General features: G+C 41.5%; 51 protein-coding genes and 2 pseudogenes (1 of these 53 running past the window's edge). 29 read left to right on the plus strand and 24 right to left on the minus strand.

Annotated elements, in window-relative coordinates; translation table 11 throughout:
* Window positions 1-142: 142 nt before the first annotated feature.
* The gene (purH, locus tag Q0541_RS06115; RefSeq protein WP_298907033.1) at window positions 143-1,663 is read right to left on the minus strand and encodes a bifunctional phosphoribosylaminoimidazolecarboxamide formyltransferase/IMP cyclohydrolase; all 1,521 of its coding nucleotides are present in this window, start codon (window positions 1,661-1,663) and stop codon (window positions 143-145) included.
* A 490-nt stretch (window positions 1,664-2,153) separates the two neighbouring features.
* On the opposite strand from purH, the gene Q0541_RS06120 reads away from it, so the two are divergent.
* From Q0541_RS06120 to Q0541_RS06175, 12 genes are all read left to right on the plus strand, one after another.
* Window positions 2,154-2,240, plus strand: a complete 87-nt coding sequence (locus Q0541_RS06120) for a hypothetical protein (RefSeq protein ID WP_298907149.1) — start codon at window positions 2,154-2,156, stop codon at window positions 2,238-2,240.
* Between the two features lie 34 nt (window positions 2,241-2,274).
* Window positions 2,275-2,655, plus strand: a complete 381-nt coding sequence (locus tag Q0541_RS06125; RefSeq protein ID WP_298907156.1) for a hypothetical protein — start codon at window positions 2,275-2,277, stop codon at window positions 2,653-2,655.
* A gap of 341 nt (window positions 2,656-2,996) precedes the next feature.
* On the plus strand, window positions 2,997-3,410 hold the full coding sequence (locus Q0541_RS06130) for an SDR family NAD(P)-dependent oxidoreductase (protein WP_298907036.1): 414 nt from the start codon (window positions 2,997-2,999) through the stop codon (window positions 3,408-3,410).
* Window positions 3,403-3,609, plus strand: a complete 207-nt coding sequence (locus Q0541_RS06135; RefSeq protein WP_298907039.1) for an SDR family NAD(P)-dependent oxidoreductase — start codon at window positions 3,403-3,405, stop codon at window positions 3,607-3,609. The genes Q0541_RS06130 and Q0541_RS06135 overlap by 8 nt, the downstream gene beginning before the upstream one ends.
* A gap of 232 nt (window positions 3,610-3,841) precedes the next feature.
* A complete protein-coding gene (locus tag Q0541_RS06140; protein WP_298907159.1) occupies window positions 3,842-4,447 on the plus strand; it encodes an alpha/beta hydrolase in 606 nt (201 codons plus the stop codon).
* 155 nt (window positions 4,448-4,602) lie between these two features.
* Complete coding sequence (locus Q0541_RS06145) at window positions 4,603-4,815, plus strand: DUF2555 domain-containing protein (RefSeq protein ID WP_190877921.1); 213 nt, start codon at window positions 4,603-4,605, stop codon at window positions 4,813-4,815.
* A gap of 122 nt (window positions 4,816-4,937) precedes the next feature.
* Window positions 4,938-6,143: a bifunctional phosphopantothenoylcysteine decarboxylase/phosphopantothenate--cysteine ligase CoaBC gene (gene coaBC / locus Q0541_RS06150; protein WP_298907044.1), complete on the plus strand. Its 1,206-nt coding sequence runs from the start codon at window positions 4,938-4,940 to the stop codon at window positions 6,141-6,143.
* Between the two features lie 132 nt (window positions 6,144-6,275).
* Window positions 6,276-7,793: a hypothetical protein gene (locus Q0541_RS06155; protein ID WP_298907046.1), complete on the plus strand. Its 1,518-nt coding sequence runs from the start codon at window positions 6,276-6,278 to the stop codon at window positions 7,791-7,793.
* On the plus strand, window positions 7,777-11,190 hold the full coding sequence (locus tag Q0541_RS06160; protein WP_298907049.1) for a hypothetical protein: 3,414 nt from the start codon (window positions 7,777-7,779) through the stop codon (window positions 11,188-11,190). Before Q0541_RS06155 ends, Q0541_RS06160 begins: the two co-directional genes overlap by 17 nt.
* Before the next feature lie 2 nt (window positions 11,191-11,192).
* Complete coding sequence (locus tag Q0541_RS06165) at window positions 11,193-14,333, plus strand: RNaseH domain-containing protein (RefSeq protein ID WP_298907051.1); 3,141 nt, start codon at window positions 11,193-11,195, stop codon at window positions 14,331-14,333.
* 722 nt (window positions 14,334-15,055) lie between these two features.
* Window positions 15,056-15,412: a hypothetical protein gene (locus Q0541_RS06170; protein ID WP_298907054.1), complete on the plus strand. Its 357-nt coding sequence runs from the start codon at window positions 15,056-15,058 to the stop codon at window positions 15,410-15,412.
* Window positions 15,413-15,515: 103 nt separating this feature from the next.
* On the plus strand, window positions 15,516-16,538 hold the full coding sequence (locus tag Q0541_RS06175) for a spore photoproduct lyase family protein (RefSeq protein WP_298907161.1): 1,023 nt from the start codon (window positions 15,516-15,518) through the stop codon (window positions 16,536-16,538).
* A gap of 414 nt (window positions 16,539-16,952) precedes the next feature.
* Here Q0541_RS06175 and Q0541_RS06180 read toward each other — a convergent pair whose 3' ends face one another.
* Complete coding sequence (locus Q0541_RS06180; RefSeq protein WP_298907057.1) at window positions 16,953-17,186, minus strand: hypothetical protein; 234 nt, start codon at window positions 17,184-17,186, stop codon at window positions 16,953-16,955.
* Between the two features lie 143 nt (window positions 17,187-17,329).
* On the opposite strand from Q0541_RS06180, the gene Q0541_RS06185 reads away from it, so the two are divergent.
* The gene (locus Q0541_RS06185) at window positions 17,330-17,602 is read left to right on the plus strand and encodes a hypothetical protein (protein ID WP_298907060.1); all 273 of its coding nucleotides are present in this window, start codon (window positions 17,330-17,332) and stop codon (window positions 17,600-17,602) included.
* Window positions 17,603-17,999: 397 nt separating this feature from the next.
* On the opposite strand, the gene Q0541_RS06190 is transcribed toward Q0541_RS06185, so the two are convergent.
* The 6 genes from Q0541_RS06190 to Q0541_RS06215 form a co-directional block, all read right to left on the minus strand.
* Window positions 18,000-18,359, minus strand: a complete 360-nt coding sequence (locus tag Q0541_RS06190) for a nuclear transport factor 2 family protein (RefSeq protein WP_298907063.1) — start codon at window positions 18,357-18,359, stop codon at window positions 18,000-18,002.
* A gap of 88 nt (window positions 18,360-18,447) precedes the next feature.
* Window positions 18,448-19,137 (minus strand): condensation domain-containing protein, encoded by a 690-nt coding sequence (locus Q0541_RS06195; protein ID WP_298907066.1) that lies wholly within the window; start codon window positions 19,135-19,137, stop codon window positions 18,448-18,450.
* A 19-nt stretch (window positions 19,138-19,156) separates the two neighbouring features.
* A complete protein-coding gene (locus Q0541_RS06200; RefSeq protein ID WP_298907068.1) occupies window positions 19,157-19,270 on the minus strand; it encodes a hypothetical protein in 114 nt (37 codons plus the stop codon).
* A 129-nt stretch (window positions 19,271-19,399) separates the two neighbouring features.
* Window positions 19,400-19,774, minus strand: coding sequence for a salicylate esterase (locus tag Q0541_RS06205; protein ID WP_298907070.1), 375 nt, complete (start codon window positions 19,772-19,774; stop codon window positions 19,400-19,402).
* Between the two features lie 359 nt (window positions 19,775-20,133).
* Window positions 20,134-20,565 carry an AraC family transcriptional regulator gene (locus Q0541_RS06210; protein WP_298907073.1) on the minus strand — a complete coding sequence of 144 codons (432 nt, stop codon included), beginning with the start codon at window positions 20,563-20,565 and terminating at the stop codon, window positions 20,134-20,136.
* Window positions 20,566-20,747: 182 nt separating this feature from the next.
* Window positions 20,748-21,230 (minus strand): transposase, encoded by a 483-nt coding sequence (locus Q0541_RS06215; RefSeq protein WP_298907164.1) that lies wholly within the window; start codon window positions 21,228-21,230, stop codon window positions 20,748-20,750.
* Between Q0541_RS06215 and Q0541_RS06220 the strand changes: the two are divergent.
* Window positions 21,203-21,478: pseudogene (locus Q0541_RS06220) on the plus strand (disulfide bond formation protein DsbA); the annotation flags it as partial. The gene Q0541_RS06215 and the pseudogene Q0541_RS06220 sit on opposite strands and share 28 nt — an antisense overlap.
* A 115-nt stretch (window positions 21,479-21,593) precedes the next feature.
* On the plus strand, window positions 21,594-21,998 hold the full coding sequence (locus Q0541_RS06225; protein ID WP_298907076.1) for an AraC family transcriptional regulator: 405 nt from the start codon (window positions 21,594-21,596) through the stop codon (window positions 21,996-21,998).
* Window positions 21,999-22,192: 194 nt separating this feature from the next.
* On the opposite strand, the pseudogene Q0541_RS06230 reads toward Q0541_RS06225, so the two are convergent.
* A pseudogene (locus tag Q0541_RS06230) lies at window positions 22,193-22,387 on the minus strand (IS1 family transposase); the annotation flags it as partial.
* Between the two features lie 601 nt (window positions 22,388-22,988).
* On the opposite strand from Q0541_RS06230, the gene Q0541_RS06235 reads away from it, so the two are divergent.
* From Q0541_RS06235 to Q0541_RS06245, 4 genes are all read left to right on the plus strand, one after another.
* Window positions 22,989-24,470, plus strand: coding sequence for a site-2 protease family protein (locus tag Q0541_RS06235; protein ID WP_298907079.1), 1,482 nt, complete (start codon window positions 22,989-22,991; stop codon window positions 24,468-24,470).
* Between the two features lie 98 nt (window positions 24,471-24,568).
* Window positions 24,569-25,333 carry an AraC family transcriptional regulator gene (locus Q0541_RS06240; RefSeq protein WP_366941817.1) on the plus strand — a complete coding sequence of 255 codons (765 nt, stop codon included), beginning with the start codon at window positions 24,569-24,571 and terminating at the stop codon, window positions 25,331-25,333.
* The gene (locus tag Q0541_RS34335) at window positions 25,315-25,674 is read left to right on the plus strand and encodes a helix-turn-helix transcriptional regulator (protein ID WP_366941822.1); all 360 of its coding nucleotides are present in this window, start codon (window positions 25,315-25,317) and stop codon (window positions 25,672-25,674) included. Before Q0541_RS06240 ends, Q0541_RS34335 begins: the two co-directional genes overlap by 19 nt.
* A complete protein-coding gene (locus Q0541_RS06245; protein WP_366941818.1) occupies window positions 25,674-26,147 on the plus strand; it encodes a TonB-dependent receptor in 474 nt (157 codons plus the stop codon). The genes Q0541_RS34335 and Q0541_RS06245 overlap by 1 nt, the downstream gene beginning before the upstream one ends.
* A gap of 420 nt (window positions 26,148-26,567) precedes the next feature.
* On the opposite strand, the gene Q0541_RS06250 is transcribed toward Q0541_RS06245, so the two are convergent.
* The 5 genes from Q0541_RS06250 to Q0541_RS06270 form a co-directional block, all read right to left on the minus strand.
* Window positions 26,568-27,827: a glycoside hydrolase family 10 protein gene (locus tag Q0541_RS06250; RefSeq protein ID WP_298907167.1), complete on the minus strand. Its 1,260-nt coding sequence runs from the start codon at window positions 27,825-27,827 to the stop codon at window positions 26,568-26,570.
* 106 nt (window positions 27,828-27,933) lie between these two features.
* Window positions 27,934-29,064, minus strand: a complete 1,131-nt coding sequence (locus Q0541_RS06255; RefSeq protein WP_298907082.1) for a hypothetical protein — start codon at window positions 29,062-29,064, stop codon at window positions 27,934-27,936.
* Window positions 29,065-29,528: 464 nt separating this feature from the next.
* On the minus strand, window positions 29,529-30,032 hold the full coding sequence (locus tag Q0541_RS06260; RefSeq protein WP_298907085.1) for a hypothetical protein: 504 nt from the start codon (window positions 30,030-30,032) through the stop codon (window positions 29,529-29,531).
* A gap of 747 nt (window positions 30,033-30,779) precedes the next feature.
* The gene (locus Q0541_RS06265; protein ID WP_298907088.1) at window positions 30,780-31,730 is read right to left on the minus strand and encodes a MoxR family ATPase; all 951 of its coding nucleotides are present in this window, start codon (window positions 31,728-31,730) and stop codon (window positions 30,780-30,782) included.
* 111 nt (window positions 31,731-31,841) lie between these two features.
* Window positions 31,842-32,936 (minus strand): DUF4350 domain-containing protein, encoded by a 1,095-nt coding sequence (locus tag Q0541_RS06270; protein ID WP_298907090.1) that lies wholly within the window; start codon window positions 32,934-32,936, stop codon window positions 31,842-31,844.
* Window positions 32,937-33,669: 733 nt separating this feature from the next.
* On the opposite strand from Q0541_RS06270, the gene Q0541_RS06275 reads away from it, so the two are divergent.
* Window positions 33,670-33,882: a hypothetical protein gene (locus Q0541_RS06275; RefSeq protein ID WP_298907092.1), complete on the plus strand. Its 213-nt coding sequence runs from the start codon at window positions 33,670-33,672 to the stop codon at window positions 33,880-33,882.
* Between the two features lie 215 nt (window positions 33,883-34,097).
* On the opposite strand, the gene dpdE is transcribed toward Q0541_RS06275, so the two are convergent.
* Window positions 34,098-37,406 (minus strand): protein DpdE, encoded by a 3,309-nt coding sequence (gene dpdE / locus Q0541_RS06280; protein ID WP_298907094.1) that lies wholly within the window; start codon window positions 37,404-37,406, stop codon window positions 34,098-34,100.
* A gap of 631 nt (window positions 37,407-38,037) precedes the next feature.
* Between dpdE and Q0541_RS06285 the strand changes: the two genes are divergently transcribed.
* The 4 genes from Q0541_RS06285 (at window position 38,038) to Q0541_RS06300 (ending at window position 39,511) form a co-directional block, all read left to right on the plus strand.
* Complete coding sequence (locus Q0541_RS06285; protein WP_298907096.1) at window positions 38,038-38,247, plus strand: hypothetical protein; 210 nt, start codon at window positions 38,038-38,040, stop codon at window positions 38,245-38,247.
* 229 nt (window positions 38,248-38,476) lie between these two features.
* Window positions 38,477-38,731, plus strand: coding sequence for an RNA-binding S4 domain-containing protein (locus Q0541_RS06290; RefSeq protein ID WP_273767590.1), 255 nt, complete (start codon window positions 38,477-38,479; stop codon window positions 38,729-38,731).
* A 47-nt stretch (window positions 38,732-38,778) separates the two neighbouring features.
* Window positions 38,779-39,195: an alternative ribosome rescue aminoacyl-tRNA hydrolase ArfB gene (gene arfB / locus Q0541_RS06295; RefSeq protein ID WP_298907103.1), complete on the plus strand. Its 417-nt coding sequence runs from the start codon at window positions 38,779-38,781 to the stop codon at window positions 39,193-39,195.
* 139 nt (window positions 39,196-39,334) lie between these two features.
* Window positions 39,335-39,511 (plus strand): hypothetical protein, encoded by a 177-nt coding sequence (locus Q0541_RS06300; protein WP_298907106.1) that lies wholly within the window; start codon window positions 39,335-39,337, stop codon window positions 39,509-39,511.
* 264 nt (window positions 39,512-39,775) lie between these two features.
* Here Q0541_RS06300 and Q0541_RS06305 read toward each other — a convergent pair whose 3' ends face one another.
* Together Q0541_RS06305 and Q0541_RS06310 are read right to left on the minus strand one after the other, a co-directional pair.
* Window positions 39,776-40,360 (minus strand): pyridoxamine 5'-phosphate oxidase family protein, encoded by a 585-nt coding sequence (locus tag Q0541_RS06305; RefSeq protein WP_298907109.1) that lies wholly within the window; start codon window positions 40,358-40,360, stop codon window positions 39,776-39,778.
* A 111-nt stretch (window positions 40,361-40,471) separates the two neighbouring features.
* Window positions 40,472-40,996, minus strand: coding sequence for a DUF937 domain-containing protein (locus tag Q0541_RS06310; protein WP_298907110.1), 525 nt, complete (start codon window positions 40,994-40,996; stop codon window positions 40,472-40,474).
* 666 nt (window positions 40,997-41,662) lie between these two features.
* On the opposite strand from Q0541_RS06310, the gene Q0541_RS06315 reads away from it, so the two are divergent.
* Window positions 41,663-43,216: a YcjF family protein gene (locus Q0541_RS06315; RefSeq protein ID WP_298907113.1), complete on the plus strand. Its 1,554-nt coding sequence runs from the start codon at window positions 41,663-41,665 to the stop codon at window positions 43,214-43,216.
* Between the two features lie 225 nt (window positions 43,217-43,441).
* Here the strand turns inward: Q0541_RS06315 and Q0541_RS06320 are convergent, their stop codons facing one another.
* Both Q0541_RS06320 and Q0541_RS06325 read right to left on the minus strand, forming a co-directional pair.
* Window positions 43,442-43,930: a DUF2806 domain-containing protein gene (locus Q0541_RS06320; protein WP_366941823.1), complete on the minus strand. Its 489-nt coding sequence runs from the start codon at window positions 43,928-43,930 to the stop codon at window positions 43,442-43,444.
* A complete protein-coding gene (locus Q0541_RS06325; RefSeq protein ID WP_298907117.1) occupies window positions 43,885-44,436 on the minus strand; it encodes a DUF2806 domain-containing protein in 552 nt (183 codons plus the stop codon). Before Q0541_RS06325 ends, Q0541_RS06320 begins: the two co-directional genes overlap by 46 nt.
* 138 nt (window positions 44,437-44,574) lie before the next feature.
* On the opposite strand from Q0541_RS06325, the gene Q0541_RS06330 reads away from it, so the two are divergent.
* The gene (locus Q0541_RS06330; RefSeq protein ID WP_298907120.1) at window positions 44,575-44,775 is read left to right on the plus strand and encodes a hypothetical protein; all 201 of its coding nucleotides are present in this window, start codon (window positions 44,575-44,577) and stop codon (window positions 44,773-44,775) included.
* A 327-nt stretch (window positions 44,776-45,102) separates the two neighbouring features.
* Complete coding sequence (locus tag Q0541_RS06335) at window positions 45,103-45,486, plus strand: hypothetical protein (RefSeq protein ID WP_298907123.1); 384 nt, start codon at window positions 45,103-45,105, stop codon at window positions 45,484-45,486.
* 97 nt (window positions 45,487-45,583) lie between these two features.
* Here the strand turns inward: Q0541_RS06335 and Q0541_RS06340 are convergent, their stop codons facing one another.
* Entirely contained in the window at window positions 45,584-46,624 is a 1,041-nt protein-coding gene (locus Q0541_RS06340; RefSeq protein WP_298907124.1) for a class I fructose-bisphosphate aldolase, read from the minus strand.
* Window positions 46,625-46,887: 263 nt separating this feature from the next.
* Between Q0541_RS06340 and Q0541_RS06345 the strand changes: the two genes are divergently transcribed.
* Complete coding sequence (locus tag Q0541_RS06345; RefSeq protein WP_298907125.1) at window positions 46,888-47,310, plus strand: hypothetical protein; 423 nt, start codon at window positions 46,888-46,890, stop codon at window positions 47,308-47,310.
* Window positions 47,311-47,870: 560 nt separating this feature from the next.
* On the opposite strand, the gene Q0541_RS06350 is transcribed toward Q0541_RS06345, so the two are convergent.
* Window positions 47,871-48,587, minus strand: a complete 717-nt coding sequence (locus tag Q0541_RS06350; RefSeq protein WP_298907127.1) for a PEP-CTERM sorting domain-containing protein — start codon at window positions 48,585-48,587, stop codon at window positions 47,871-47,873.
* Window positions 48,588-49,139: 552 nt separating this feature from the next.
* On the opposite strand from Q0541_RS06350, the gene Q0541_RS06355 reads away from it, so the two are divergent.
* The gene (locus Q0541_RS06355) at window positions 49,140-50,906 is read left to right on the plus strand and encodes a serine/threonine-protein kinase (RefSeq protein WP_298907129.1); all 1,767 of its coding nucleotides are present in this window, start codon (window positions 49,140-49,142) and stop codon (window positions 50,904-50,906) included.
* Window positions 50,907-51,212: 306 nt separating this feature from the next.
* Here the strand turns inward: Q0541_RS06355 and Q0541_RS06360 are convergent, their stop codons facing one another.
* The 3 genes from Q0541_RS06360 to Q0541_RS06370 all read right to left on the minus strand — a co-directional run.
* Window positions 51,213-52,508 carry a response regulator gene (locus Q0541_RS06360; protein WP_298907131.1) on the minus strand — a complete coding sequence of 432 codons (1,296 nt, stop codon included), beginning with the start codon at window positions 52,506-52,508 and terminating at the stop codon, window positions 51,213-51,215.
* Window positions 52,505-54,940: a hybrid sensor histidine kinase/response regulator gene (locus Q0541_RS06365; protein WP_298907133.1), complete on the minus strand. Its 2,436-nt coding sequence runs from the start codon at window positions 54,938-54,940 to the stop codon at window positions 52,505-52,507. The genes Q0541_RS06360 and Q0541_RS06365 overlap by 4 nt, the downstream gene beginning before the upstream one ends.
* Window positions 54,941-55,569: 629 nt before the next feature.
* A protein-coding gene (locus Q0541_RS06370) for a serine/threonine-protein kinase (RefSeq protein ID WP_298907135.1) crosses the window boundary here: on the minus strand, window positions 55,570-57,671 show its 3' portion. It continues 28 nt past the right edge of the window; only the last 2,102 of its 2,130 coding nucleotides appear in the window; its start codon lies off the right edge, out of view — the gene reads right to left on this strand; its stop codon occupies window positions 55,570-55,572.

Genomic DNA, 57,671 nt, shown 5'->3' on the forward strand with positions numbered 1-57,671 from the left:
TGGGAGTGTTGCCGTGTTTCCACCCCAGGCGCTCTTTATTTATAACTTACTCCTCACACACGATTAGACAATATCATTAACTCAATCAGAAAGCAAGGATATTGTGTGACACTTTATAAACTGCACACCTGATGGGCAAGAATTAGTGTAAAAAGTGACGTACACCCGTGAATACCATCACCAAACCCAGTTCGTTAGCAGCTTTGATTGAATCTTGATCGCGCAAACTTCCCCCTGGTTGGACAAGGGCTGTAATTCCTGCTGCTGCGGCTGTTCTGACTGAATCATCAAAGGGGAAGAATCCATCGCTGGCCAGAATTGCACCTTTGGCTTTTTCTCCAGCTTGTTCTAGGGCAATTTTAACTGAGCCGACGCGGTTCATTTGACCAGCACCTACTCCTAGTGTAGTCCGATCGCTCGTGACAACAATGGCATTAGATTTAACGTGTTTGCAAACTTTCCAAGCAAAGAGCAATTCGGCTAATTCGCTAGCGGTGGGTTGACGTTCGGTGACTACTTGCCATTGATTGGTATCAGCAATCACATCATCGCTAGATTGGACAAGGAAACCACCTGCGATCGCTTTCACTGTATCCTTAGGGCCACTGCTCAAATCAGGTAGAGTTAAAACCCGCACGTTAGATTTTTTGCTAAGGATTTCTTGAGCTTTTGGATCACAACTTGGTGCTACTACACATTCTAAAAATGTTTTAGTTAACTCGCTGGCCGTAGCCGCATCAATCGGACGGTTGAGTGCGACAATCCCACCAAAGGCAGAAGTAGAATCAGCATTGAAAGCTTTTTGGTAAGCTTCAGAAATACTGCTTCCCAGCGCTGTACCACAGGGATTTGTATGTTTAATAATCGTTGCTGCTGGAGTATCAGTGAATTCAGCAATAATTCGGCGTGCAGCTTCTAAATCAACTAAGTTATTGTAACTAAGTTCTTTGCCTTGCAGTTTTGTAGCGGCTGTCCATCCCGTTGGGGTAGTACCAGTTTGATACCACGCGGCGGGTTGATGGGGGTTCTCGCCGTAACGCAGAGATTGCAATTGTGTACCGCTAAGGGTATGCTGCTGTGTTCCTGCGAGATAAGATGCGATCGCTTGATCGTAACTAGCAGTGTGCGAAAACCCTTTTAATGCCGCCTTTTGCCGAAACTCTAAAGATGCTTCGCCGTTATTTTGCCGCAATTCCTGCAAATACTCGTCATACTGCGCTGGATCGGATAATACTGTCAGATGGGCGAAGTTTTTCGATGATGCCCGTAGCATAGCAGGGCCACCGATATCAATTTGCTCAACAGCTTGGGATAATGTCACCCCTGGTTTAGCAATAGTTTCCTCAAAAGGATATAGATTTACTACCACTAAATCAATCGGGCGAATTTGGTTATTTTCTAAATCTGTAATATCTTGGGGAACATCTCGCCGGGCCAAAATCCCGCCATGAATCCGGGGATGCAGCGTTTTGACTCGGCCACCTAAAATTTCTGGAGAACTTGTGTAATCTGCAACTTTGGTAACTGGGAGTCCTGCATCTTTGAGGGCTTGGGCTGTTCCTCCACTGCTGATTAAATCAAAGTCAAATTCTTCAACCAAGCTACGGGCTAGGTCAATTAAACCAGTTTTGTTAGATACACTCAGCAGGGCTAGACGCGCCATTGATCAATTCCTTAAAAGTGGGCTAGGAGCGAAGGATCTCAAGTTTTGCATAAGCTTTGGTTCACTTCAAGACCATTAGGAATCATTATGATATCCGGTAGTGGCGTGACAACAAAAGGAGTAGGACAGGTTCTCCGTACCTCTGTTGACATTGAACAGTCTGGGCTAGCAAGGAGAAAAAGTTAGATAATATCATGTCCGGGTGATTACTTATAATAAAATCTATCAATGTAGATTGGGTTGTAGCTTGCTTCCCGCAGGGTACGCCAGTCAAACCTAACATTACAGCAGATTTTCTTGAAATATAGACATCTAAGTAAATATTCAGTTCAAAGGGGAAATCTTTGAAGAAAAATTCCTAACCCTCAAGGGTCATATGAAAGAATGTCGAAACGTCAACATTTGGCGAATTTTTGTGTGCTCAAACAGCACTAACTGCAACTTGAGAACTTAATTTACTCAAAACAATCGATTTAGGTAGGAAAAAGTTATGGCAAATATCATTGGAACCAACGGGAATGATACCCTACTGGGCACTAACGGCGCCGATACAATTAATAGTAATAGTAGGCAATGATATCCTCATAGGCGGCAAGGGTAATGATATCCTCATAGGCGGCAAGGGTAATGATAGCCTAATTGGAGGATCTGGTACTGATACCTTTGCTTTCAATAGTTTCAATGAAGGCATTGATAGACTTGATGACTTCAAAGCGACTAATGAACTCATTCAAGTAACGGCTGATGGTTTTGGTGGCGGGTTATCAATCGGTTCACTTAAGACAAGTCAGTTTACCCTCGGAGCATCTGCAACCACTAGCACTCAGCGATTTATTTACAACAATATTACAGGTGCATTGTTCTTTGACCAAGATGGCAGTGCAAGTGCCTTTACTCAGGTACAATTTGCACAATTATCGGCTGGGTTGTCACTAACCAAAAACAATTTTGCGGTTGTTGGCCCTGTGATTGGCGTGTTCGACGAGGGTTAACGGTTTATCACTCTAGGAGGATGTTTGAAAAGTCCTCTAAGCGAAGAGCAAAACATTTTAGATACCCTTAAATCCATGCCACTTACTTATGGAGAAACCCCCAAGTGGAGCGACTGGTGTGGGCTAGGGGGGATCAAGAAATGCCTAAAGCACCAGCGTCTTGAGCAAAAAACAAGTCGGTACTAGCCTTTTTTCTAGGTTTTCTTGCCTGCGACTTCGTGAGAGGATTGACCCAGTATTTAAACAAAGCTTAAGCATACTGTTTTTAAATACATCGTAGATCCCCAATTTCATAGGAGTGGCTAACAGTTGTAAATAGCGAACTGAAGAATAAAGTAGCCTTGATTACTAGCGCAAATAAGGGTCTAAGACTAGAGATGAGTCGTCAACTGAGACAACATGGATTGACGATTCTGATCGCAGCCCGAAATTTAGAAGCAGCAAAAACGGTAGCCACTAACTTGCATAATCAAGGAGTCTCATCTGTGGCGATCGCTCTTGACACAACTGACAGTACTCAAATTCAGTCTGCTTTTCAAGAGATTAGTGACACTTTTGGTAAACTGGATATCTTGATTAATAATGCAGGTGTGTTTCTAGATGGCGACTGGTTAATCAGTAATGCCACTTCTGTTTCAATAAACATTATTCAACAGACATTCAACACCAACTTTTTTGGCTTGGTAGAACTGACTCAAGTACTGCTACCGTTAATTTTAAACAGTCCTAGTGGTCGTAATTGTCAATATGTCTAGTATTGAAGGCTCATTGACACTTCATGCTACTCCCAATTCACCAATTTATGATTCTAAACCATTTGCTTACAATGCTTCTAAAGCAGCAGTCAACGCATTCACCATCCATTTAGCCCATGAGTTACGCAATACTCCTGTGAAAATTAATAGCGCTCATCCAGGTTGGGTGAAAACTGAATTGGGGGTGAAGGCGCAATGATGGATATCACAGGAGGGGCGAAAACGGACGTTGAGTTAGCGATGCTCCCTGACGATGGGCCGAGTGGTAGCTTTTTTCATCTTGGTGAACCAGTCCCTTGGTAAAAAGTTTAGCCAATAAGGTGGGTGTCTCTGGCAAAGTGGCATCCGTTTCGTAATACTAAGTCTACTTCAAGAGATAGGATCTACTAAAAGAGTAGGATTTTAGGAGTAAACCTCTGTCTTTACAAGCTATCACCGTTAAGAGAGAAACTTCTCAACCCCCCGCAGGCTTAATTGTCACCTTGCATGGTTGGGGAGCTAATGCTGAGGATGTAGCATCATTGTTACCCTTGATCAACTTACCTGATTACCAATTTGTATTACCTGATGCACCTTTTCCTTATCCCTATTCCCCTGTAGGAAGGGCATGGTATGACCTGCGGGTGGAAAATATGTATCAAGGGTTGGCAGAAAGTCGGCAACTGCTAACTGATTTCTTGCAATCTTTAGAAATCAGCACTGGTGTACCTTTATCACGCACCATTTTAAGTGGATTTTCTCAAGGCGGAGCAATGACTTTAGATGTCGGCTCAAAATTACCCCTAGCAGGTTTAGTTGTCATGAGTGGGTATTTACATCCTGATGCACTAACGGCAGCTAAAAGTGGGATTCCGCCGACTTTAATCAGCCACGGAAAATATGATGAAGTTGTGCCACTGCAAGCTGCTTTGAAGGCACGCGAAACTCTAAAGTCTCTAGGAGTGGCAGTAGAATACCACGAATTTGACATGGGGCATGAAATAAATCCACAAACGTTAAAGGTACTACGGAATTTTATTGTGAATACAATTAGCTAGTCAGGATTACGAATTTTTTATAAATTCTGGTATAAACGCTGAAAATTTTCATGAAATCAATGACCTCTAATGAGTAAGATATATAGGGTGGCTGCGAAAGAGCGCAACTTAACCCATGCTGAAGGCGAGTGCTGCATAAGGGAGGGGCAAGCATTATGACAACTCTAAGCATTTCCAAGAAAGAAATTGCTGCCATGACTGCGGCAGAAGTAGAAGAACTAGCTACACGTCTGGAGCTAGATAATTATAGTAATGCTTTTGAGGGTTTGAATGATTGGCATTTATTGCGAGCGATCGCATTTCAGCGTCCAGAGTTAGTTGAACCCTATATCTACCTGTTAGACTTGGAACCCTACGATGAAGCGTAGTTGAGAGTTAGGAGTTGGGAGTAGAGACACGAAAAATCTTTGTCTGTACAGGAGTTAGGACTTGGAAATTAATATTCGTAACTACTTGCTCCTAAGTTACTACTTACTCCTAACTTTTTACCATGACTAATCCAAAATTGAACAGGGTTCTAATTGGAGTATGCGGCGGTATCGCCGCATACAAAATTTGTGAACTAGTTTCGACGCTGTTTAAAACTGGGGTGGAAATCCGAGTCATCCTTACGCGTTCGGCGCAAGAATTTATCACGCCTTTAACTTTAGCCACCCTATCCCGTCATCCCGCCTACACAGATGATGATTTCTGGAAACCAACTCACTCTCGTCCGTTGCATATTGAGTTGGGTGAATGGGCAGATGTCATGGTAATTGCCCCCTTGACAGCTAATACATTAGCAAAGTTAGCCTACGGGATGGCTGATAATTTACTCACAAATACTGTGCTGGCTTCTACTTGTCCGGTGCTGTTAGCACCCGCAATGAATACGGATATGTGGGAACAGCTATCAGTGCAGCGGAATTGGCAACAGCTATTGATAGATAGCCGATATCATGGGATGAGTACAGCATCGGGTTTATTAGCGTGCGATCGCATCGGTGCTGGTAGATTAGCAGAACCTCCAGAAATTTTGGCTCACATCCAATCGTTGTTACACACTCAAGGCAAACAAGATTTAGTCGGTAAACGAGTGTTAATTAGTGCTGGGGGAACGCGAGAGTTTCTTGACCCAGTGAGGTTTGTTGGTAATCCTTCCACAGGTAAAATGGGATTAGCTTTAGCGCAAGCCGCACTTCACCGAGGCGCAAGTGTAACCCTGGTGCATGGGCCAGCTAATTGGGATGTTCCATTGGAAGTGCAAGCAATTCCCGTCATTAGTGCCGAGCAAATGCAGCACGTCATGGTGGAATGTTTACCCAACGCTGATGTAATTGTCATGTCAGCAGCCGTGGCAGATGTGAAGCCACGAGATTATAGTACAGAGAAATTGCCTAAGCGATCGCTCCCCAAAGCCTTACCCTTGGAACCTGTACCGGATATAATCGCCCAATTAGCAAAACTTAAACAGCCGCATCAGATATTAATTGGCTTTGCAGCACAAACTGGAGATATTGTCAACCCTGCATTAGAAAAGTTAGAGAGTAAAAAATTAGATGCTATTGTTGCCAATCCCATCGATCAACCTGATAGTGGTTTTGGGAGCGATAATAATCAAGCGATATTTTTAGATAGCCAAGGAAATCAGCTAGCGATCGCACCTTGTTCTAAATTACAAATGGCACATCATTTATTTGATTTTGTCCTATTTTGACCAAGTTCCCCAATCCCCAGTACCGTGCCAAGACACAAAAATTTCTCTTTGCGTTTTGTTGATCTATTGACATTCTAAATTACATCATTTAGTGTAAACAATAATTGATGTAATAAATATCCGATTACAGTTATGTACTTTGAGGACGTGCGTCAGTGGCAGGGAACTGCGGAGGCTCTGGCAAAAGAGCTAAAACGCCAGATTAAACAGCTTGAACTGTCTATAGAATCACCTGCCCTGCGTACCGTTCGGTCGTGGAGAACGAAACAACTTTTATCACAACTTAAAGGGCAAGAATTTGGATTTCGGCAGATTTTGGAGGGATTGGCAACTGCTGTCCTATTAAAGAAAGGTTGGACACTTGCAGCAATTACTCAAGTTTTGCCTTCCTTTCCTGAAGATGCTTTAGAGAGGCAAATTATTGCAGAGGCTCAAGGACATGATCCCACATGGCTACCTGCAATTTCAGCAACCTCTTTGCTTCTGCCTACAGGACACCGCCTAGCGATGGATTTGGCTGAAGATGCTGTAGTGTTACTTGCTCAGGGAATTCTTCGGCAATATGACCGGGTTCTCCCAGGTAGAGAAATTGTGCGCCAAGAGGATAATACTCTGCCACCAGAACTCTATCAAGCAATGTGCAAATTAGGTCGTCTATATATTGAAGAAGGACAAAGCGATCGCGCTGCTTGCGTGCATACTGTTTTGGATAACGCTCGATACTCTCTTGGTTGCGATCGTTGGCAGTTAGAGGTTTTTAGCCAATCAGATTTTCGCTTTTCTAGCGTTACCTTAATCGATCCAGATTTACGAGTACCTACTTCAGACTGTGCAGAAATTGCCAACCTAAGCGGGGGTTTTGGAGAAGATAATGTGATTGAGCATCGTTTATATACTGACTTATGCCAAGCAACTGAACGATTGGGCAGTCGTCGCCAACACAAAGCTTACACCGCGCTAAGAGAGTTGTTTGGCAGGTACTCTTTAATAGGAGAACGGCAACTATTAGATTACTTGGTTGAAAATGACTTGACCCCTTTACAGGGAATGCTCATTGAGAAATTCTTCGACTTAGTGCCAGATATCTGGCTAGTTGATGGACTAGCACATCGCTGTGCCCACTGTGGCACACTGATGCGATCGCATCCCAACAAAAAACTTTTTTCACAAGGGCGGTGTCCAATTCGCCAGTGCATTGGCCACAACTCACCAAAAGTATCTGAAAAACTAGATCCCAAAGACATTTTACGAATTGCAGAGCCGCGAATTCTCACCTACTGGACAGGCCCAGCAATTGACGAATTAGCTATTTTTGATACAGCCCGACACAATAAGCTCAATGCTGAACTTTACCCGGAGTCTGATTTATGCGATGTGGCAATTAATGAACGGGCAATTGGAATTGATGCTAAATCTTACACAAGTCCCGTAACTCTGGCTTTGCGTCTCAATCGTAGTATTGGCGGGTTGATTCACTATCGTCGCCGCATTCTTGCTGTGAGCGATCGCTTAATCGAGGACAACCCAAGCTACATTTCTACCCTCATCTCAACACTAGATAAAAAGGGCGATCCCGCCAGTTTAGAAATTATGTCAGTTTCCTCTGTAATTGATTTTTTAAAAAAGATGCCTTATGCGAACCAAACCTGATTTTTGGAAAGGTGCAGACCGAATTTGCTGGTATTGCGTTTTGATGAAGGAGTTTATTAATACTGATTCACTGGAGTACGCGCCACTAGTGATGTCAGGCATGGCAAGCATTTTGAATGCACCTGTATTTGAACAAGCTCGTCAAGCTATTTTCAATATGCGGCAGATGTCACTGACTTTTGTTACACAGCAGTCAGTTAAACACGCAATTGCTCTCTATAACAATCATCATTACTGCAACCACACTAAAGGGACGTATGAGATTGATATTGAAACACTTCACTTTAAAAGAACAGACCCTTTAGAAGATTCTTTAATTACACAAGCGCGTCAAATTCTTAGTAACCCTCTGCCATACGACTCGTATGGTTTTACATTTGCCGATCCTCGTCAGCAGATGGCGGTTGCGTTAGGTGAAGAGTCAACAGCAGTAAGAATGCCGATCACTCCAATTACCGCCCCTATTGCTGTGCGTCGCACACATTCCCTCAACCGTCAACCAAGAGGAAAGATTCGCATTCCCTTAAGTGAATTGCGCGATCTGGCTATTGAGATGGACGAGCGTGAAAAGCAATATCCTGAGCGACGACGTGGTAGTTGGGCAGAGCGTTTTGAACGCTTTGACCTCATGGTATCGGAGACTGGAAAAGGTCTGCGGAAAGAAAATGATGTGTTGGAATTAGAAGACATCAAGCACTTAATTGGTTTACCAGGGTCAGGTAAAACAACCATCCTCGTGTTGATAGCTGTCTGGCTGGGACTACATGACTATAAAGCAATGTTTGTGTTTCCCTCCATTGAAGTTGCTAGACAGTACATGGCTGAACTGGCATTTCATCAAGTTAAGGTGGGAATGCTGGTAGGTCAAGGCGATGAAACTCGTCGTCGTCATGCAGACAATATTGCTGAGTCTATAGCAACCGGAGGTAATGGTGGCTTTGCCCACACCTTAGAACAGGCAGAAGTTTTTGGCATGAACTGCGTTCTACCAGCTTTTTCAACTGCTGATATGTCTCTGTGGGGCTTTGGTTACGCACCTTGCAACGAGATATTGCAAGGCGGGGGGAAACAGGGAAAGATGAAGAAATGCCTGTGTCCCTTATGGACAATGTGCGGTCGCAACAAAGCACCGCGAGATTTGCTGGATTCTAATATTTGGGTTGGTCATGTGCGATCGCTCGATACTCAAATATCACCTCACGCGATTCAGGAACAAGTACGATATTTTGAATTAATTGCTCGTACCTTCGACGTAGTTGTTTTCGACGAAGGCGACATGGTGCAATCAGTGTTAGATAGTTATGGGGCAGCAACTTTAAGTATTTCAGGCTCAGAGCGATCCATTCATCGGGTAATTCTAGAACAAATCCATAACCGCTTTGCTCGTGGTGAAAACTATCGATTATTTGATCGGGATGTAGAACTTTATAGTCGTGACTTGTCAGAATTTGGCAACCATAATACTTCCTTAATTACCACCCTTCAGAATATGTCTAAGTCGCGGGTGGGAGAACGCTACGAGAATCAATTACTGACTGTATTACGGATTGTTAGCGAACTATTGAATACTTTAAAGAAATCCTCTCAGCAGAATGACATTGATGAACAAGAAGCCAAACTAGGCTTTAGCAAAAGTCGGGCACTGACTGAATTTTGGGAAGCGGCAGCATATAACGCCTTTTATGATCGCACAGGTGTTGAGAACCCTCAAGACTTTAAAGCAGATTTATGGCCTCGGATTTTAGGCTATAACCGTGAAACCCTTGAAAAGCAATGGAAAACTCTGATTAGTCATTTCCGTCGTTACCTGGCTGAAAATCTGATTAAGCGACGTGATGCGATCGTTGAAGAAATTGCCAAATTATTTCTCAAGCTCTGTTTTCCAGATCATTTACCAACAATAGAAGCAGAAGATTTAGCTAAATTACTTATAACTGTTACTTTCGTAATTTTGGGCTACCAGCGAATTGTACCAGGAACTAGAACAATGGTTGCAGAGGGATTCATTCGTGAAACCATTGGAGAGTCAACTGCATCACCAGAACTGCGAAAATTTATTCCAGAAAGCATTTTAGGTTCATTTTCTGGGGTGCAATACAGTTTTTTCAAAGCACAAACAACACGTACCGCTACCAGAAATGTGCAATTGTCCTACATTACATTTGTTGGTGCGCCCCGAATGTTAATGCACCGCTTTCATCGGTTGTTAGACGCAGATGATGGACATCTAAGCCCAGCCGTTTTAATTACCTCGGCAACTTCATTTTTGGAAGCTAGTCCCGCTTATCACATTAATGCTGGCCCGCATTATTTACTAAAACCGCGTCAGTCAAAACATAAGCTAGAACAGAGCGTTTATCGTTTCAAATGGTTTCCAGATAGTGAACGTGGTGATGAACCCCTCAAATATAGCGGTGCTGGCGAACTTCAAAACCATAATCTTAAGCGGATGGTGAATGCTCTTGTGCGCGGAGGAATTACTAAATCTGAAATTTACAAGTCTATGCGTCATTTTGATGTCAAGTTTGGTATTCGCCGCAAAGCCGCTTTAGTTGTCAATAGTTATGAACAGGCTCGCACAATCAAGAAGTATATCAATGACTATCATCCTGAGGTTGGGCAGCATACAAAGGCAATTGTTAAATCCCTCAGAGATGGAGAACAACCGCAGGATTTTATCACCTCTGCTCAGTGTGAGGCATTAGGAGACGATGAAAACTGTGATATTTTAATTTTTCCCATGTTGGCAATTAATCGAGGTGTGAACATAGTTTTCACGAAAGGGGATAGGAAGCTAGATGCCGCAATTGGCTCGATTTACTTCCTGACTCGTCCTCATCCTACCAAAGATGATATGCGGCTTTTGTACAGCTTGGCAGGACGGGCAACACAAGAATTTGATAGTCGAGTTTTTAGTGAAACAGAAGATTTAAATGCGATCGCAACTTCTTGGCAGCAATCAAGAAAAGACCTTTGGAGAACTGCCAATAGATTGTTACGTGAACCTTTAATGGCTAGCCGTTTAGGCCCTGAACTGTTCAAATCGTTTACAGCTAATCAAATGGTTGCTATTTTGCAAACAATTGGGCGCGGGATGCGGAATGGATGCCCAGTATCAGTTTACTTTGTGGATGCAGCTTGGGCTAAAAATTCAGCAGAAGATAAACCCGATTCTGGGCGAGATAGTATGCTGGTGCAGATGCGAATCATTTTAGAAGAATGTGTCAACCACCCCGATCCTATAATTCGGGAAATTTATCAAGAACTTTATGGCGCATTTCTAGCACCTTTACAACGTATTGAAGGAGTAATTTACCCTGATGACCTAGCTAATTCACAATATTTGACGGATGAAGAAGACGGTTTCAATGATTTTTCAACACTATTGGAGATGTAACAATGAGCGACAACTTTTCTGATGAAATTGAACTTGAAGAAGATTTATCTGAAGAAGAGGAAGACGAAGAAACTGATGGTAATTTAGTTTCAGATACGTTTTATATTCAGCAAGGACAAATCAAGTTAATCAAGCAATTTACCTTAGCTTTCACTGTACCTGATGATCTGCGTCCAATCATCGTAAAGGGTTTTACTCTTGCTTGGACAAAGGCAGCTCTGTTAGATTTTGCAGATATTCAAAAAGGAACTAATGTCAAAAATCTTCCCTATGCCTCATTTCGAGGATTTATAGAGGTAGTACTAAAAAATGCAGCGCGAATTGAACCAGAAGTAGGTCTTACGAACTTCGCATTTTATAATGCTAAAACGGGAGGTGATCCAGAACCTTTTGTTTACCTAACTGGTGGTAATGAAGAAGAAATCAATCAAATGCTTCGCCCAATTATTAACGACTGGTTCGCAAATTATCTCAGACCTTTTGTAAAAAAAGAAGACATATCAACGAATATTATTGAGCGCTTGCAAGATTTGCAGGAAAGAGGAGAACTTCTGAAAATTTCTCCATTTAAATCTCAAGTATTCCCTTGGAATTGCTCTAAACAGACAGGTACAACTCAGCCAAAAGATTTAACAGATAAATATGCCTATCGTGCGATAGTAGATTACGTAGCTCGTCAAATTGCTGGACAAGAGATTTTTCCAAATTTAGGGCCGATAAAACGTATTATTTCCAGCAATTCTGGGATTGTAGAATTGATGACCGATCCGATAACCTTACCTGACACAAAAGGGAAATTCAGTTTTGTGGTGAGCTTGGAAGTTGTGACTTATCCTTCTTTGCCTCAACCTTTGGTGAAAGTTGAGGTTTCCAAACGTCGCTGGTTTACTCAGTTAAAAGATCCTAAATACGATCGTAGGAATATTAGCGGTTTCATATTTTCTCAAGACTATCCCGATCGCGCCTTTAGCTATCGAGTAAAATGTGAACAAGATAAAAATAACAAGCAAGAGAAGAAGAATTGGCGTTGGGCAACAGATACAGATTTTGAAATTCTGCGAAGAGAATTGAAACTGCCTCTGGAACCTTTTGATGGGCAACAAATCGCTTTGGGCAAAGCCTCTACTGATAGCTGTGAGGTAGTTCTGACTTACCGGAATGGACTTCAAGATAATTCCGAAGAAGACGAAAATAGTTCAGAAGGATACGGTATTGAAACAGGTGTACCAGAGATTGATAAATTAGATGCCTTGGAAGCGATCGCTAAAATTCTTCAACCATTGGGAATTAAAATATTCGATGGTTACACAAAAGTACCATCTAAGCACAAACTAGATGATACAGCATCGCGGATGATTAATCTTCCTACACTGCTTGGTGGGGTTTTGGAAGCTCTTGAAACAAATTCCAACTTGGAATTTACCGCGAAATATCTCGATAAACTCGACGATAGACAAATTGATAGCTTGCTACGCAAACACTTTGACATTCGTTTAGAAGAGATTGAGTGGGGAAAAAATGCTTTTAAATTCAGCAAACGCACACCGAATCAGACAGATGAACTCCAAGCTATCATTCAAGCAAACCAAGCAGCGATAAAGCGATTGTATCCCAACGAACGACCATCACTGTTTATCTTTTATGAAGCTGAGTTGCAAACTGAAGCGGAACTATTGCAAAAAATTACCCAAGTTTTGTGGGGAAATACAGTCGAAATAAAGATTAATCTATTACCAAAAAAGACTCACGGATCACGAGAGGTTTTACCTGGAAAAGAGTTGAAAGCTCAAGAGCGATCGCGTCAGCGAATTGAAGCATGGGATTCCACTGCAAAACAGATTGAAAAGCTCAATCAGCCAACTTTCTGCTTGATCATGGCGCGGCAGTTTTACCCACATCCTACTGGTAAAGAAACTCCTAAACCTGACGATAAAGTTAATAAACCTTCAACTCGCCAAGCACTAGCAAAGGTTGGTGCTGGCGTGCAGTTCCTTCTACCCATTGAAAAGACACGGAAGACAAAGCATCTCAAACTTGCAGACTTCTTCCATCGGATGCAGTCGGCTTTGAAAGATTTGTTCTCGGCTCATTCTGGTCGGATTGATGGTGTAAAAGAAAAGGTTGACAAGTACTTGCAAAATATCCCACCAGAAGCTAGACCAAAAGAAATTTTAGGGTTCACAATCGTCCGTAAACAAAGGGGTCGCGTTCGTGGTGTTATTGAGAATACATTTTTAGCAGTGGTAATGCGCCTCAACGTAGATACAGGAAAATGTGAGCTTTGCTGTGCTTACGAGAAAGGAAATTTAGAAATTAGCCCGTGGTTTAGCTTCTCTGATGCACTAGCTTTTATTGCCCAACTTACTCCAATCAAACTAGCTAATGAGAAAGCTGTACGCAAGACTCGATTCATGAAATTTGTAAAACAAATTGTTTCTAACTCTGTGGAAGAAGGGATGCAACCATTGGTTATGATTGATTCTTCCAACTGTGTTCAATTATGGTCTTGGCTCAAAGATGAGGAAATAAATACTAATCAAATTAACCTTGGCCAACAGCATCAATATATGCAGGATGAATGGCAAGGCGCACGTCTAATTCGCATTCGCCAAGAACTTGCCCCTGGAATTATTGAGAAAAAAGTCAGACATTTAATAGAGACTTCTTTAGAAGATACTAGGACAAAAGAAGAACTAAACAAACTGCCGCCTACGCTTAAAATTCCTTCAGCGTCTAGTTCGACTGGGTTATTCCGACTCAGCGCCACTAATCAAACTGGATGTGTAGCTTATCTATCTGTGGCACGTGAAGCACCACATCAATATCCACGTGGGCAAAGTTGTTATCGTTCAACCCAGACCCTAGCCAACAAAGCTGGGTTAAAGATAAGTCAACTCTCTACAAAAGCTCCGTTTGTGGGTCGCTGGCCTACTCCCAATCCACTTGAGATTGTTGTTACCTTGAGGCAACCAGAAGATAATCCTGATGATTTAGCTGCCCTTGTGGAGTCACTGCGCTATGGCTTTGGTCACTACAGCGATTGGACAGGTTTGCCTGCTCCCCTATTTTTTGAGCGTGTTGTACGAGACTACATTAGTGATTTTGCGATCGCAGATGAGGATATTGAATTAGAGCAAGATTGAATATGCTGCCAGTGAAGAAAGAGGCTATTAATAAATTTACAACTTGAAGGAAGTATTATTTACAATCAAACTTACAGAAAGATAACTCTTAGAATGCATCCCGACGCATTAGCATTGTAAAGAGACGCATTAACAATGCGGCCAACATATTGGCATTGTAAGGGGACGCATTAACAATGCGGACGACACATTGGCATTATAAGAAGACGCATTAACAATGCAGCCGATGCATTGGCATTGTAAGCCCGGATTTCTCACAAAGATTTAAACGACTAGCCCAAAACGTTTATGCTACTTAGACTTGAGATAAAATACCTTGTTCACATACTGTTGTGATTTGTGCAGTCTCTAAAACGCTCAAAACCTAAGCTCGACAAAGGTTTGGGTAATAGCGATGCCTACGGCGGCAAGCTACGCACCGCTTGTGAGAAATGCGGGTAAGGTATTGCCGAATTTAATTTGCTACAAATTAATGAAATGCTGTACTTAACAAGCCAAGGTTAGGACTCCAACCTAAAACTTAAGTTTATTGAGCTTGGTGAAACCCCAGAACAAGCTCAAAAGCTGGTAGAAATAGTGTGACTGACATAGAGATATCAAGCAGGAATTGGGACAGGAAACTACTACTGTAAATTGGGTATAACCCGTATGGTCTATGGCTTTAAGGTCACTTCTCTAAATTTTACAATATAAGTAAGACTTAAAAATCACGTTTCAATTATATGAAAATCCTCTCATCAGAGCTAGTACATTTAGGATTTGGCAAATATGTGCGTTCTGACCAAGTAACAGCAGTTATACCAATAGAAGAGGAGCGTGGGCCAGGGCGACGAACCTTTGTTCACATTCAAGGGCAAAGTGATCCAATTATCGCCTCTCGCGCTGAAGATACTATCGTGCGTGATTTAGTACAAGAGCCACGCGAGGTTACCCAAGCGCGTCAGCAGCAGGAAATTCTTCAAGATTTATTGGTAAATTTAGGTAATGTTAATTCGACTGTGCGTCGAATTAGCCGTGATGAAAGCAGTTTGGATCTTGATTTGTTAGAGCGCCGAATTAAGCAAGTCCTTGAAAGTTAATTGCAGAAATCAGCAAACTAAATAACGGAGAACGATATTGCTGAATCCAATTACAGACCAAGTTTCAGTATCAAATACACAAACAAAATTACCACGGTTGTGGATACCTGAACGGGTACAGTTTACACCTGCTGCCCTAAATGAGGTTTGGGGGCAGCAGATTTTTGCACGTGTGCAGTCACTCAACTTACCAATAGAAGAATTATCACAGAACCGTCTAAAGGGACTGCGCGGTGAGTCTGAGCGCGATACTTACAACATTGCCAAGCGTACCTTAGCGGTGGTTACTGCACCACCCAGTTCTTTTAAACTGAGTCCCATCCCACCTTCTGCGGATTGGCAGTTTCACATTGCTGAGGGTTGTCCGGCTCACTGTCAATACTGCTACCTAGCTGGTAGCTTGTCGGGGCCACCTGTCATCCGCGTTTTTGCTAATTTACCGCAGATATTAGAGAATTTAGCTAACTACGAGCAACAGGGGGAAACCACGAGTTTTGAAGTTAGCTGTTATACTGACCCATTGGGTATTGAGCATTTAACTGGAAGTCTGGCTGAATGTATCCGTTACTTTGGCACTCGTACCAATGCACATCTACGTTGGGTATCGAAATTTGATGCTGTGGATGGATTACTAGATTTAGCACACAATGGGCATACTCGCTGTCGGATGAGTGTTAATGCAGCACCGATTTCTGGTAAGTTTGAAGGTGGCACAGCCTCCGTAGCATCCAGACTTAATGCATTGCGACGGTTAGCGCTACCATTAGAGCGTGGCGGTGGCGGTTATCCAGTCGGCTTGGTGATTGCGCCCATTATGCCGATAGACGATTGGCAGATGCACTATAGTTCTTTGTTTGACCAGATAAACGAGGCACTGGATTTTGACTGTGACCTTACTTTTGAATTAATCTCGCATCGGTTCACACCTGGGTCAAAAGAAGTGTTACAAACTTGGTATCCGCAATCAAAATTAGAGATGGATGAGGCAAAACGCAGTGTCAAGCGTAATAAGTTTGGTGGGACGAAGTACGTTTATGATCGCGACACAATGAAGGCGTTGCGTTGCTTTTTTGAAAGTGAGATTACTAGGCGCTTTCCAAATGCTGAAATTCTTTATTGGACTTAAAAAACCAGTTCGCTCATATACAGTTTGAGCAAATTACAGCTATTTTCAGGTAAATAGACCAGGTTTTACGGGCACAGCAATGCTGTGCCCCGACGACAAATGTGGTTCAAGTAAATGAAAACTGCTGTAATTATTGGACAAGAGAGCGATCATATAATATATCAATAATTTTTAAGCGCTTGCAGTAGTCCCAAGGCTTCTCTAATCCTGGCTGACTCCACCTACAGCGTAAATCCAGCTACCATTTCAATTAACTAGACAAGGCAATAGCCCCTTGTTAAAGATAAGCAAACTGACGACACAGTGTACTAAGCTGTTACGCTTTGAGTCTGCACACCATTATCAGCCAGAAAGCTTACTGTAATCAATGGCACTAAGAAAAGCTCTAAGCCTTGTAGGATAAGCACTATAGCTTTAAAAGCTATTGAACAGTGAAGATGATAGGGCAGGCGATTGTCCTTGATGCAGTGCTGTGATCGCTACAAAAAAGTTCAGCATTTTTTGCGATGGCGTACCCGCCTGCTTGATAACGAACGCTGTGCTTCCAGGAGGTAAAAATTGATATACGGGTTGTCTAAAAAGTTTTTGGAGGTAGAAAAAGCTTACTTGTTCATGAAATACTTTCACAGGAGACGAGCAAGCCAACATAATAAACACTACTGTGACACTACGAGTACAAATTCTCTCTTGATAAATTTAATTCATCTCTGGGATTGCTTTTTAAGGAGCTATTACCAGAGTCTGTAATTAGACAAACTATATCTGAGCTAAAAATTAAGTATAAAAAGCGGTTGTTCGACACGGCTGTCCGCTCAACGCGGGGAACCCCTGTACGCGGCTGCCTCCCCTTTATAACTTTATGGGCATTTTTATCTCAGGTTTTGGATATTCCCGAATTGTTAGCCACTTCTCCTCAAAAACGTCTTCACATTTATCGTACTTTACTTAAAGTTATTGCTCATAAAGCTGTGAGCGTAGACGCTCTTAGCGGCTTGTCGTCAGACATCGCCCAGGTCGAAGTGAACCACGAGTCCGTAAACGTCGCCCAAAAATTTATCCCTTGATGACTAAACCCCGATATGAACTACAAAAGCAATTGCAAATTGCTTAAATTACAAGCGTTTCCGCTTTTCTTAGTGCCATTCAATCCAGGGACTAACTTGTTACCACTGGTGGCCAACAACTAGGGCAGTTTAATTATAAGTGATCATCCGAACTTAATATTACATATAGGTCGATGAAGAGAATCTATCGAGTAGCATCGGTGCTACGGTTTAATTGACCATTCAGGTCGCGCGGTATGAAGCCCCGTCCTTCTTTGTCCGCTTGGCTGGTGTGGAGTACAAGCTCCATCTCAGCCTCTCCTCCCTGTTCCCCTGCCTCTTTTGACAGAATGGTGCTTAAAGCAACACGATTGACAAAGATCGTTTGCTACTAGAAAGTATTCGCGACACAACCCGTTTACACAGGTTCCATGTATAAGCGTGCCCACTCGATCTGATCCGCTTGGATGCCAAGAATGGTCGCTCCGCGCATCCCAAACCGCGTGCCATCACGACGGGTACCAAACCAGTACCACTCAGCCCAGGCTGTATCACCCTCAACTGCCGAACGGAGTAACTCGGAGTGAAAGTCTGGGATGTCGTGGAACATGGCAGACCAATTCTTACGGACATCCTCAACTCCGTGTACAGCCTTCTCAGGATGTGCTGGTTGCTCACCCTGAAAGTTAGGTGTAAAACAGGCTAAAAACGCTTCCAGGTCATGTGCGTTCTGTGCTTGTTGCAGTCGCTCTATGACAATGCTTTGGCTGAATTTCATGATCTCTCCTTTGAGTATGATCACAAAGTAAGCCGCGCCTAAGTGAATACCTAAGCCCAGGAGTTGTCCCCCTGATTTATGCGTCTACTTAGTTGCGATCGCTGGCGCGTTCGATCAGTGCGTTTGAGGGTAGGCTCGGATCGAGTGCCTTACGCGCACTTTCAACGCCTACAACGGGTAACTTACTAGGATCGAGCAAGCCGAGTTGAACCAATACACTCGCCTGATCCCAGTAGATGTGTTCATGGGCTAGTTTGTCGTCGCGGAACTGAACGATTGCTACCACAGCCACTTCAACCCGTTTAAGAGTCGGAGCAATGCCAGGAAGTGCTGATTCAAGCGATAATGCCGCACAAAGGTGCGATCGCTCAAATATTTTGCCTCCTAACCCTTGGAGAATATCTCGCATCAGATAAATACCCGATAGCCCATCTGCGATCGCATGATGGCAAATAATCATCAGTTCGGATTCAGCCCCCGATTGCAGCAGCACAACTCGCAGTAAGGGTGCAACCTGCCAATCCAATGAGCGAGCCAGTTCGACTTCGAGTTCTGCTTGCCAGTGCCGATCATCCGTTATCGCGACCAGCCGCAGCGGAATTTCGTTGTCGGTTTCGACAAATTTAGGCTGTCCGATCACGTCAGTGGCGATGCGGACTCGGAGCAGCGGATGGTGTTGCTGAACTTGCCTAAGCACCGTCGAAAGTTGCTCGGAACTAATCTCTGAAGTTTCGTAACGGTGGCAAAATCTATCAGATAAAACTGATTGTAGAGCCAATATAAATGTTCAAATGCGCCTAAACACCGTTCCATGAGGGACTCCTATTGCTGTCCTCGGTTGGATCGAGAGACAGATAAATGTTGCGGACGAGGATTTGCCCTTCTCCTGGAGTGGGTACGGGTTCCTGCATCCATTCAAAATTCGATTCTGCAATCAAACCTACGGAACGCTAGACAAGACACGCCACTGCCGATTCACCTTTATTGCCATTTAAAATTCCTCTTGCGTTTCCGTGCAAACCTGATAAGTAATAATGTTGCTAGTCACGTCCTGCTACAATAATCTTTTCGGCTAAACCGACAGGGTTAGAAAACATCACCTCATGACCACCAGGCATTTGCACGAACCGAAATAGCCCCAAGCGGTTAGACATTCTGGGATGCCAGCCCCACTCACCTTGAGGGAGAGCGTTGTCTTCTGTACAGTAGAGGTAACTTTTAGGAATTGACAGCGAGTAAAACTGCTGCAAGTCTAACTTGTCAATCCACGATTGATACGGTTCAGGCGATAATTGTGCGTAACTGGATTTAGCCAGTTCGAGGTCAGCGTCGTTGAGAAACGCTTCTCGCCAAATCTCAAAAGATAGCATCAGCGTATTATCATCCGATTCTCTCGCTAGCTTGTCGAATAACACTTGAGAGTCTGGTGGGAGGCTATCTCTGAGGCTCTCACCAGAATGGCACTAAGAAAACGTGAAACCTCGTCAGGGCTATCTTGTTGGGGGTAGGAGAAAACAAAGAAAATTAAAAATAAGTGCGAACATTAATAAACTCCTTTGCGGGAGCAACGCTGGCGCTCCTCGTCACTACACCCCACGCCCCACACCCCACACCCAAAAGCCTTATGAATAATGGATTTGCCGAAAACAAGCGTGCCATTCGTATCATTGTGTTTCTCTCAGCATCACTCTCGTCGTATTGATCTGAAGTGTACCGAGATCCAATGCTTAACTTCTTTCAAATTCTTACGATGCCTTATCAAATTCTTATCGGGTTAGCGAACCTGCTTTGGAGTCATTCCAGTCAGGCGCTTAAACTGTTGTGTTAAATGACTTTGGCAAGAGTTACCCACTTGTAAGGCAATGTCTGCGATCATTAAATCCGTTTTCGATAACATTAATTTTGCTTGTTTCACGCGCTGTTGAATCACATACTGATGCGGCGAAATTCCTATTGCTTGTTTGAATACACTCGCGAAGTAAGTGGGGCTGATATTGATGACGCTTGCCAATTCAGTCAACGATAGATCTCGACTCAAATGCGTTTGGATATAATCGATCGCCTGCTGCAACTGGACGCAGGTTAAGCTTCTATTTTCAGATGTGACGATGTGTGCCGACTCAGCATAATGTCGCAACAGATGAACGACTAACGACCAAGATAAGCGGCGGCAGAAAACCTTTGCATCACAACCAAGATATCTCAATCGTCCGTTTCATCGACTTGTTAGCTGGCTGGCGCTACCAACCGCTCACTAATTCTTGAATTTTAGATTGTGCTTCGTCTAACGCCCGTTTCCGTGCCTCGTCTCCCGTTATCGAAGGCATCTGTGAGAGCAATAGGGTTCCAATATTCACTGTAGTAGTCTGCCAAGGCTACTTTGCTGGGTCAGAAAGTCGGGTATAAGCGCTCCATCTTTCTCCGTGCATCTGTAGTTTGAAAGCGCCAGTAAACACTTGTACGTTGAAGATTGCGTTGTTTCTCCCAAGTAGCAACTTCAGAGGATAATGTTTGTATATCCAGGATTCGTCGCTCTAAACATTGACGAGATAAAACAGATAACTCAATCTCTACTTGATTGAGCCAACTTGCGTGTTTAGGGGTGTAGTGGAACTCTAATTTTTGTACAATTAGACGTGCTTCTTGGGGTTTAAAAACTTCATATAAGGCTGCCGGAGTATGAATATTAAGGTTATCTACTACTAAACGAATAACATCAGCATCGCGGTGATAAATATCTACTAAATTTTTCATTTGCTTTGCAAAATCGTGCTTTGTACGCCGTTGAGTGATTTCAATATGTCTCCACCCATTTAAAGGTTGAAAATAGGCAAATAAATTTACAGTTTTGGTTAATGCATAACACTTTATTTGCCCATCAACAAAAGTTGGAGAACGGTTATATTGTCGAGTACGCCAACGATTTAGGGCTTGACATTCCTTAGTTTCTGAAAGAGTTATCTAAACAAGTGCATGTCGCTCGCATCAATGAAGATATCGAAGGCGGAATACACAGTGGAGTAACGACTGCCCCAGCCCTGTTTATCAATGGAATTCGATATACCGGGCACTGGAACACGACGGAGTTTATGGCAGCCATTATTGCTGCAAGTCATTAAGTTCCCCGATCTTTGCCCCAATTCATATCTGACTTGTTTATTAGTACTAGTAAGCAATCTAATTTCGATAGCTATCTTTTGCCTGTTTTTTTGAAAGATTGCCAATTTTTGAACCATGCTAACAATTACAACGCCAACAATTGAATTCAAGAACAGAGGCTTAACGCACACCCAATTGCAGCAAGTACTCGACTATATTAATACTCACCTTGACCGAGACTTGTCACTGACTGAACTTGCCGAAGTTATCAATATTAGCCCGACTTACTTTGCTAGTTTGTTCAAACAAGCGGTTGGGATTTCTCCACACCAGTATGTGATTCAACAGCGAGTGGAACGGGCGAAAACAATGTTGACGAAAACGGATTTGGCTATCGCAGACATTGCCTTACAAGTCGGTTTCTCCAGTCAAAGCCATTTGACACAACAGTTTAAGCACCTAACTGGAATGACACCGAAGCAGGTTCGCTCTTCACCATCAGAATCTAACAAATCGTCGTCAGAAATTGAAAGAAGTTGAGCATTGGAACTCATTACACTTTATTTACTCGAATGAATAACTGACTTTGAGATTTCCTTTTTGTCGCTTTACTTATATATAGCAATCCTAAATGAGTCGTGAAAATCTCCGATTCCTCTCTTTGCGTTCTCTGCGGTTAATTTATTTTCACAAATGATTTAGGACTGCTATAGTACGCGAAACCATTGGTAGTGCTATACAAGTAATGATGCGTTGTAGTAATGGATGAAATACCAAATGGCACCAATGTGATTTTCCAACGATTTGGAAAAGGACAAGGTTTTTCGGACTAGCCGAGACACCCGTTGCCTCGTCGTAATGTTGAATCGTTCAATGTAGCTGGTAAAACCAGTTTCTTTATCAACTGCTCGATGCCGTTTGCTTGGTAGAACTGCAAGTCTTATTGCAGATTCTGGCAATAGTTCTTTAAAAGGTAGTCCCAAACTTTGACTAAATTTATCCTTGAGGATTGTCACACGATTTGTCACAGTAGTATTTATGGTTTTGGCTTATTCGTATCAAAGAAAGTATTCCACAAACGAATAAGCTTTTTCTACCTACAAATAATTTTGGACAACCCGTACATCTAATTTCACTGTCTGGAGTCAGGCACAGCGTAGTTTACTGCCGCAGGCATCGTTATAAAGCAGGCTGGTAAGCCCATTCATTGCCCAGGGCGCTCAACTTTGTTAGCAGCGATCGCTACACTGCACCAACGACAATCGCCTGCCCCATTCCGACACTGTTCAATAGCTTTAAAAGCTGTAGTCTTTATCCTGCACACCTTAGAGCTTTTCTTAGTGCCATTCCTTACTGTAATTCTGTTTCTTAATTTTGAATGTGTGAATTGCTTAGTTGATACCTGGCTTGGGCTATTCGGCATCGCAAAGCGGGATAATTTGGGCAGATTACAGACGGCGTTATACATTAATAAGTGTATCTGCAATACCGGACTTGTTCTGGCTCAGTCTCAATAGCAAAGGTTTGGAGATGTTTACTTTATCAGAAACTTCTATCCTGGCGGCAATCCTACTGGTAGCTTTAGGCATTTTGGGCTGGGGCTTTTATCGCGCCAGACCTTTTGGTAAGCTGGGAATCTTAGCCTGGTTACAGTCGGTGGTGTTGATGACTCCCTGGCTCCTGTTTTTTGGATTGTTTGCCGCAGGGATTTATATCAACATAGCGGGTATATTGTTCTTAGTGGTGACTTCCGCCGGATTGTACATTTTCTTAGGCAGACAGTTACGTACAGCTGGACAAGATGCCATCCTCAAGCAACGCGCAACAGAAAGACTCGCCGCTAATTCCTCAGTTGAAGCAAATTCCCCACAATTAGCAGTCGCAGAATTGAAACCGGAGATTCCGCCAATACCGGAAGATGACTTAAATGCAATTAAAGGTATCTTTGGTATCGATACGTTTTTCGCCACAGAAACGATCGCCTACCAAGATGGAGCCATTTTCAAAGGCAATTTACGGGGAGAACCAGAAGAGGTTCACAACCGTCTAACAGCAAGTTTACAGAAACGTCTTGGTGAGCAATATCGTCTGTTTTTAGTCGAAAATACAGACGGCAGACCAGTAGTGATTGTCCTGCCGAGCCGCAATGATCCCCGCCCGATGTTGTTATCGCAAAAAGCTTTTGCGGGTATTCTGTTGATAGCAACTATTGCTACAAATTTAGAAGCTGCGGGCTTATTGCTGAATTTTGATTTCTTTGGCAATCCAGGGCGGTTTCAAGAAGCTTTGCCCATAGGCGCTGGGATATTTACGATTTTAGTAGCTCACGAAATTGGTCATTGGTTACTTGCCCAACGCCACCAAATCCGCCTTAGCTGGCCTTTCTTTTTACCAGCTGTGCAAATTGGTTCCTTTGGTGCAATTACCCGCTTTGAATCTCTGTTGCCCAACCGCAAGGTATTATTTGATATCGCCTTGGCAGGGCCAGCCGCAGGTGGTATCGTTTCTTTGTTAATGCTGATCACTGGTTTGCTGCTTTCCCACCCAGGTAGTTTATTTCAATTACCAAATCAGTTTTTCCAAGGGTCGATTTTGGTGGGAAGTTTGGCGCGAGTTGTCCTTGGTTCGGCGTTGCAATCATCCCTGGTAAGTGTTCATCCTCTAGTGGTGATTGGCTGGCTAGGTTTAGTAATTACCGCTTTGAATTTAATGCCCGCAGGACAACTAGATGGTGGGCGCATTGTCCAGGCGATTTATGGACGCAAAACCGCAGGACGGGCAACAGTAGCAACTTTAATTTTACTGGCGCTAGTGTCTTTGGGTAATACTATTGCCATGTACTGGGCGATCGTGATTTTCTTTTTGCAACGGGATCAAGAACGCCCCAGCTTGAATGAAGTCACTGAACCTGATGATGCCAGAGCCGCTTTGGGGCTTTTGGCTCTATTCTTGATGATTACCACGCTTCTACCCCTAACTCCCGGCTTGGCTGGGCGTTTGGGAATAGGATAGTGTTCTGAGTCGAATGGCACTAAAATCAGATAAATAAAGCTTAATAAGATAATTTTTTATTAAGACTTGAAGCTTTTTATCTGAATTGAAGTGCCAGCATGACTATCACCATTTCACGGCAAGCCCATTGGGAACTATTTCAGGAGACTGTCGAACTTTCTCAACATCCAGATCCTGATGATGCAATGGATGTGGTTTATAAATACCCGCAACCTTTGGGACAGGGTTATTTGCGACTAATTGAGCTGCGAGAGGGGTTGGTGTTGAGTATCCTCAATTTACAACTGAGCGATCGCCTAATCATCCAAGCCCCTGAACGTGAACATGGTTTTGAGTGGAACTTTAATTTTACCGGACAATCCCAGAATAAACTTGCTGCGATCAGTGATGGACAATACATTTTTTATGGGAGTGGTTTAGCTCCTAAAGAGACAATAGATTGTGGTATACAGCCCGCTCTAGGTGTGGGTTTTGAAATGGAACCTGAACTATCGAATCAACTACTGCGCTCCTTTGTTGGCGACCCAGACGGGGAATTACCGCCAGAATTACAATCGTTGATTCGACAGTCTGATCAGGAGTATTGCTGCCGTTCTGGAACTGCTACACAAGCCATGCAGACTGTAGCAAGACAAATCTTGCAATGTCCCTATCAAGGTATTGCTAAACGGATGTATCTAGAAGGCAAAGTTTTAGAATTGATGGGAATCTTGGTTGCACAGGAAGTTGAAATTCAAAATAGCAACAGCAACCTTCTTCCCCTGAAACCAGATGTCGTAGACAGAATTCACCTTGCCAGGGAAATCTTATTGCAACGGTTGGATAATCCACCTTCGTTAATAGAATTAGCCCCCGACAGGTAGGTTTAAATGACTATCTCCTCAAACAAGGATTTCGTGCCTGTTTTGGCACAACAGCATTTAGCTACCTGCATCAATATCGCCTGGAACAAGCACATCAGCTCTTGAAGACAGGAGACATGAAAATATCAGAGGTCGCTAAAGCCGTTGGGTTTGTTAACCAGAGCTACTTTGCGGCAGCCTTTAGAAAAAAATTTGGTCTAGCTCCTAAAGAATATCAGATGGAGCAGAAAAAAATCCGTCTAGCGTTCAAAAAAATCCGTCTAACGGCTAAAATGCCTTTCAATCACACTAGATTATGCTGTAATGTTTTTGACAATTCTTCTCAGTTTTTGTGTGAGTAATGTTGAAATTGTGGCGGCGATCAGTATCCTTTCTCGTAGGCGTGGTTTCCGTTTTTGGTGTTCCACCCACATTGTTACCGGGATTGAACATCTATGCGGGCTATGCCTACACCGATGCCCGAGTTACAGAGGACAACACCCCAACTGTGGGTAATCAATTGTACAATACGCCGGAGAATGCATTTAACCTGTGGACAAGCTATGAAATTCAAAAAGGTTCTATGCAAGGCTTAGGGTTTGGTGTGGGATTTTTCTTTGTAGGAGACAGGCAGGGCGATTTGGAAAATACCTTTAAGGTGCCCAGCTATGTCACTAACGATGCTGCCATTTTCTATAAACGAGGGCAGTTACGCACACAGATCAATTTTAAAAATCTGTTTAATGTGGACTACTTTGAGGCTGTCCGTGACGACCTCCGTGTTTTCCCCGGCCAGCCATTCACCGTACAGGGCACAATTTCGTGGGAGTTTTAAGGTAAGTGAGGGGAATGGAGGGCGAGCATCGGCTGAACCACTTGCCCCCTATACAGTTTTAATTTGTAGACAACAGATGAAATTCAATCTGGAAGTTTGAAACGCTTTTAATACTCCTGTATAAGTAGGTTGGCTCAAATAAACCTAACTATTACAGTTGGAGGTTACTTGCGTACTAATGCAGCGATTTATTACCGTAAGAATGGTTTTAATGCTGCTATTAATATCCATAATCTATTTGACACAGAATATGTTCTTACACCCCTATTTGGATCACCCTCATCTAGTGGAGCATTTGTTCAAAGAGGTGATCCTTTAACAATTGTCGGCTCCATTAGTTGGGAGTTTTAACTTGCTCGCTCTGTTGGTAATCGGTTGAAAAATTTTATCATAGTGCGTAAGTTCTAGTTGTTACGAAAATCAACTGAAGGGTTTCCAGCCTGCTAGTAAATTCGGGTAAGCTACAGGTGTGGGGAAAAGTTTCTGTAAACCAATCTGGCGTTCTTGTGGCTTTTCTTTGCTCATGTTCCAGAGGCTTTCATAGAAAAAGAAAGAGACTCCGGCAAAGTTGCGATCGCGTACTTTCTGCACTTGTGTCTGAACCTGCTGCATCGGTACAGATTTGTTTTTTAATCCAGCCATAATGCCCACACTCACTGGAATATGGCTCTTTGCCGTTTTCACTTCTGGATACTCTAATTCGCTCATAAAAACATTCAAGTCATCCCGATATATCTGCAAAACTAAGTCTTCAATAATTCCTAGCCGTTCCCACTTCTGCCAGTCTGCTAAAAAGAAATTGTAGGAAAAACGTTGAGGATTAGGAGCAACAGAAACCAGGCAATTTTTTTTAGTAGCTTTGATGGTTTTGAATACCCGTTTCATAAACTCGGTGATTTTGTTAGCTCTCCAGCGCACCCATTCTGAATCTTTAAAGTTTTTGGAGGGAGCTTGACCACGGTGTTCTTTTTTGTAAAGTGCCACTGTATAGGCATCGTACCCTAATTCTGATGGTAAGCCAAAATGGTCATCAAATTGAATACCATCAATATTGTAATTTCTAACAATTTCAACGATTAAATCTTGAATAAATTGTTGTACTTCTGGGCGAAAGGGATTTAGCCAAACGCGATTATGTATACCTTCTTTGATAATCCGAGTCCCGTTGCTGCGACTGGTAAGCCATTGGGGACGATTTTTGGCTAACAGGGAATCCGCTGGTGCCATAAAGCCAAATTCAAACCAGGGAATCACTGTTAAGCCTTTTTGATGTCCCACATCAACAATTTCTTTAAGGATATCTCGCCCTTGCAGTCCGGGTGTGGGATCGAGCGCTCGCCTAATAACTTTGGCTGCAACTTTGCTAGGATACAATGTATATCCCCAATTCCAAACCGCCGGATATATGGTGTTAAAATTGAGTTCGTCAAGGCGTTGCAAAGATCCCTTGAGGCGATGGCGCTCAAATAACACATCACTATCAATATTTGTTAACCAGACTCCCCTTAACTCAAATGCGGGCGTTCGGGGCAGATTAATTTGAGCGTTCAATGGGAACGATAGCATCACCGTAGCTACCATACTCAAGGTAACAATGACGGCAAATAACCCTAGCTTTTTGCTTTGGCGAATATTCCACCACGAATGAAACTCAACACACCACTTTACAAACCTTTTCATCATTTGCTACAGACATGATCAAATTATCAACAATCAGCATGAATAGCGATCGTTTCGATTGTAAGCGCTAAAACAATCGCTATTTAATCATGATCACTGAGGTTTACTATTTGGCGCTGGCTGCAAGCTGATTCCAAGCTTTGATTATTGTCTGTAAACTCTTTGGCAGGTTATTTAGAGAAATATCGTTGTACTGAACCGTACCCTGTTGGCTAGTGAGAGTGTAGGTGATATAATCAGCAGCACCACTAGGGGCTGGGTAACTCAGATTCCGGAACTTACTAAATTTAGAAAGTTCTAAAAATCTTTGAAATTGTTGCACCTGTTGCACAGAAACGCGGCGAACACTACGCTCAGAATCATTGGCATCACCAATCCGCACCCGAATCAATTGCCCATCTTTGAGTAAAACAGTCTCGTAAGTTCTACCAGCAAAACCACCACTGGAAATTTGCCGAAATACTACATATCGAGCTAATGGTGGTGGTAACTGGCTGACTGGAATTTGCACAGGGGTCAGTGAACTTGAGCTAGCCTTTTGATTCAGCCTGATTGCAGAACCTGTTTGATTGGTATGATAAACCAAGGTTTGTTCACCTTGACCAACAACCACCCGCCAACCTGATACCAAAGCTTGGGTACAGAATTCATCAGCATTAGGTAATTCTAAACAGCCATCTCTCCAAGTTTGCTGTTGAGCCTCAATGATGGTTAGCTGAGAAATTGGCTGTTGCAAACGTTTGGAGGCGGCTTGCAAAACAGCATTTTTTACAGATGCAGGTAATTTATCTGAAGAAGTGTTTGTCGAAGCTAAACGTAGCGATCGCCCGTTACTATTGGTATGATAAATCCAGTTTTGTTTGTCATTGGACACCACAAGCCGCCAACCAGGAACTAACGCTTGGGTACAGAGTTCATCAGCTTGAGGCAGTTCCAAGCAACCATTACGCCAAGTCTGTTGATTATAATCAATAATTTGCACTTGTCTGGTTGAAATTCCCTGTCTGCGGCCTAAATCTTGCAGTACCGCGTTAGCTACTGGACGTGGCAAGAGGTTTGGTTTAATATTGTCCTTGAGAACTTCATTGGTTGTTTCTAACGAAAACTTTGCAGTAGCGCCCGTAGCATCTTTGATAAGTGTTAAACTGCTAGCGACAGACAAAATTCCAGTCAAAATCAAAGCAGTGAAAATTCGCATTTTATTGGGGTTAAAGTAGTCTTTCAGCATGAATTTCATAGTAATATAGGGATGTTAGTCAAGAGTTATAGAACTCATAAATAGTATCCAAGCAAAAATATACAATAAAGTATATAATTTCTCTAACTTCACCAATTGAAATTAATTTAGTATCTCTCTTCTAAAACAGCTATAAAGACAGACGCTGCTGTAGTGATTGTTTGTTCCTTATACAAATTCTGGATAAAAATGCACTTAATTAAAACGCCCTATAGTCCTACGGCAATCAAGTAAGAACTTAGAAGCTTAGGATTCATTAGATGAGAAGTTCGTTGGAGAAGACAATCCACAACGCTATCTTGGAAAATAACTTGCGAGGAAAGCTTGCAACGTTTTTCGCTTCAGCTTCACAAGCGAGGGTTCAATAAAAGTAATTTTAGAAAAGAATGCGACAGAAGCATAGCTTAAGTTTTGCTTGGCTCAAGCTAGCGGATACAAGATTTTGAAGGCAATCTTAGGCAATATTAGGCCCTGATGACTTGTTGTTCAGATTCAACTAACTGATTGTGAGGTACATCAAATCTAATAGTACTGGCTGCCCAGTCTTTGAAATCTGGTGCTAGCCACACTAGCTTGCAAAGAATTTCGTCATTGACCCACAACACCAACGGGAACCGAAACTGTTTCCGAAACTCATCTCGCATAATGTTGGTACTGATGATTAGTTGGTTAATTTCCACTACAGACTCTAAACCCCGTACCATCAAAGCTTCGGGTTGAGTAGCACCAGTTGTAGTTGTAATAGCTGCATATAATGTGTCAGCCGCAGGTGAAAGCAGGATTTCCTGGATGTCTGCTGATGAAAATTCTATTAACACATTCAGCACTTGCTGCTGCCTTTCGACACTGTTACAACAAGCTAATATCAGTGAGAACTCCCCACCAGAAACCATGATCGCCCTTGCCAGCCTATTAGTGGCTGCTGTGCTGCTAACTGTGCTGTTTTCCGAATTACTTAAGCTGATCATTAAAAAATCCTGCTTTTAATTTTAAAAATATCTGAGCTACATTCAGTTATTCTACTCTATTAATTTTTACTAAAAAGTGTTAAGTCCGTAATTTGGATGAAGTTTTTGTTTAATACCAAGCATAATACTACGCATTGTCTAACGAAGGAGTATAACATGTATTATCCCACACTTACAACTAAGGGCTAATGTAAAGGTTGTATCAAAATTATATAAGCAAAAGATAATGCAACCAAAAGGAAGCAAATGGAGAATTAGCAATTTAATTATCACTGTATTTTCATCGATTTTGGCATCTCCCATTGGTTAAGTAATTTTGATATTTGCGTAAAAAAACGACTCAGTATAAGTTTAACAACAAACATTGCGAAGTGGGAGACAACTTAACTGGCTACTGGTTTACTGTAGTCTACGGTAAGCCGCTTACAAATAATTTTCCCTTACCAAACCATTTCAGGGCGGGTTTAGAGTGGGGAGTAAGTAGGTGGACGTTAAAAAATATAACTAGATTAAGAAATGTAAATTGCTTAAAAGCTTATATTCAATGCCTTTCTGGTGCTTTACATAAGTTTACGTAGTTTGGTTTAATTGTGCCTACCTACTTAGGTGAACGAAATTGTTTGTGTCTCGACACCCAGCCCTTTCTACAGCGTTAGTCTTTGGTACAAAAACTTTCCTCAAATTACAATAACTGCCACATCGCAAATAAATCCATTCATCCATGCATTCAGCAACGCCAGAATTTTTTCACCTGGGAACTGGTACTTGATTAATTACCGACGCAATTACCGCATCCATTTGTAAACCATCTAGCATCGCTTCTGCTTTCAAAATGAGGCGATGACGTAGCAGGGGTGATGCAACTGCTTTGACATCATCTGGCGTTACAAAATCCCTTCCAGCTAACCACGCTAGGGCTTGAGATGTCTGCAACCAAGCACCAGCGGCGCGAGGCGATGCGCCCAAAGTTAAATCGGGATATTGACGCGATGTTCTGACTAACGCCAACAAATAATCAACGATCGCTTCTGATACTTTAACTTCTTTGACTGCTTGTCGTGCTTGCAAAATCTCGGCTACTGTTGCTATTGGTTTCAAACGGCTAATATCCAAACGCCGTGCTGCAAAACCCGCCTGACGATTGAGTAACATTTGCTTTTCGGCAGCTTGATCGGGGTAATCCACCACCAGCTTAAATAAAAATCTGTCCAACTGCGCCTCTGGTAAGGGATAAGTCCCCTCAAATTCCAGGGGATTTTGGGTTGCAATCACCCAAAATAAATCCGGTAAGGGCAAACTTTCACCATCCAGCGTTACCTGCATCTCTTCCATCGCTTCCAGTAGCGCCGCTTGTGTCTTGGGAGGAGTACGGTTGATTTCGTCTGCTAGCAGCACTTCGGTAAATATTGGCCCTTTTTTCAAAGTGAAATTGCGGCTATTCAAGTCAAAAATATTTGTACCAGTAATATCTGAAGGTAAAACATCTGGTGTTAGTTGAATCCGGCGAAACTCCCCTTGGATTAACTGCGCCAACACTTTTACTAGGAGGGTTTTACCAGTTCCCGGTACTCCTTCCAAAATTACGTGTCCACCCGCTAGCAATGCTACTAAAAGTTGTTGTATTAGGCTAGATTGTCCGACAATCACTTGATTAAGACCTTGACCAAGGCGAATTAAGATAGGATGAGTTTCGCTCATATTTTTTATTGATAAATAACCAATGCAGAAATATTATGCATAATTCCAAAAAATTAATTACGAATAACGTTAGCGAATCCGCGTCCCTTGCGCGTCTCGTAGAGAGCGTCATTACGAATTATGAATTCCCCGCAGGCTTCGCCATTTCCCCAACCAGCTTAACAGTTCTCGTTCAGTGATGGGTTGTTTGCGAGATTGTAGCTTTAAGACTGCATCTAGTTCTGCTGCACTTGCGCCTGTTTTTTCTATCCAGAAATTGATCAAGGCTTGACGTTCTAAAAGTACTTGTCCTAATCCCAAGGCTTTTTGGAGTTGTAATTGTTCTTGTTTACCTACCATCTCTACAACAAAGTCGGTGGTATCAGCTTTCTGCAAGACTCCTGCTAAAGCTTGGATGTATGCCTCACTGTTATCTGCAACTGGTGTATCTAAAGCTACTGGCTTGCCAAAGCGGCGATTCTGTGCCCAAATTAGCACTAATAGCAGGATACCTACTTGCACCAATATTGGAAATAAAGGAGTTTTAGCAAAAAAGCTAGATAAATCTCCTTCGCTTTCTTTCTTCCTGACATCGGCATCTTTATAGCCGTGGATATATTCATCGACAAATATTGTGTTACCTTTTTCAGTAACCAAACTGGCTAGATACTTAAAATTACTTAAATAATCTTGGTAGGCGTTGGCGGCTAAATAAGGAGTGGTAGAAAAAATCACCTTTCCCTTTTTGTAATTTTCTTGCCAGACAACAGCACCAAAGCGATCGCCTAAATCAACTTGCTTGGAGTTAGGTTTCTGATATCGTCTACGCGTATCTATTTTGATATTACCTTGGGGAGATTTTTGCATAGTGCTAAACTTCGCTTCTGTAACCCGCGCCCCCGCACCCAAAATTACCAAAGTATTTCCTTTTTCTACCCATTCACGCTCTTGACTATCCAGTGTCGTCTCCCTTGGATAGCCGCCTACCTGTAGAACAGTAACTGGGCTGTTGTCTGGCTGAATGTCACTAAAAGGCTTTTGCCAGCGCTTCATAGAAATTCCCTGCTGTTGCATAAAAGCATACCAAGCACCATAGCCATCAGAGGCGCGGTTATAAGTAGAGCCAGTGTTAATTTTAGTATTATTGGGAGCCGCGATCAAACTAAGTAAAACGATCGCAGCTACTGCGATCGCTCCTATCCAAGCAAGGCGATTTGAACGTTTCATTTTCGACTTTTACTATAATCACTTCGTTTCAGTATCATTAGTTGTTAATACTTACTTATTTTTCAGGTAAAGTCAAAAATATCATTAATTTTCTTACAGCAGTTTTCATTTAATTGAACCATATATGTTGTAGGGGCACAGCAATGCTGTGCCCCTACCGCGTGGTCTATTTATCTAAAAATTGCTGTAAACCCTATTATTAAAAGCACTTTAGTGCTTACTACAAACCTTCAAAACTAGCTTGACAAAATACTACTACACTTGCAATACTACTCGGTTAAGAAGATTTGTAAGTTGGGTTGTAGCTTGCTTCCACGTTCGCGGAGCGTCTCGTAGAGAAGTGGTACGGAGTGAAACCCAACAAAGCCTTGAAAATGTTGGGTTTCGTTCCTCAACCCAACATACATTGGAGTTATTTTTTAGGCAAAACCTACGCAGTATTGATTACACTTGGGGAAAAATCCGCTCAGAAAATGGCGTTGCAACAGCAGTGCAAATTATTGAAAAAACGATGAATAATATTAAGTCCTCTTAAATATTTATAATTTACATTCCTTCGATAGAAGGAGTTTCTCTCAATTTTACTACTTTGGAGTCAACTAGCTCATCCAAATGGATGAAGAATAAATCTACCTATTAGTCGATCCAAGTGCAGGAGGTTTCGGCTTATAAATAAAAAAACAATATTCCTAGCGAATACTAATTCTACCAAGCTCTAGTTGAGGATAACTCTATGAAAGCTACTAACTTAATAAATTTTGCAAATATTGTATTTGGAATTGCTAGCACTAAAAAAGTCGATAATAACTACACTGCTGCACGAAAAAACACACCAAATGTCTCTGAGCTAATCCATAGTCATTCCACAGATATTAGTTACCCCAACTACTTTGATACTGCTAGTCTTGCTTATCACATTATGGGATTTGGCAAATTTCAGCGATAAAATTAAAGTTATCTATATTAAAAGTGAGAATGTAGGTTAGTCAACGCCAAATAAAGCGCGATCGCGGGACTTGACAAAGCGTCTAATGTTGATTATGAGTCCCGTTAATATTTTATAATATCAACTCTTATTTGGAAGTCCTAAAAAACCCCACCCCGTCTAAGGGGTGGGGTTAGTACAGTTACTAAGGCTATTTAACCGTAGATAATATAATATCACTCAAATTGCACAAGCGATCGCCCCGATACAATAATAAAACCGACAGAATCAAGTCTAATCTGGGGCTGACGAATTCCCTCTAAAATGGCTGCATTTAAAGCAGTTTCTATCTTCAATTCTTCAGCTAATGCATTATCCCAACTTTGCTGGTTCAGGCGTAGGCGTAATTGTTCTACTCTATTGCCTAATTTCTTTTCGGCAACATTAGCACAACTTTGGCACAAGTCAATAAAATCTGGACGATTGGAGAGTAATTCCGAAGAAGTGTTCCGCACTTGATAGCAAAAATTTTGCCATTTACTAGGGTCAACAAAATCGTCAATAATTCCTAAGCGCTCTTTTGCCAAATTGTAATCTCGTCCTTGATTATTGTTTTTATCTTTATATGCACGTTGCAGGATACCTAAGATTGCTTTATCTTCAACAACGCGTATTGGCTCCTTACGACCATCAACATAGATAGTTTCTATAATTGGCGGAAATAAAGCATCGACACGTCGCTGCAAGTTTTTGAATTGAGAATTATCTAGTTTGTAATCGATTAAAACTTGTTTGGCAATTTTTAAATTTGCCTCGACTACATAATTGCATTGAAAACCAAACCACTCCTTCCCTTCTTTAGCATCCCAAGATGCATCAGTGCGCCACATTGCAAAGGCTTCACCTCGGTCATCCCAGTTTATATAGTTTAAGAGTGCTTCGACAAATCCTTCCCCAATCCGAAAGAGTTTAATACCAGAATTCTGATTTGCTACCCTGCGATTATAAGTACCAAATTGGTCTAGATAACTATCAGCAAAACGGTTTTTTAACTCATTTATGGGAACCAATGTCCGCGTTGTCGGTTGATAACGTCGAATCTCTGATGAATCTGGGTTATTGAGTGCCCTGAATCCCAATGCATCACAAATCCAGCCTTCAACTGCTCGTTTAATTTCTAGATGGCAAGCATCGTAATTATCTAAATCTTGAAAATACTGGGTGGCAATTTCATCGTTAGCGTCAATTTCATTTAGAGCATTCTGTTCACTAATTTTTGCTATTTCAGCTTCAATTTGCTCTTGAATTGGCGAAATCATCTCTAACAATCCAGCCGCACTTGATTGAAACAAAGTTGTTTCTAATTCTGCAAGTTTCTCATCCACATAAAACTGTAAGCTGGCAATTGATTGTTGGAAAATACCAAACCCATCTTTCAATACTTGATACCAAGCATTGTGAGGGCTATCTGGCAAATAGGGGCCAATCAAGGCACAAGATTGGACTCCAATTTTGCTGCCAATCCGGTCAAGTCTGCCAATTCTTTGCTCTAATTGATTAGGCGACCAAGGAAGGTCAAAATGAATTAACCAATCGGCAAACTGGAGATTACGTCCTTCTTCTCCAGAGCGATCGCATACTAAAATAAAGCAGTTTAGGTTATTCTTGAACTTACTTAAGTCTTCCTCAACTTTGTCTGGTGATTCTCCAAATTGATGTTTAGCTACTGTCTCTGCACCAAAGGTATCAGACAAATATCGGACAATTTCGCCACAAGTTTGCACAAAACTGGTAAAGACAATAAATTTGGGCAGAATATCGCCAGTAATTGGTCTTTTGATTCTCTGCTGTATCCTCGTGACGAATTCTTTTTGATTTTTCCGAACATTTGCGGGAATTTTGAAGTACGTACCTAGCTGATTCAGCAGCACTGTTTTCAAATTTTCCGTCCGTTCTCCGTCCTCTTGAGGTTGACGAATAATTTTTAGTAAGGATTGCAGAATCTCTTCTTCCCCTGAGAATTTGGGGGTTATAGTTAATAGGCGAATATCATCTTCTTTAAACTCCTGGATGAGTTTAGAATCAGGTTTACCAGTTAAACGCGCGGTAATTACCTGCTCTAAAATGCCTAACCAAGTACCAGAAGCTAGAAATAACAACAGAAAAATTCGCTGATATTGCTTTTCACCAGGAGCAACATTACGCCATTGATTGAGCAGTTCGTGGATATCAGGCGATCGCTCGTCTAAATCATACTCTTCTTTCGGCGTAAAATTGCGGTCAAATATGACATCTTCCACCGCAGCGCGACGGTTGCGAAGCATTCGGCGGTGTAGTCGATAGGTATCGCTGACGTGAGTGCGAATCGCTTGGACTATTTGCTCTTGCTCAGGAGAATTTGCTTGTAAATTTTCTAAATCATCCGCCAGCTTCAATAAATACTTGTCCTCAGCAAAGAGGTTTCGCAGTTGCTGCAAGTTGCTTTTGAGAACAACAGGCTCTGCACCTTCATTAAAAGAAAGCAGAAGTTTACCAATTTGCTGACGACTTTCAACTTTGGCACGAAAACCTGCTAAATCACCAAGTTTATAGGTTGTTGGGTCAAGCAAGTGCAACATGGCCAGAAAATCCTGCTCATGATTGAGAACAGGAGTGGCAGATAATAAAAGTAAGCGATCGCTTTTATGAGCAAGTTCTTTGCAAGTCTCAAAACGCTGGCGCACTGTTGCATCCTTAGAGGTTGCCATTGCTGCGATATGATGGGCTTCATCTAAAATTAAGCAGCCTATCCTCGCTTTCAGGTTGATTTTATGGATATCTTCAACCGCTAGCACCGCTACCCGTTTGCCAAAATGGGAGATGTAAAACTTGTTTTCTAACTCCAACCGCCATTGTTTGAGCAAATATTGCGGAACTAATACCACCGCACCTTTTTTCGGCTCATCGAGGAGGAATTGACGCAGAATTGCACCCGCTTCGATGGTTTTTCCGAGTCCCACCTCGTCTGCTAACAAGTAGCGTTGAATTGGGTCTTCCAGTACCCGCCTGACTACTTCAACTTGGTGAGGATAAAGATTAATATTTGCCGAAATCAGTCCCGTCATCCCGCGACTGACAGCGCGTTGCTGAATCAAGGATTTCACGAAAGCCAATCTTTTGTCGTGGAAGTAGGGCGTTTCGTGACCCTTCATCGCCAAAGTTTCGATGGGGTCTGTGTTGGGTAAATTGCAACGAACGTAAATGTCTTCAACAGATGCGATCGCAGTTTTCTTATCTGGTAAATCAATTTGATACATTTCTGTATCTTCATCCCAGATGAAAATTCTGCCAACTATCCATTTATCCTGAGTTTGGGACTTAATATAGCATCGAGCCTGGGGTTCAAGCTTGACTTCAGAGAGTGAATTTAAAGGTAAAGTTTTTTGGAGACGTTGCCCTATGGAGCAGAAATACTCAACGTTCGCATTGGCATCAGATATTTCCGTAACTTTTCCTATACCCAAAGAGTTATTCTGGGACTGTACTAATAAACCGAGCTTAATCATAGATCCAGTCCCCTGAACACACTAAAAGAACCTTCCAGACTAGTTTTTTAACCTATATCTGGCAGTTTTGTCGATCAACATTATAGATAATAAACTGGTATTACTGTTTTTGTCGTCATAGCGATGTCTACGACGGGCTATGACGCTCGTTCGCGCCAGCGTGCCGTAGGCAAGACTCGCTCTAAGCGAACGCAAGAGCGTCTCTAAGAGTTGCCATACCGCAGGCTTTACGCAACTCTTGGAGACGCTCTTGCGTAGCTTGCTTCCCCGTAGGGGTACGCTATCGACGTCGCTCCACCACAGCCAATTAGTAAAATCAGCAATTTTCTAGGTAAATAGAAGACGCCCTACGGGCACAGCAATATTCATTGGTGTCAACTTACAGCTATTTTCAGGTAAATAGACCACGCGGTAGGGGATCTTGGCCTTGCGCCCCTACAACAGATATGGTTCAAATACTTGAATTCTGCTGTAACGTGAAAGTTACTAAGCAAAAATGCTTTGAGACATTACCTCGTTCATCTCGTTCCCAGTCTTCGACTGGAAATGCCCCTCATTGAGGCTCCGCCTCTCTGACTTGTGGCAGAGTAGAGACGTTACATGTAACGTCTCTACATTCGTTTTCACTCCTATGTCTATTGTCAGGGGACACATTGGCATTGTCAGAGGACGCATTGGCATTGTCAAAGGACGCATTGGCATTGTCAAAGGACACATTGTCATTATCAAAGGACACATTGGCATTGAAAGAGGAACCATTTGCATTTTCAAAGGAAACATTGTCATTGTCAAAGGACGCATTAGCATTGTCAAGGGACGCATTGGCATTGCAAGGTATTGACGAATTTAATTAACTACGAATTTAGAACTTACGCACCGTGACGAAATTACGTCATTGCGTTCGCGTAGCGTCTCGTAGAGAAGCAATCTCAAACTTTGTTTTTATATTCTTAGTGCGTAAGTCCTAGAATTAATGAAATGCTGTACTTAGCTGATTATGTGCTGCAACAGATTCACGCTTTGGCTTGATAACGCCACGATACAATTAAGGTGATGTAGTTTTATTTACTATGAAGAAAATCAGAGACAACACAATTAAGTTAAATCAATTTTTAAAGTTGATGGGTATAGTGCCAACTGGAGGGCAAGCCAAGCTGATGATTCAAGGTGGCGATGTCCAAGTAAACGGTATGCTGGAAACCCGACGAGGACGGCGACTAGTACCGGGTGATAAAGTTACAATACAAGGACAGACTTTAGAGGTGAATTTGAACAACAATGAAGACCAAGACGTAGTAATAGATTTTGCCGAACAAACAGAGTAAAGGATTTTTATCTCAAATTTACAAGTTCCTCTTTTGTCTTGTGAGTAATGCTACAAATTTCCCACAAAGTTATTATCCCACAGAGTGAGATTGAAATTAGTGCGATTCGTTCGCAAGGAGCGGGAGGCCAAAATGTGAATAAGGTTTCCACTGCAATTCACTTGCGCTTCGATATTGCAGCTTCATCATTACCGGATTATTATAAACAACAGCTTTTAAAGCTGAATGATCGACGCATCACCCAGGAAGGAGTTGTCGTAATCAAAGCGCAGGAACACCGAAGCCAAGAGAACAATCGAGAATCAGCGTTGAGACGACTTCAAGAACTTATTCAAAGCGCAGTTGTAGTAACGATAAAACGCAAACCCACGAAACCAACTCGCAGTTCTCAAAGAAAGCGCCTCGACTATAAAACTAAGCGCGGACAGGTTAAGTCGAACAGAGGGCAAGTGACAGATTCTTGATTTATAAATTAAATTTTGCCACTCCATTTGGTCGCAAAATCTAACCAGAGAACTAAGACTAATTCCTTCTATTGACTGTGGTCAAGTTCATGACTTAGTTGGTTAGCTTGAGAATAGTAACTATTAAAGGTGAAAAAAGATGAATAAGACATTACTAACAATTTTGATGCTTGCGCTCTTACTCTTATTCATCATCTCTCCCTTTGCTGCCCTTGCTAGTTTAATGCTGGTAGTGTTTGTTTCGGCGTTTTTCTCTTTACTAGGAAACTTGTTCCAAGCAATAATTGGTGGTGACACCAATCCAAAAGGGTCTTAACACATCCTGCACTGTCAAATTATCTTCTTTTCCATACGCGCTGCTTCATAAAGCATTTGCCAGAGAAAAGGCTCATCTTCCTGTGTGAGTGGACAAATTGAATAATCCATGACCATAAACAAAAAGGTACAAGCCCCTAAATTTATTTATGGGGTTCAAAATATTTGACTTTTGACTTTTGACTTTTGACTTTTGACTTTTGACTTCCCCGTTCGCGTAGCGTCTCCTTGGCGCAGCCTCTCGTAGAGAAGAGTTGGGGCTGACTCATGCCCCAAAGTCCGCTTTTGTCAAATTTAGGGTAATTTCACTCAGTGGTGTCGGTAAACCATCAATGCTGACGAGATTTCTCTTCTGTTGAAATTCTCGAACTCCCTCTTCACCTTTTTTACTAGCCCAGTTTACTAAAGTCTGGCGCTGACCTCGATATTCATAGAGTGGTACGCCAAAACCACAGGAAGTCTGTACTTGTTCAATATCAGCGACGATAATTTGACGAGCTCCAGGCATCGGCAAAAACAGAGAATAGAGGGAGTCCCAGTCTGGAGAACTTGGTAAAATCGTCTTTCCTTGACCGTAAAGACGCAGGATACACGCAGGTTCCTCAAAGGCGCAAAACATAAAGGTTATCCGCCCATTTTCTTGCAAATGGGCTGATGTTTCGTTACCACTGCCTGTAAGGTCTACGTAACCTACTCGGTTGGGAGAGAGGATACAAAAGCAGCCTAAACCTTTAGGAGAGAGGTTAACATGACCTGTAGAACTCAAAGGTGCAGAGCCAACGAAGAAAAGGTGTTGAGCAGTAATAAAGTCTTGCAGTTCGTCAGTAATAGAGTCAAAAAATTTAGACATAAACTGTCTGATTTATATTTGCAAATTTCCCATCTTCTCAGGCTATGTCTTAGCTAAACATCTAGCAAGCCCTAATTGCCGATGTCTAAGTAAGTAAGGACTTACAAAATGTTACTGTCTCATGTACCGACTAGCCATTTGGATGGCATCAGCGATATCCACATCACCATCACCGTCAGCATCCAAGAAAGAATTCAGTACAGGATTGCCGCCAGCTTGGGGATTGGTGGCATTGGCACCTGATTGCAAAAACTTTAGTACCAAAGGTACTGCTAAAGGTAGCAATTGTTGAACTATACCAGCATCCAATCCAGTGCGCTGGGCAGCAACTTCAGCTACTTGTTGTTGTATCTGAGAAGAAAACAGCGAATCGACGGCTTCGGGGTTAGGTGAAGTACCAGCATATTGATTCACTAGAGTTTGTGTGGCTTCATTACCATCTGTGGCTTGCTTATCTTGTAAAGCAGAACGTACTTGACCACCCACAATAGACAAAACTGATTGGATGGTAGACGGGTCTGTACCAGTGCGATCGCTCAACTGCTGTACAGTGTTAATAATACCTCCCAGTTGACCTAAGCTGCCTTGTTGATTAGGATTAGCGACGGCACCAAGAATTTGATCGAAAAGTCCCATAAGTTTGTTTTTCCCTTTGTTCTCAAAAAGTTTGCCAAAACTGGCTTGAAGTCTTTTGTGTAGGCAGACTTTCGTAAGTCCACTAAAAGATTAGAACACGCCAGCTCATAATGAACGAATAAAATTTCAAAAGCTACTAGCTCAAGGGTGAGAAATCGGCACAGCGATACCTGCGGTAGGCAGAGTGATCGTAAATTCTGAACCTCGATTTAACTCAGATTGACAAGTAATTTTACCCTAATGTTTTTCTACCACAATCTGATATGCGTAGGCGTAGCCCGCCACAGGCATCGCTAGCCCCAAACCAGTACCAATGACTCGTTATTTGGTTGTGAAAAATGTTTCAAATATCTTTTTCTGATTTTCTGGTAAATACCAAAGCCGTTGTCTGCAATTCGCACTATCACTAAAGGTTAAAAATACTGAAACTTTGATTCAGATTTATTGGTATGACAATACGATCGCTTTTTTGGTTATTGCTAGAAGCGATCGCTCCTACTCAGTTTTATAATTTATGATCAACTCAAAGGCTTAAGCTTCAACCTCAGAAGTTCAAACTTCAGCCTCGTTGATCAAAAGCTCCTTCCTAGCACTCTGGTAAAAAATACTGAAACTATTAAGATTAGAAGCATCTGCCTACTGAATACCCACTAATCTTTCCCAACCATGCCTCTGTCACGCATAGTAACGCTGATTGTTGGTCTAATCGTCATTTTGGGGCTAGCCCTATGGCTAATTGATTCCCTATCGCGCCTCTATTGGCAATTGTCCTATTCGCCGTTGCTAGGCAATTTGCTGCTGTTGCTGCTGATTGTCCTCATAGGAGCGTTGGTTGCTGCTTTTGTTTATTATGTATTGGTGATTCGATCTGGAGAAAAGCGATCGCGCCGCAACCCGAAGCGAGTGACTGCGGCGCAAATTCCCGCTGCTAAATCTGATGCTGCTTCTACAACTCTCCAAGCTGTGCGACAACAGGTAGCACAAATTCAAGATGAGGTAGCACGCCAAGCTTTATTAAGTCGATCGCGAGAAATTGAAGCCAACTTAGCACGGGGTGAAATTCAAGTAGTAGTATTTGGTACGGGAAGTGCTGGTAAAACTTCTCTAGTTAATGCAATTATGGGACGCATGGTAGGTCAGGTGAATGCACCGATGGGTACAACCCAGGTTGGAGAAACCTATTGTCTACGGTTGAAGGGATTAGAACGCAAGATTTTAATTACAGATACACCAGGGATTTTAGAAGCAGGGGTAGCGGGAACGGAACGGGAACAAATGGCGCGAGAACTGGCAACAGAAGCAGATTTACTGTTGTTTGTGGTAGATAATGACTTACGGCGTTCAGAATATGAGCCGCTGCGGGGGTTGGCAGAAATTGGTAAGCGATCGCTCCTAGTACTTAACAAAACTGATCTCTATACAGATGAAGATAAAGAAGCTATCCTGGCTAGGTTGCGTCAACGGGTACTGGGATTTATTGCAACTAATGATGTGGTGGCGATCGCTGCTAATCCCCAACCTGCACAACTAGAAACTGGCGAAACCTTTCAGCCGGAACCGGATATTGTCCCCTTGTTGCGGCGCACGGCTGCTGTTTTACGGGCTGAGGGTGAAGATTTGGTAGCAGATAACATTCTTTTGCAATCTCTACGATTGGGAGACGAGGCGCGAAAACTCATTGATGGTCAGCGTCGCCGTCAAGCTGACAAAATCGTGGAACGTTTTCAGTGGATTGGTGCTGGTGTAGTATCAGTCACGCCGATACCAGTGGTAGATTTGCTGGCGACAGCTGCTGTTAATGCTCAAATGGTTGTGGAAATTGGCAGAGTCTACGGCTGTGAATTGAATATGGAACGGGGACGAGAGTTAGCCCTTTCTTTAGCGAAAACCATCGCCAGTTTGGGCATTGTCAAGGGAGCAATTCAATTATTATCTACAGCTTTGCAGCTCAATGTTGCCACCTTTATTATTGGTAGAGCGATTCAAGGCGTGACAGCAGCTTATTTAACGCGAATTGCTGGTAAAAGTTTTATTGAATATTTTCGTCATGATCAAGATTGGGGTGATGGTGGAATGACGGAAGTTGTGCAGCGACAATTTCAAATTAATCGCAGAGATGAATTTATCAAGGCTTTTATTCAAGAAGCGATCGCGCGGGTAGTGAAGCCGTTAACAGAAAAATCTGAGGTGGTTGAGGAAGATACGGAAGCTGAGGGTTAGGAGATTCTGACCATTGTTCACCTCTGGCTACTCAAAAGCGTAAACTAAGAAATTCTAGTAATTAATTTCTTACCAAGGATGGTCAAAGCCTCATATATCTAGGGTATTTAAGAGGCAGTGCGGCATAGCTTTATTACCCGGTCGGGGCTGATTGCTTACTTTGATAGACAGCAATCTGCGCTACACCAAGATTGTTATACTGTGTGCATAATCGTTTTAACATAACTAAGCTGGTTCCTCAGTAACGATATATGTTTTGTCTCCTATTGATAGGTTTTCACCATCCTCAATAATAGGTGCCCAAGCAATTTTCATACCTTCTCGCTTAAATTTTTGAGCAACAAATTCTATATATTCCATATCAGGCTGAACTGATATAAGTTTCAATAGTTCTGTACCTGCTTTTGTTAACATTCCAACTTCATTTCCGATTTCAGGCGTATCTTTCTCTCTTTCAAATAAGAGAATTAAAGAGGAGTAAAGTAAATTAGAGGTACTGCCGGAGGTACTAGCTTCAAAGGAAAAACCTAGAAACTCACTATCATTTATAAGACCAGCGTCTTTTAGATCAAGAATTTCAGAAAAGCCAATAGTATTATCTTTCTTAAAAATATATTCTCTTGGGTCAAGGTAAAAAGCTATGTTCTTATCACTTAGGACATATTTCCCTAATTCAACAAAGTTTTCTGCTTCTTGTCGTGAAAGATTTTCAATATCTCAAGAGTACGTAGCGAGAAAGAACCAGGTTTTGTAATCTCCCCAGCCAGGATTTTCCCCCACCAGTATTGGAGATCTTCTGTTGAAATTTTCTCTGCTATATCAAAGAAATGATTAATCCATTCTGGTTCTGGCTTCTGTTCTGGGATCTCACTTTTATTTGCTAGTTCCTCAGCAGCGTTTGCACATACGGATTCTATATTCTGTTGCTTTCGTAACTCCTGGTATTCATTACGGTTTGCCGCACGCTCAGCAAGTGAGAGGATCGGGCTAGGTGTCTCAGAAGATCCCATCATCTTAACTTTACCGTCTTCATAATCTGCACCACCAAGCAACTTACGGCTCTCAGCCATAGCTTCGGAAATAACTCGTATTTCGTAAGCTTTAGCCTCAGCATTTTTCTTGATCAGGTCTGGGCGTGAAACTGCACCAAACCCTTCAGCCATTACTTCAATAAGTCTCTTCAGTGGTTCACTAATGCCAGCTAAATCTTTGATTTCCATTTACAGCTACGTATTTTTTACTTCCTAAAAATCGGTGTTTACAATGGTACAGATGTATTAATAAGAATTTAACCGTAAAAACACGTAAAATTAATTTTTTTGTGCCGGACTTGACCAAAATATTCTGTACTCCTATCAATGCTTTCTTTCCTTAAAGTGCGATCGCCCTTGGTTATGTGGGAAACTAACTCTGGAGCGATCGCCGATAATTCAGAATTACAAGTCTTCACAAGGTTACTCGGTTCTACAGTTAGCATTGAACGAGTCGAACATATTTTAAGTGGCGATCGCCGCTGCGCTTATCGTGTTTCTATCTATGATCAAGCTATTAACTCCTAAGAAACATAAGGGTGTAAGGGAGAAGAAGGTGTTTGTTTGATATGTTGCGGGAGCGAAAAACGTACCCGTGAGAGGCTCTTAAAAGTCAGTAAGGCGGCGCAGCTGTGGATCTTGCAGTTTCAGTTTATTGATATAATTCGCAATTTTTGCAAATTGTAAGTATTGATGCCCTTAAAGAAATATTGAGGATCGCGGTTCTTGAGAGAATCAAGATTTTTAGGCTTTCCCCTACTCATTCTTATCCTTACTTATCATGTACAGCACTCCAATAAACCTGAACACAGTCCATCCGGTTTGGAAAACCACATCCAGGAAGGAAACAGTAAGATGCAAGTAAAGTTATACTACGATGCGATCGCCTGCTATCAAAAAGCATTGACTGTTGCAGAGGAGGTATTGCAGGAAGCAACTTCCCACTTAAGTAATTCCGAGGCAATTCATATCTATGTCCTTTCATGTCAGAATCTTCCTAATTGTCACTTGGCGGTGGGACAGTTAATCGAAGCGGAAACTTACTTGCTCAAAGCCCAAAGCAGTGCATCAGAACTCTGGTCAAAGAAAAATCTCAGCCAACTTTTAAACAAGAGACACAAACTGGGTTTTGAGCTTTATTTTCTAACATTATGGCTAGAATTATCTATTTTAACTGAAAGTCTTGTGCAGCAAGGATTATTGTTTTTTTATCTGGAGAGAGTGATGAAAGAGCGATAAAATAGCGGTACTGGATAGATAAAGACTATTTCCCAAATACCGCTACAATCCTGTGTTGATGTCGAGGAAAGTCGCTAAAAACTCATGAATTAAACCATCAGACCAAAGTCGGTGCTTTTTCCATCTCTGCATTGTACTGACCAAGGCTGGCTGCTCCGTTTAACTTCGCTCGATGATAGAGTAATTTTTGTGCCTCAGATGTCTTATGATCATTACCCCGCCAGTAATCTAAAACTGGTTGCTGAATAGCGCGGGCATAGGAAAAGGTAACAGACCAAGGACACTGGGAAGCAAATTTAGCATTCATCACATTCAGATGTTCCGTTGAGCGTTCGTTACTCTGTCCACCGGAAAGGAAAGCAATTCCGGGAACAGTAACAGGTACGTTCTTGAGTAGGCATTGAATAGTCATTTCTGCTACCTGCTCTACACTCGCCTGATTGGGACAAGTCAAGCCAGAAATCACCATACTAGGTTTAAGTATCATCTGGTCAAACTCAACTTTATGCAGACGCAGTTGATTAAATACTGCTTCTAAAGTTTTATTTGTTACTTCGTAAGAATCTTCTATTGTATGGTCGCCATCAATTAATACCTCAGGCTCCACAATTGGTACAAGTCCTCCTTGCTGACACAAAGCAGCATAACGAGCTAGCGCATGAGCATTGGCTTCAATGCAAGTACCGCTGGGAATACCATTACCAATGGTAATCACAGCCCGCCATTTGGCAAAACGTGCGCCCATTTTGTAATATTCAGCAATGCGCTCCCTTAGACCATCTAATCCTTCGGTAACTTTCTCACCTGGACAAGCTGCTAAGTCTTTAGCTCCGGCATCAACTTTGATACCAATGATCATACCCGCGTCTTGCATCACCTTCGTAAAAGCAACCTTAGCCTGAGAAAACTGGCTAATAGTTTCATCGTAGAGAATAGCTCCACTGATGTGTTCAGATAAACCAGGAGTTGTCAGAATTAACTCTCGATAAGCACGTCGTCGTTCTTCTGTCGTGGGGATACCTAACTTTTCAAATCGCTTGTTGCATGTAGTATTGCTTTCATCCATTGCTAGGATACCTTTACCAGGAGCAACCATTGCCTTGGCGGTGTTTCTCAATTCCTGCGCATATGCACTCATGTTAATCATCCCTTCGTTGGTTTTGGCGATCGCTATATATATAAAATTATTATTGCAAATTATTCCTAATAATCCAAATTATTTGTTAAATTCTTTTTGTATAGATACTATGACCTCCTATGTCAGCATTGCTTGTGGAGATTCAATCTTCCGCATTTTTTGTGATTATGCCAAAGTCTCGAAAGGCTAAATGATTTAACTTTTCCGTAAATCAACCTTTTAGATGAGTAGTTATCATAGATACTAAAAACTTCAACTTTGTTATGAAACATCTCTTGGTCAGTAGTTTATCTACCCTACTTTTTACAGCAGGAGCTTATGTTTTATCGGCTCCCTCAATGGCACAGTTTGCAAATGTCAGACAGCATTTGAATTCCCTAACTACAAGTCGTGTAGTTTTTGCTAGAGGAAAAAGTAGTACCACAATTCAAAATGCAGAAACTAACATATACATATTAAGAGCTAAAGCTGGACAAACATTGACTTTAAAAGTTAATAGTTTAGGCGCTCATGCCAGTGTTACTCTCTATGGTGTTAATGGTAAACCTTTAAGTCCAGTTTTCATTGGCGCTGGCAGTGAAGGTAAGAGTTTTCGCCTGCATCTTTACAGCACAGGTGATTACTATATCGTAGGCGGTTCTGGGTCGGCTAATCATTTATACAATTTCACAATTTCTATTAAGTAAGAATATAACGGGAAAAGCTAGATAATTAAATGTGACCCCTAATCTAAACCGATGTGTTCATTTTATGCTCATTTTTGATCACCTTCGTCCACGTTTATCTTTGAGTTTTACTTCTAGGCATTGTAACAGTGTTAATATCTCGAACATGGGCTGCTTGTAGCTTTTGAGTTGTCGTTTGGAAAAATAATAACTCTACTTCATCGGCCTTCTCTCTTTATCCTCTTTTTTTAGCGAAGGTATTATTTACATAAAGTCTTATATTCAACACATTTGTCAAAATAAGACAGTACAAATATTGTTTGAAGTTTAAGATAGTATACATTCTTGTACAATATATACAGTGATTGTTTCTTTGTCACTATGCTAAATTAGTGTCATCAAGGTGTGAAGCTTGGACTCTCTAACGTTCAGCCTAAAATCAGTATTAGGAACTTACAGGCTGCATCAAAATAAATTGTTACAAGCCTAAAGTAGGTAAAGCTTAACTTGATAACACTAATTTGTTACGATGCCATTTTATTTGTCACTGTACAGTTGGAGTTCCTCGAAACTAAATTAGTTTATATACCCAGAGATGCTTTTCGTTTGCGCTTTAGCCACCATCCTGCAACATTGACAACCGCTATCCCACCAAGGGTGTTAGGTTCCGGAACAGGGGTTGAATCGGTATTTTCAATGACAAGTTTAGCAACCGGACCATTACCACTAGCGGCGAAGAGATAATTTTCGCGATCATGTTCTTCAAGATCACCCAAAAGCGCACCTCCAATTGAGAAAAATTTCCCGCTTCTGGCGTTAATATCTGCAATGGCATCCGAGTTGAGAGCAAAACTCAGAATTTCGTTTGGATCACCAGAAGTAGTAACATCAAAAGTTCCATAATTTTTACCACTTCCCAAATCATTATAAATACTGTTGTTGGGGCTACTATTTTTATGAGTAACTACATTAGCAGGTGTTGAAACGTCAAAAAAACCTAGAGTCTCTGTTGGACTTACTGAACCCTCAAATCGTTGAATTTGCAGGGTTGCTGAGGAGACTCCTGCTATAGCACCAAGATCGAATGTAAAAAAGTTACGCAAATCTGTTCCGCGGATATATCCAGTTATATAGTTGGTATTATCGTTATCATTATGCCCATTAATTCCCCCTTCAGCAGCCCACCAACCTTGATCTGATGCATTTACAGTAAAAGTTGCTGCTTGTGCTGCATTTAGCATTCCTAATCCAAATCCAACAATAGCAGCCGTAATTGCCAATTTGTAACACTTTTTCATTGGATACCCTTCTAAATTTGAACTGTTTAGGTAAAATCTACAAAACTTTTTCCTATACAATCACTGTTTTTCAAAGGACACGGTTGCTCCACAATAAGAGTAACTAAGCGTAGTGAAAAATTCAGTATTGAACTAGGGTTCTATTGGCACTAAAGATTATGTATTAAATCAAACAATGGTGTTTTTGGTATGATAAAATAAAAAATCCCAACACCAGTAAAAATACATAAACTTTATACAAAATTTACACAATTTTTATAGCTTCTTTCTTTTTTGGTTTCAAATTACGTCTAATCCCTTACAAAGAGACGAAAAATAGCTTTGAAACTTGAAATTTTTTATTAATCATATAAACATATATCGTCATATTAAAAATTAATAAAATTAGTAAATTATAGTAAAGTAAAATACCCTCTTTATAAGCAAAAATACTTAAAAAATTATACTTGTATTTAAAGTATTAAAACTCTGGTTATTTATTTCTAAAGTATTCCGGAAACAGGTGGGAATGTCAGAAAAACTAAATAAAGGGACTTACTGAGTAACCAGGTCATGACCAGCCACATAATCGGTAAATTACTACAAGGGCGTTACCAAATTGTCCAAAGCCTGAGTGCAGGGGTGTTTGGACAAACATACATAGCTGTAGATGTAGATTATCCACAGAATCCCAGATGCGTTGTTAAACAGATTAAAGTTAGCAGTTCCGAATCTGGCTACTTGGAGATGCTGAGGTTACTGTTTCTAACTGAAACCCAAACCCTCAAGCTTCTGGGAAGCCATCACCAAATTCCTGAATTCATCGCCTGCTTTGAAGAAAACGAGCGATTTTATTTAGTGCAAGAGTGGATTGAAGGACATGCACTGACTGCGGAATTGCCCATCGAGCAACAGTGGGGTTGTCTGTGGAGTGAGAGGGAAGTTGTAGAATTCCTGATAGATGTCTTAGGTATTCTGGAATTTGTTCACTCTCAAGGCGTGATCCATTGCGATATCAAACCGGAAAACTTAATTAGACGTAATAGCAATCGCAAGTTAGTTCTGATTGACTTTGGCTCAATCCAGTCTGTTGATTTTGGTATAGGTGCAGAATTGCCCATTTATCGGATTCCCCTCACCTCATTGGGATACATACCGCCAGAGCAATTTATTGGTCAAACACAGCCCAACAGTGATATTTATGCTTTGGGTATGATTGCCATCCAGGCTTTAACAGGGCTAGAACCACTACAATTAAAGGCTGATCCTTATACTAATGAAATTTTTTGGCGTTCTCAAAACACGCCAGTTAACGATTATCTAGCCGCTGTTCTCAGTCAAATGATCCGCTACGATTCTCAAAACCGCTTCCAGTCTGCGGGTGAGGTACTGCGGGTACTCAAACAAATAACATGGGATCAGCCACCAGAAATATTAGAAGTAGATGAGCAATTTCCCCTAAAGGCGGCGATTGAAGATGATAATTCTCAAAATCTTACATCTGGGAAATTATCCCCGTTATTAACAGGAATGAAAGTTGGACTGGCGGCTAATTCTTTGGTGATGGGATTTGGTGTATATTCTTTAATTAATAATGCACCTGCATACTCAGAAACAGAAACTTTATCTCAAGCCACAAAAGAATATCAAGCAGGAGATTTGCAAGAGGCGATCGCACTTGTTAAATCAATTCCTTCCCACAGCAATGTTTATCCAGAAGCCCAAGCCACAGTTGAAGAATGGCAACAACAATGGCAAGTAGCTGCACAGCAATACCAAATAGCTCAAACAGCTTTTCATGAGAGCAGATGGTCAGATGTTCTTCATGCTGTTGCTAAAATTCCAAATATTTTATATTGGCAATCTAAAACAGATAAATTAGTTCAGCAAGCATCCGTCAACATTGAAGCACAGACGCAAGATTTATTAGCAAAAGCTTACGAAAGTGCCCAAATAAAAGATTTTTCTACTGCATTACAATATCTGCGTCAAATTCCTCAAGAAAGTCGTGCAGGTGGTTTAGTTCAAGAAAAGCTGGCTGAGTACAATAAAAAGCGGCAGATTAGAGCAGCGTACTTTTTGCAGAACGCTTACAAAAAAGCATCTATTGGTGATTTTGATCTGGCTCTGAAATTTCTCCAAAATATTCCCAACGATACTCTGGTTTATGCTCAAGCTCAAGTCAAACTGAATGAGTATACTCAAAAGCAACGCCTGCTGGCTGACTCTCAAAAGGTAGCTTTTGCAAAAAAAACAAATTCATTTACATCTAAAAACTCAGCTACTAAGATTGAATATCTTCAGGGAGTAAATTACCTACAAGAGGTGAATATTCGGTAGTTACAGCAATTTTTAGATTAATGGACTTGTTACATATAGCAATTTTAAAATGTGAGTAGGGGCACAATATATCCATTGGTGTCAACTTCAATTAAAACTCCTTTAAAACCTCATTTCCGTTCTGCCGCAAGTCTTGAGGCGGTAGCCCCCCATTAGGCATTCCTAGTCAGAGACTTCTTTTCGAGAGAAACCCTTCAGCCTCATTCCCTACTAGGGTTGGGAGAGAGGTTCTTTCAGGATTACTGAATTGGTGTTCTAGTACATAAAGAAGTGATGTTTTCTTTTATTTAGTTTGTAAATTCTAATTTATCGGATGGGTAGTTCAAGGATAAACTCTATGCCTTCACCTGGTTGGGAATGGTATGTGAGCTTGCCGTGATGATTATTAACCACAATTTGGTAAGCAATAGATAGACCAAGCCCTGTTCCTTTACCGACAGGTTTGGTTGTGTAAAAGGCATCGAATATTTTTGTTTGTTCTGCTTTGCTTATACCTGAGCCATTGTCGGCAATTCTTAAAATAACTTGCTCTCCAATTACCTCAGTTTTAATTTTAATCACACCATAATATTGATAATTTGTACCCAGATATTTATTTTTATATATTTCTTCAATTGCATCGATTGCATTAGAAATTAAATTCATAAAAACCTGATTAATTTCGCCAGCAAAACACTCAATAAGTGGCAAGTCTCCATATTCTTTGATTAGTTGGATAGCTGGGTAGTTAGCATTTTGTTTAAACCGATGTCCAAGAATGAGTAATGTACTTTCTAACCCTTCATGCAAGTTAGCTAGTTTCTTACCAGCTTCTCTGTGTCGTGAGAAGTTGTTCAAATATGACACAATTTCTGTAACGCGATCTGTACCAACTTGCATGGATTGAATAATTTTAGATAAATCATTTAACAAAAAATTGAGATCGCTTTGTTGAATTGCATTTTGAATTTCATTTGGTGGTTCTGGCAGATATTTTTGATAGAGATACAGTAAATTAACTATCTCATGTACATACTGTTTAACAAATTTTAAATTGCCAGCTATAAAATTGACAGGATTATTAACTTCATGAGCAATTCCTGCTGTCAGTTGACCTAAAGCTGCTACCTTTTCTGCTTGAATCAGTTGAGTTTGAGTCTGTTGTAATTCGACGTTTTTAGCAATTAAGGTTTTCGTTAAATTTCTCAGCTTTAGGTGATTTTCGATCCGCACCAAGACTTCTTCATGCTGAAAAGGTTTGGTAATGTAGTCTACGGCTCCCAATTGCAAACCTTTAACTTTATCAGCAGTTTCTGAGAGGGCTGTCATAAAAATGACCGGAATATCTTGGACACGAGGATTGCTTTTTAGCTGTTTACAGGTTTCAAAACCATCTATACCCGGCATCATCACATCCAGCAAGATTAAATCAGGTAAATCATCATTTTCTAATCGCTGAAGGGCTTTTTCACCGCTGCGTGCTGCCCAAACTTCAAAGCTAGACTGATCCAGAAAGCTGGATAAAACTTGTAAATTGGTAGGGTTATCGTCAACGACTAAAACAACTCCCCTGGAAGGAGCATAATTGATAGAATTATTTTGGTCTCCAATAGTCGTTTTCATACTGTTTCCACCGCATATTGACTCAAGAAACTGAGGATTAAATCTTCATCAAATTGCCTTGCTAGCTGTCGTAGTTCGTTAGCAAATGGCGCGAAGGTTGTGTCTGTTTCCTCAAGTTGATCAGTCCACTTGAGAATGGCATTGAAGTTACCTTTACTGGCTAAGGTGACTAGTTCCTGCAACACTTCGGGGGAAGGAGGGGTTAATTGAGCAGATTGGCTATTTGCTGTCGTTGCTTCTTTGGCTTTTTCTCCATCAGGCTGAGATTGCTTGTAAATCCATACCAAATTTAAGTAGCGTTCTAATTGATGCAATAATTCATTTACCTGTATAGGTTTGCTGAGAAAGGCGTTACCTCCAGCTTGCAGGCTGCGATGTTGGTCGGCTTCAAAAACACTAGCGGAAGAGACGATAATCAAGACATCCTGAATTTCTGGAGTGTGACGCAGGTGTTCAATTAATTCAAACCCATCCATTTCTGGCATCAGCAAATCTGTGATGATTAAGTCTGGCTTGAGGGCGATCGCTTTTTCTAAACCATCTTTACCGTTGCTGGCTTCAACTACATTAAAACCCAGTGGTTGCAGTAAGTTTGTAATTACTATGCGATTCTCCCAGCGATCATCAACCATCAGGATGGTGTAGGGGCTACCCTCAAAGCCAATGATTTGTTTCTCTGATACAGCGATGGCAGGTTGAAAATAGTCAGTCGCTTCGGGAATCTCCAATTCAAACCAGAAGCTACTCCCCTGACCGATCTGACTCTTAACATGGATATCGCTACCCATCATCTGCACTAACTGCCGAGTAATAGCTAAACCCAGCCCTGTGCCTTCAGCTTGGCGCTTTTTCTCACCTACTTGTTCAAATGGCAAGAAAATTTTGCTCAATTCTGTGGGAGTTATACCAATTCCCGTATCTTCTACAGTACAGCGAAGGCGATATTTCACTGTCTGTCCATCACTGGGAGGTTGATCGATTACTTCAATATTGAAAGTAACCTGACCTTCATCTGTAAATTTGATGGCATTTCCCAGCAGATTCAATAACACCTGACGTAATCTTTTGACATCAACATGAACCTCTGTAGGTAAGTTGATCGCGGGTTTATAGACAAAAAAAATGCCCTTTTGTTTTGCCCGAATCTGGCATATTTCGACAATTCCTTGGAGAAAAGATGGGAAATACACATCATGGGGATACAGTTCTAGCTTTTTCGCTTCAATTTTGGAGAGATCCAAAATGTCATTAATTAAAGTCAGCAGATGAGAGCCGCATTGTTCAATAATATTGATGTGATATTGCTCTTGATTAGGTAAAGCTGGGGAACGCAGCAAAATTTGGGCACAACCAAGAATGCCATTCAAGGGCGTTCGCAGTTCATGACTCATGTTGGCTAAAAATTCGCTTTTAGCATGGTTGGCTGTATCAGATGCAGCTTTAGACTTTTTCAGTTCAGCTTGTTCAAATGCTTGCACCTGCCACAAGACAGTAATCATGGTGAGTGTCAGTCCACCGACAATTAAGGCAATCAAATCGAGGAATTGCAATCGAGATTCGATATTTTGGCGGGGAATCACCAAAGCCACAGACCAGTTAGCGGCTTGCAACGGTAGATAAGCTACATACTTTTTAGTGCCGTCAATTTCCATCAACTCAATTCCCTGTTGTTTGTTTACCATCCGTTGGGCGATCGCATTTAAATTGCGATCGCCCATTTTCAGCAGGCTGGGTGCAGGTTTTTCTACGGTTGACATTAACGCCGAGTTAGGATAAACGATTGCTTGTCCTTGGGAATTGAGGGCAAAAGCATAGCTGTTCGTGTCATAGTGCAGGGAGTTGACAACCTCCGCAATGTGCTCGACTCTCACATTGCCCTGGAAGGCGCCAATCGGTGAACTACTGCTAGCAGAATTTGACCAGATCGGCGTGGCGATCGCAATTAAAGGAATTCCTGTAGAACGGCTAATGAAGGGGTCAGAAATGTTCCTCTTTCCTGAAATTGCTTTTTGAAAGTAGTCTCGATCCTGAATATTTTTATTTGATCGACCAACTTTGGTATTGGAATATGAACCATCTGGATTAGCTATTTGGAAAAGGAAAAATTCATTGATCCGCTTAACTTCTGCCTTTAAATAGGGGTCTGCCGCAGACCAATTTAAGGAGCGGACAGTTGAAGTATTAGCTAGGGTTTCTACCTCCACTTGGCGAAGGTATAACCACTGATCAATTTTAGCAACCCCTCTCTGTACCTCTACAAAAGCACTCTGTCTCAAATCTTTGAGCATCATATTTCTAGCAGCTTGATAGCTGAAATAAGCAGAAATACTGACTATAAGGGTAGTGCCGCCAAGAATAAATCGAATCAGTAAATTTCGTGAGGGATGATTTCCTTTGTCAGATGATAATAGACTAGAGTTTTGTTGTATCAAGGGTTAGCTCCTTAATCACATAGTTAGGTAAGAAAAAATTCTAGGTTATCTTTAGATTGCCCAAGAAATTACCGATGCTCACAGCTTTTGGTAAAATAGTCAATAAATTTATAGTAATGCTGTGGATTATAAATTTTTATTTAAAAATATTCTTGAAAATCAACTAGAATTCTAATTCTTGCTTCTAAGAAGTGTTGTTAATACATAAGTTTTGGATACTAAGCGATCGCACACCAACAAACCAATCAATGGGATATGTGCAATCAGGCAAGCGTTTGAGATAAAATCGCGATCGCCTAATATTTAAACAATCAGGCTAAATTAGAAACAAAATCAGCATAAAAAGTAAATATCATGAGTGTCAAAGGTCTGTTTTTGTAATTCCGCAGTCTTAGCAAGCTCGTACTTTACAAGATTTGCACGCTGCCGCTTTTATATAGCACTTCTCGAAACAAGGGGCTAAACAAGGGGTAAAGGTAAAATCCCCTTGTTAAAAATAGGCAAACTGACGCCACAGTCTACTAGTACAGCACGGCGGAAATAAGCAGACCATTAAAAAGCCCTAAAAAGGTTATTCCATAATACTTTTGACTTTTGACTTTTGAATGAGTGACTTCCGCCTTGCGGTACTAAGGTGTCCTCTGCGGTGGATTAGTAGGATTAGGAACTGGGATAATTGGCACAATTATGGGCTTTGGTTTCTCGCTTTGCAGTTGAATCTGGGCTTGATTGCGGGCGTCTATTGCTTGTTGGTAATTAGGCTTGTATTTTATTGCTTGATTGTAAGATGCGATCGCATCTTGGTACCGTTTCAAATTTAATAGGGCATTACCTCTGTTATACCAGCTTTCGGAATGGTCTGGTTTATAACGAACTGCCTTATTATAAGATGCGATCGCATCTGCGTATTTCTGCAAACTGTATTGTGAATTCCCCAAATTATACCATAGTTGATAGTCGTTTCTCTTAAGTGTTGCTGCTTTGTTATAAGATTTTATTGCTTCTTCATAGCGTTGGGTTTGATGCAGCGACCAGCCCAGATTATACCATGCTTGATAGTTACTAGGATTGTATTTAATTACTTGATTAAAAGATTCAATTGCTTCTGGATAACGTTGTAAATTCATGAGGATATTACTTCTCGCCAACCAAGCTTGATAATAATTTGGCTGGTATTGCACTGCTTTATCATAAGCTGTGAACGCATCTCGGTAGCGTCGCAACTTGACTAGCGCGTTTCCCCAATTATACCAAGCTTGCTCGTAATCTGGTTTTAAATCAACGACTTTTTCATAGGCTGCGATCGCATCTTCATATCGCTTAGAATACTGCAAAGCTAATCCTTTTTTATACCAAGCTTCGTAATTATCTGGCTTGAATTCAATCGCTTTTTCATAAGATTTAATTGCTTGATCATATTGATTTAAATTACTTAAAGCTTCACCTTTAGCGTTCCAGACTTCCGAGTTTTTATCATTTAATTGTAAAGCTTTGTCAAAAGAGGCGATCGCTTCTTGATATCGCTGTAAACTTACCAATACAAAGCCTCGTCCGCTCCAAGCTTCAAAATAATCTGGCTGAATTTGAATTGCTTTATCATATGCAGTTAATGCTTCTTTATATTTTTTTAATTTATACAGCGTTTTGCCTTGACCATTCCATCCTTGAGCATAATCTGGTCTAATATTAATGGCTTTTTCATATACTTCTAATGCGTCTTGATAGCGTTGCAAATCAAAAAATGTATTTCCTTGCTTAGATAATTCTATGGCATTATTTGAATTAATGTAATTAAAAATAAATATTGATGCTACTCCACTGACCCCAATTAAAAATATTGCTAGGAAAATTTTAACTAATATTCCTTTTTTAGGTTGGGGTTTGGTTATATTCTTTGGTGGAGAAATAGGAGTTAACGCTATTGTCTGAGCAGGTGGTTGGATTAACTCTTTCAACGCTTGTAATGCTACCGTTGCCGAAGGATAGCGTTGCCGAAAGTCGTAGCACACCATTTTATCTAAGAATTGAGCGAATTCTGGCGTTACCGTGGCTTGATTGTGCCAGATGATTTCATTAGTATCAGCATCTTTTGCTATTTCCTCTGGTGATAATCCAGTCAAAGCTTGAATAGCAATTATTCCCGCAGCATAAATATCACTGCTTAATTTTGGTGTACCATGAGCTTGTTCACTAGGAATATATCCAGGCGTACCTATAGCAACGGTACCTCTAGTTGAGCCTTCAGGAGTAATCACCTGGGTAGTAATTTGTTTAACTGCACCAAAATCAATTAAGATTAATTTGCCATCCTGGTGGCGTCTGAGGATATTTCCGGGATTAACATCACGGTGAATTACATTCTGTTGATGGACAAATTCTAGAATTGTCAAAATTTCTTGCAAAAGTGAAATTACTTGGTCTTGAGTTAGGGTTTTACCTGGTATTAATTCTTGACTCAAGTCGTGGCCTTTGATCAATTCCTGTACGAGATAGAATTCGGCATTTTCCTCAAAGTAAGCTAAAAGTTGAGGAATGCGATCGTGAGTTCCTAATTTATATAGAACTTGTGCTTCTGTATCAAATAAACGCCTAGCTGTCTCCAAAGTTACTGGATCAGTAGCCTGAAGCTTAAGTTTTTTGACAACACATTGAGGTGATCCGGGTAATTGAGTATCATAAGCCACAAATGTTTCACCAAAACCCCCTCCTCCCAAGTTACTAATAATTTGGT

The sequence above is a fragment of the uncultured Nostoc sp. genome (assembly GCF_937863485.1).
Classification (GTDB): Bacteria; Cyanobacteriota; Cyanobacteriia; order Cyanobacteriales; family Nostocaceae; genus Nostoc.

Excerpts from the sequence above, each read along its gene's own strand:
- Q0541_RS06325 (WP_298907117.1), bottom strand. The coding sequence starts at position 44,436 with ATGGAAATCAAAGATTTAGCTGGCATTAGTGAACCACTGAAGAGACTT.
- Q0541_RS06200 (WP_298907068.1), bottom strand. The coding sequence starts at position 19,270 with ATGCAGGAACCCGTACCCACTCCAGGAGAAGGGCAAATCCTCGTCCGC.
- Q0541_RS06355 (WP_298907129.1), top strand. The coding sequence starts at position 49,140 with ATGACCAGCCACATAATCGGTAAATTACTACAAGGGCGTTACCAAATT.
- Q0541_RS06310 (WP_298907110.1), bottom strand. The coding sequence starts at position 40,996 with ATGGGACTTTTCGATCAAATTCTTGGTGCCGTCGCTAATCCTAATCAA.
- Q0541_RS06120 (WP_298907149.1), top strand. The coding sequence starts at position 2,154 with ATGGCAAATATCATTGGAACCAACGGGAATGATACCCTACTGGGCACT.
- Q0541_RS06145 (WP_190877921.1), top strand. The coding sequence starts at position 4,603 with ATGACAACTCTAAGCATTTCCAAGAAAGAAATTGCTGCCATGACTGCG.
- Q0541_RS06345 (WP_298907125.1), top strand. The coding sequence starts at position 46,888 with ATGAAACATCTCTTGGTCAGTAGTTTATCTACCCTACTTTTTACAGCA.
- Q0541_RS06270 (WP_298907090.1), bottom strand. The coding sequence starts at position 32,936 with ATGAAACGTTCAAATCGCCTTGCTTGGATAGGAGCGATCGCAGTAGCT.
- Q0541_RS06240 (WP_366941817.1), top strand. The coding sequence starts at position 24,569 with ATGACTATCACCATTTCACGGCAAGCCCATTGGGAACTATTTCAGGAG.
- Q0541_RS06170 (WP_298907054.1), top strand. The coding sequence starts at position 15,056 with ATGAAAATCCTCTCATCAGAGCTAGTACATTTAGGATTTGGCAAATAT.
- Q0541_RS06340 (WP_298907124.1), bottom strand. The coding sequence starts at position 46,624 with ATGAGTGCATATGCGCAGGAATTGAGAAACACCGCCAAGGCAATGGTT.
- Q0541_RS06300 (WP_298907106.1), top strand. The coding sequence starts at position 39,335 with ATGAATAAGACATTACTAACAATTTTGATGCTTGCGCTCTTACTCTTA.
- Q0541_RS06360 (WP_298907131.1), bottom strand. The coding sequence starts at position 52,508 with ATGAAAACGACTATTGGAGACCAAAATAATTCTATCAATTATGCTCCT.
- dpdE (WP_298907094.1), bottom strand. The coding sequence starts at position 37,406 with ATGATTAAGCTCGGTTTATTAGTACAGTCCCAGAATAACTCTTTGGGT.
- Q0541_RS06315 (WP_298907113.1), top strand. The coding sequence starts at position 41,663 with ATGCCTCTGTCACGCATAGTAACGCTGATTGTTGGTCTAATCGTCATT.
- Q0541_RS06180 (WP_298907057.1), bottom strand. The coding sequence starts at position 17,186 with ATGTTGGCTTGCTCGTCTCCTGTGAAAGTATTTCATGAACAAGTAAGC.
- Q0541_RS06305 (WP_298907109.1), bottom strand. The coding sequence starts at position 40,360 with ATGTCTAAATTTTTTGACTCTATTACTGACGAACTGCAAGACTTTATT.
- coaBC (WP_298907044.1), top strand. The coding sequence starts at position 4,938 with ATGACTAATCCAAAATTGAACAGGGTTCTAATTGGAGTATGCGGCGGT.
- Q0541_RS06165 (WP_298907051.1), top strand. The coding sequence starts at position 11,193 with ATGAGCGACAACTTTTCTGATGAAATTGAACTTGAAGAAGATTTATCT.
- Q0541_RS06235 (WP_298907079.1), top strand. The coding sequence starts at position 22,989 with ATGTTTACTTTATCAGAAACTTCTATCCTGGCGGCAATCCTACTGGTA.
- Q0541_RS06190 (WP_298907063.1), bottom strand. The coding sequence starts at position 18,359 with ATGAAATTCAGCCAAAGCATTGTCATAGAGCGACTGCAACAAGCACAG.
- Q0541_RS06255 (WP_298907082.1), bottom strand. The coding sequence starts at position 29,064 with ATGAAATTCATGCTGAAAGACTACTTTAACCCCAATAAAATGCGAATT.
- Q0541_RS06245 (WP_366941818.1), top strand. The coding sequence starts at position 25,674 with ATGTTGAAATTGTGGCGGCGATCAGTATCCTTTCTCGTAGGCGTGGTT.
- Q0541_RS06250 (WP_298907167.1), bottom strand. The coding sequence starts at position 27,827 with ATGAAAAGGTTTGTAAAGTGGTGTGTTGAGTTTCATTCGTGGTGGAAT.
- Q0541_RS06265 (WP_298907088.1), bottom strand. The coding sequence starts at position 31,730 with ATGAGCGAAACTCATCCTATCTTAATTCGCCTTGGTCAAGGTCTTAAT.
- arfB (WP_298907103.1), top strand. The coding sequence starts at position 38,779 with ATGCTACAAATTTCCCACAAAGTTATTATCCCACAGAGTGAGATTGAA.
- purH (WP_298907033.1), bottom strand. The coding sequence starts at position 1,663 with ATGGCGCGTCTAGCCCTGCTGAGTGTATCTAACAAAACTGGTTTAATT.
- Q0541_RS06225 (WP_298907076.1), top strand. The coding sequence starts at position 21,594 with ATGCTAACAATTACAACGCCAACAATTGAATTCAAGAACAGAGGCTTA.
- Q0541_RS06160 (WP_298907049.1), top strand. The coding sequence starts at position 7,777 with ATGCGAACCAAACCTGATTTTTGGAAAGGTGCAGACCGAATTTGCTGG.
- Q0541_RS06350 (WP_298907127.1), bottom strand. The coding sequence starts at position 48,587 with ATGAAAAAGTGTTACAAATTGGCAATTACGGCTGCTATTGTTGGATTT.
- Q0541_RS06155 (WP_298907046.1), top strand. The coding sequence starts at position 6,276 with ATGTACTTTGAGGACGTGCGTCAGTGGCAGGGAACTGCGGAGGCTCTG.
- Q0541_RS06285 (WP_298907096.1), top strand. The coding sequence starts at position 38,038 with ATGTCTATTGTCAGGGGACACATTGGCATTGTCAGAGGACGCATTGGC.
- Q0541_RS06260 (WP_298907085.1), bottom strand. The coding sequence starts at position 30,032 with ATGATCAGCTTAAGTAATTCGGAAAACAGCACAGTTAGCAGCACAGCA.
- Q0541_RS06275 (WP_298907092.1), top strand. The coding sequence starts at position 33,670 with ATGAAAGCTACTAACTTAATAAATTTTGCAAATATTGTATTTGGAATT.
- Q0541_RS06330 (WP_298907120.1), top strand. The coding sequence starts at position 44,575 with ATGCTTTCTTTCCTTAAAGTGCGATCGCCCTTGGTTATGTGGGAAACT.
- Q0541_RS06290 (WP_273767590.1), top strand. The coding sequence starts at position 38,477 with ATGAAGAAAATCAGAGACAACACAATTAAGTTAAATCAATTTTTAAAG.
- Q0541_RS06335 (WP_298907123.1), top strand. The coding sequence starts at position 45,103 with ATGCAAGTAAAGTTATACTACGATGCGATCGCCTGCTATCAAAAAGCA.
- Q0541_RS06135 (WP_298907039.1), top strand. The coding sequence starts at position 3,403 with ATGTCTAGTATTGAAGGCTCATTGACACTTCATGCTACTCCCAATTCA.